The sequence below is a fragment of the Nakamurella sp. UYEF19 genome (assembly GCF_040546275.1).
Classification (GTDB): domain Bacteria; phylum Actinomycetota; class Actinomycetes; order Mycobacteriales; family Nakamurellaceae; genus Nakamurella.
On sequence record NZ_JBEPNO010000001.1, the window covers coordinates 572,562 to 629,061 of the forward strand.

Sequence of the window (56,500 nt, forward strand, 5' to 3'; positions counted from 1 at the left end):
CGCCACAGGGAAGGACCCGTCATGACGACTGCTCCGGAGCGAGTCCGCGACACCACTGTTTTCGAGACGACCGCTGTCGATCCGACAGCGCTGACCCAGGAGCAGGCCATCGACTCCCTGGGTCACTACGCATTCGGCTGGTCGGACTCCGACGTCGCCGGTGCCGCTGCCAAGCGCGGCATCAACGAGGCCGTCGTGCGCGACATCTCCGACAAGAAGAGCGAACCGCAGTGGATGACCGACTTCCGGGTCAAGGCCCTGAAGCTGTTCGAACGTCAGCCGATGCCCACCTGGGGCGCCGACCTGTCCGGCATTCACTTCGACACCATCAAGTACTTCGTGCGCTCCGGCGAGAAGCAGGCGACGAGCTGGGAGGACCTTCCCGAGGACATCAAGAACACCTACGAGAAGCTGGGCATCCCGGAGGCCGAGAAGCAGCGCCTCGTCTCCGGTGTCGCCGCCCAGTACGAGTCGGAGGTCGTCTACCACTCCATCCAGAAGGAGCTCGAGGACCAGGGCGTCATCTTCCTGGACACCGATTCCGCGCTGAAGCAGTACCCGGAGCTGTTCCAGGAGTACTTCGGCAGCGTCATCCCGTCCGGCGACAACAAGTTCTCCGCACTGAACAGCGCCGTCTGGTCGGGTGGCTCGTTCGTCTACGTCCCGAAGGGCGTGCACGTCGAGATCCCGCTGCAGGCCTACTTCCGGATCAACACCGAGAACATGGGCCAGTTCGAGCGCACGCTGATCATCGTCGACGAGGACGCCTACGTGCACTACGTCGAGGGCTGCACCGCGCCGATCTACAAGTCGGACTCGCTGCACTCCGCCGTCGTCGAGATCATCGTCAAGAAGGGTGGCCGCTGCCGTTACACGACCATCCAGAACTGGTCGAACAACGTCTACAACCTGGTCACCAAGCGCGCGAAGGCCGAAGCCGGCGCCACCATGGAGTGGGTGGACGGCAACATCGGCTCCAAGGTCACCATGAAGTATCCGGCCGTCTGGATGACGGGGGAGTACGCCAAGGGCGAGGTCCTGTCGATCGCCTTCGCCGGCGAGGGACAGCACCAGGACACCGGTGCCAAGATGCTGCACCTGGCCCCGCACACCTCGTCCAACATCATCTCCAAGTCGGTGTCACGTGGTGGCGGTCGTACGTCCTACCGCGGTCTGGTCCGGGTCAATCCCGGCTCGCACCACAGCAAGTCGACGGTCAAGTGCGACGCGCTGCTGGTCGACACGATCTCCCGCAGCGACACGTACCCCTACGTCGACGTCCGCGAGGACGACGTGTCGATGGGACACGAGGCGACGGTGTCCAAGGTCAGCGAGGAGCAGCTCTTCTATCTGATGAGCCGCGGCCTGACCGAGGACGAGGCGATGGCGATGATCGTTCGCGGCTTCATCGAGCCGATCGCCCGCGAACTCCCGATGGAGTACGCGTTGGAACTGAACCGCCTGATCGAACTGCAGATGGAAGGGTCGGTGGGCTGAGCGTGGCCACCCCAGTTGTCCAGGATCGTCCGGTCGTCGTCGGGGATCACGTCGCCGAGACCGTCGTCGGTGGCCGCAATGTCGGCGTCGGCTCGCATGCGAGCCGCGACGGGTCCCTCGACCTCGCCGACCACCGGCCGATCACCGGCCGCGAGGAGGCCTGGCGGTTCACGCCGCTGCGCCGCCTCCGCGGTCTGCACAGCGACGCCGCCTTCAGGGCGAGCGGCGCGACGGGGAACGTCACTGCCGGTTCGGTCTTCAGCATTACTGTGCAGGGTCAGGACGGTGTGACGGCGGCGTCCCTCTCCGGGGCGGAAGCCGTTGCTGTCAAAGGTCTTTCGAAGTACCTGCCGATCGACTACGCCTCGGCGCGGACGTACCACGAGGCCGATTCGGTGTTCCTGATCGACATCGCGCCGGAGGTCAGCACTGCGGCTCCCGTGGTCGTCACGTTTCACGGCAACTCGATCGACGAGGCGGTCGCCGCCCACCTGGTGGTCCGGGTCGGTCACCACGCGCGGGCCCAGGTCGTCGTGGCCTACGAGGGCTCCGCAACCGTCTCGGAGAACGTCGAGATCGTCGTCGGTGACGGTGCGAATCTCACCTACGTCTCCGAGCAGAACTGGGCGGACGACGCCGTTCATCTGTCGCACCACCACGTGCTGGTGGGTCGCGACGCGACCGTCAAGCACGCTGCGCTGACGTTCGGCGGTGACCTGGTCCGGGTGGTCGGGTCGGTCACCTACGACGGACCGGGCGGCGACGCCGAGATGCTCGGCGTCTACTTCGCCGACGCCGGCCAGCACCTCGAGCACCGCCTGTTCATGGATCACAACGCCCCGCACTGCAAGTCCCGGGTGCTGTACAAGGGTGCGCTGCAGGGCAGGTCGGCCCACACGGTCTGGGTCGGCGACGTGCTCATCAGGGCGACTGCCGAGGGTACCGACACGTACGAGATGAACCGGAACCTGTTGCTGACCGAGGGTGCGCGTGCCGACTCGGTGCCGAACCTGGAGATCGAGACCGGCGAGATCGTCGGCGCCGGCCACGCCAGTGCTACCGGTCGCTTCGACGACGAGCAGCTGTTCTACCTGCTCTCGCGTGGCATCCCGGAGCCGATCGCCCGCCGCCTGGTGGTGCGTGGCTTCTTCGGCGAGGTCCTGCACCAACTCGGCGTCGAGTCGGTGGTCGAGCGGGCCACCGCGACGATCGAGGCCGAGCTCGCCATCATCGGCATCTAGCAGCCACTTCCCATTTCACGGGTCGGGCTGTGCCCCTCCCCTCGCAGCAAAGATGGAGTTTCCCATGTCAACACTCGAGATCCGCGATCTGCACGTCTCCGTGCACACCGAGGACGGTCCGCAGGAGATCCTTCGCGGCGTCGACCTCACGGTGACGTCCGGAGAGACCCACGCGATCATGGGGCCCAACGGTTCCGGCAAGTCGACGTTGGCGTACTCGCTGGCCGGGCATCCGAAGTACCAGGTCACGTCAGGGACCGTCACGCTCGACGGGGAGGACGTACTCGCCATGACGGTCGACGCCCGCGCCCGCGCCGGACTCTTCCTGGCCATGCAGTACCCGGTCGAGATCCCGGGTGTCTCGACGTCGAACTTCCTGCGGACCGCCGCCACTGCCGTCCGCGGCGAGGCCCCGCCGATCCGCAAGTGGGTCAAGGAGGTCAAGTCCGCGATGACCGACCTCGAGATCGACCCGACCTTCGCCGACCGCAACGTCAACGAAGGCTTCTCGGGCGGCGAGAAGAAGCGTCAGGAGATCCTCCAGATGTCGCTGCTCCGCCCGAAGATCGCGGTGCTCGACGAGACCGACTCGGGCCTGGACGTCGACGCGCTGCGGATCGTCTCCGAGGGTGTGAACCGTTACAAGGCCTCGTCTGCTGAAGGCGGGGAAGGGGTGGGTGTCCTGCTGATCACCCACTACACCCGGATCCTGCGCTACATCAAGCCCGACCACGTGCACGTCTTCGTGGCCGGCCGCATCGTCGAGTCCGGCGGACCCGACCTTGCCGATGAGCTCGAGGCGAACGGTTATGTGCGTTTCGCGGGCGTCGGTGTCGCGGGAGCAGGCGCGGTGTGACCGCGCTCGACGAGGTGACGGATCTGGACGAAGCCGAGCCCTCGACCCCTTCGTTCGACGTCGAGGTGATCCGGGCCGACTTCCCGATCCTCTCGCGGACGGTGCGTGACGGAAAGCCTTTGGTGTACCTGGACTCCGGAGCCACCTCCCAGCGCCCGATCACCGTCATCGACGCCGAGCAGGAGTACATCACCGGGCACCACTCGGCGGTGCACCGCGGAGCTCACGCTCTGGCCGAGGAGGCCACCGACTTCTACGAGGACGCGCGCGAACGCATCTCGGCATTCATCGGCGCCTCCCGCCCGGAAGAACTGATCTTCACCAAGAACGCCACCGAAGCCATCAACCTGGTGGCCTACTCGCTGGGCAACGCTTCGGTCGGTACTGCGGGTGCGGGCGGCGGCGGAGGTTCCGACGGTCCGTTCGGGCGCTTCGCGGTCGGTCCCGGTGACGAGATCCTGATTACCGAGATGGAGCATCACGCCAACCTGATCCCGTGGCAGGAGTTGTGTCGCCGTACCGGTGCCACGCTGCGCTGGTTCGGTGTGACGGACGACTTCCGACTTGATCTGACCGACATCAGATCGTTGATCAACAAGCGAACCAAGGTGGTCGCTTTCAGCCATCAGTCCAACGTGCTCGGCACCGTCAACCCGGTGGCGACCCTGGTCGAGGCGGCCCGGGAGGTCGGCGCGCTCACCGTGCTCGACGCCTGCCAGTCCGTGCCGCACACCAGCGTGGACGTAGGGCAACTCGGAGTGGATTTCTTGGCGTTCTCCGGTCACAAGATGCTCGGACCGTCGGGCGTCGGTGGTCTGTATGGACGTTCCGACCTACTCGAGGAGATGCCGCCGTTCCTCACCGGCGGCTCGATGATCGAGCAGGTCTTCATGGACCACTCCACCTACGCCGCACCGCCGGCTCGGTTCGAGGCCGGCGTCCCGATGACCTCGCAGGCCGTCGGGCTGGGTGCAGCCGTCGACTACCTGGAAACCCTGGGCATGGCGAACGTCGCCGCCCACGAGGCCGAGCTGACCGGGCTTGCGCTGCAACAGTTGTCGGCAGTACCGGGTGTTCGCATCATCGGTCCTCCGGACACGACGGATCGCGGTGGCGCGGTGTCGTTCGTCGTCGACGGAGTGCACGCGCACGACGTCGGGCAGATTCTCGACGATTCCGGTGTTGCAGTACGGGTGGGCCACCACTGCGCGTGGCCGCTGCACCGTCGGTACGGCGTGGCAGCGACGGTGCGCGCCTCGTTCGCCGTGTACAACACACCCGGCGAGGTCGAGGTGCTGGTGGACGCAGTCCGCGAAGCGCGACGCTTCTTCGGCGCGAATTCGTCGGCGAAGTAGGGAGAGCCGGACATGCAGATGGAGCAGCTGTACCAGGAGATCATCCTGGACCACTACAGGGCACCCCACCACCACGGCCTTCGTGACCCTTTCGACACGCAGGTGCACCACGTCAATCCGACCTGCGGTGACGAGATCACGTTGCGGGTCAAGCTGTCCGGGCCCGGGACGGATGCAATCGTCCAGGACATCTCCTACGACGCGATGGGCTGCTCGATCTCGCAGGCCGCGACCTCGGTGATGACGGACCTGACCATCGGCCGCACCCTGACCGATGCGCTGGCCACCCTGGACGAGTTCAACAAGATGGTGACCAGCCGCGGCAAGATCGCCGGCGACGAGGACACTCTGGGAGACGGCATCGCCTTCGCCGGGGTCTCGAAGTATCCGGCACGCGTGAAGTGCGCACTACTGGGCTGGATGGCATTCAAGGATGCTGCTGTGCAGGCGGTGGCCTGATGCAGTCCTTGAATCGGATTTGTTTGATCGAAGACGCTGTTGTTCAGGCGGTCAACTGATGAAGTCCTTCAATACCCCTCGCACCGAAGAGAAGACAGGAGCGCGGCGATGACCGAACCGTCCACGCAGACCCACGACCACGCCGGTCACGACCACGCCGGTCACGACCACGCCGGTCACGACCACGCCGGTCACGACCACGCCGGTCACGATTACGCGGGCTACGACCACGCCGTTCACGAGCACCCGACGGACGACCGGGCAACGCGGAGTGCAGCGGCGCTCGACAGCACCGTGCTGGAGAAGACCGCGGTCGCAGTCGCCGGCGCGCCGGTGGACGAGGCCCTGATCGAGGACATCGAGGAAGCGCTGCGCGACGTCGTCGATCCCGAGCTCGGGGTCAACATCGTCGACCTCGGCCTGATCTACGACCTCACCGTCGACGAGGCCAAGACCCTCACCATCGATATGACGCTGACCAGCGCGGCCTGCCCGCTCACCGACATGATCGAGGACCAGGTCGCCGCGGCGATCATGGGTCCCGGCCAGGAACTCGTGGCCGACTACAAGATCAACTGGGTATGGCTTCCGCCGTGGGGTCCGGAGAAGATCACCGACGACGGCCGCGAGCAACTGCGCGCCCTTGGCTTCAACATCTGACCGTCCCGGGCAATCCTGTGTGCGCCATCGGGCCGCTCCACTAGGCTGCCGAGATGCATGAGCTCCGAGCCGTCCTGCCTCCTCCGAGTCGCTGACCGGAGTCGCGGGACCAGTTCAGCCTTCGGGCTTTGGTGGTTGACCCCTGCGCTTCGACAGATGTCGTGACCATCGTCAGCCTCTGCCCCGGAGTCCGTTCTCATGTTGAATCCCCTTGTCCTGTTCGCCTCTGCCCGAAATCGCACGACCACCGCCATCGGCCATCGCATGGGCCTCGTCCAGATCAGCCTGGCCGCGGCCCTCTGGGGCACCACCGGTGTAGTCGTCCGTCAACTCCACGAATCGTCCGGGCTCGGCCCCATCGCGATCGGGTTCTACCGGTTGTTGACGGCGGCCCTGCTGTTGCTGATCCTGTCCGGACCCAAGCTCCGCGAGGCTGTCCGCGGCCTGCGTACCCACCCGGGGTCGCTCGTGCTCGCGGGCGTCGGGCTCGGCGTCTACCAGGTGCTCTATTTCATCTCCGTGGCCGACGTCGGGGTGGGCGTGTCCACCGTCGTCAGTCTCGGCATCGCCCCTGTGATCACCACCGCCATCGAAGCCGTGTCGGCCCGCCGATTCCCCAGTGCCAGAACGGCTCTCGTCATTCTCGCGGCGGTAGCGGGTCTGGTGCTGGTGGCGATCTCTTCGTCCGGCGCGGCCACCACTGCCGCGCCCCGGCCCGGTCTCGGTCTGCTGGCCGCGGTCGGTTCCGGTCTGAGCTACGCGCTCACCACCATCGTCAGTCGACGGGCAGCGCAGGGTATCTCGCCGCTGGTGATGACCACGACGAGCAGCGTCATCGGAGCCATCACCCTGCTGCCGATCGCGCTTCTCTCAGGTGCCGGCTTCGTGGTGACCGGCTCGGCGGCCGGACAACTGGTCTACCTGGGCGCGGCCACCACCGTGCTCGCCTACGCGTTGTTCTATGCGGGCCTTCGCTCCACCACGAGCAGCGTGGCGTCGGTGCTGACCCTGATCGAACCTCTCACGGCGACGATCCTCGCCGTCGTCCTGCTGTCCGAGCCGCTCCCGGCGCTGACCGTGCTCGGTGGTCTTCTGCTGCTGGGAGCGATCGGGGTGCTTTATCTGGCCCCTTCCGGCAAGACCTCGAAACCCCCCTCGGCAGAACCGGTTCTACCCAGGTAGACTGGCTTTCTACCCAGGTAGATCCTGGCAGATCGCTCCGGCTCGAGGAGGCATGTTGCCAACCCTGAACATCAAGAACCCACGTGTGTACGAGTTGGCGAAGCTGCTGTCCGAAAGATCGGGTAGGTCGATGACGAGCGTGATCGAATCGGCTCTTGAGCGGGAGTTGGAGCACACCGCGAACGATCGGAGTGGTATCGCAGAACGGCTCCACGCCCTGGCCTTGGAAGCGGCTCCGCTGGTGCAACACCTCCCACCCGACCCGTTCGCCGACCTCTACGACGAGGAGACCGGTCTTCCCAGATGATTCTCGATGCCTCCGCGATCGTGGCCGTCGTTCGGCTGGAACCGGAAGGGCGTTCGTTCGAGTCCGCCATCGAACGTGCGCGCACCAATGGACTCTCGGCCGCCACCCTGCTGGAGACGGCGTTGGTCCTTGGCCCGGCACTCGACCTGACCCTCGACCGTTTCATCGCGATGGCACGCATCACGGTCGAACCGGTGACCGAGGCCCAGGCCAGGCTCGCTCGGACCGCGTATCGGCGGTACGGACGCGGGTCCGGGCACCCGGCGAGACTTAACTTCGGTGACTGCTTCTCGTACGCGCTCGCCGTCGACAAGCGGGAGCCCTTGTTGTTCAAGGGCAACGATTTCTCCCAGACTGACGTATTGGTGGCCCCGTGACGACCGGCTCGACGACCGCGAGTGCAGCAGCACCAGCGTCCGACCCACGCCTGGCCCGGCGCAGCGGTCCGCACGACAGCGATGCGATGGCCGCGTATCGGGAGGATCTGGACCGCATCCGGTTCTCGCCCTACTTCTCCCGGTTGTCCGCGGTCACCCAGGTGATCTCCCAGGGCGCCGCCGGGCAGTCGGTGCAGAACAGGTTGACCCACTCGATCAAGGTCGCCGCTGTCGCGCGCGCCATCGCGGTGAAGCTGAACTACGGGCCGCACCGGGAACTGCTCGCCGAACTGGGTGGATGCGACCCGGTGGTGATCCAGGCCGCGGCGACCGCGCACGATCTCGGTCATCCGCCCTTCGGGCATCTCGGGGAACGGGTGCTGGACCGGATCGCGAGATCCCGTTTTGGGCTGGCCGACGGTTTCGAGGGCAACGCCCAGACGTTCCGCATCGTCACCGAGCTCGACGTCCACGGGACGAGCGGCGAGGGCCTCAACCTCACCGCCGCCGTCCGCGCGGCCGTCCTCAAGTACCCCTGGGCGCGATATGGCGTCCCGAACCCGCATCCGAGCGCGGCCGCGCACGCGCCCAAGGGCGGGGGTCAGGGAGAGGAGGGATTCGGCTCCGGCAAGTTCTCGGCCTACGTCCTGGACGCCGGCGAGATGACGGAGGTGCTCGCCGCCTACCCGCTGATCAAACCCTGGCGGCAGACGGCCGAGTGCTCGGTGATGGACATCGCCGACGACATCGCCTACTCCCTCCACGATCTCGATGACTTCCACCGAGCGGGGGTGCTGCAGCACGCGTCCGTCTCCGCCGAGTTCCGTACCTGGAACCGGCACCGGTCCGACTTGGAGAAGGTGGACCGGAACGAGCTGAAGGCGAACGAACGCCTGCCCGGCAACTCGCTCGAGTTGTTGCGCCGCCGGCTGCACGCGAAGGACGCGTGGATGGTCGACGACGAGGCGTTCGCCGTCGCCGTCGGCCGGGTCGGGACCGACCTGGTGGACGGGTTGCTGGCAGTTCCCTTCGATTCGTCGCTGGCCGCCGAGCGGTTGGTGGGGGAGTTCACCCGCAGCTGGATCTCGCACCTCCAGGACTCGGTGGTGGTCTCGTCCGACCCGCCGCCCCGGGCCGGGCACGTCTCGCTGGACCGTCAGGCCTGGCACGAGGTGGCCGTCCTGAAGTTCGTCCACCAACGCTTCGTGTTGGATCGACCGGATCTGGCCATGTTCCAGCGCGGGCAGGGTCAGGTGATGGCCGAATTGGTCGGCGATCTCGACTCGTGGCTGGCCGACCCGGTGGATGCCGGCCGGGCGCCCCGTCGGCTCATCGACCTGGTCGAACTGGCCACCCATGCCTACGACCAGTTGGCCGTCACGAACCCTGAGCTGCTGATCACCAGTACCGGCAAGCCAGGTGGTTCGCCCGACGACCTGGTGCGCTGGGGTCGAGGTCGGGGAATCATCGACTACGTCGCCTCCCTGACCGACGACCGTGCCGCGAACTCGGCCGCCACGCTCGCCGGCCACACCGCCCGCCTCTGGGACGCCGGGTCCGCACTGTGAGCGCCGTCGGGCGCCCGCGACCGGCGGCCGGCGGGGGGATCGAGGTCGAGATCTCCGCCCACCGGGTCGTCGGCTGGGTCAACCGGTTCGCCGGTCGCAACAACGGAGTCGACGATCTCGTCGCGCATCCGGACCGGCTGGAGCTGCTGGCCGGCGACGGCACCGTGGCCACCCTGGAGGTGCCGTTCGGGCCGATGTCGATCGGTTCTCGCGAACCGGTGGAGGCGCTCGTCTCGCATCTCGCGAGCGTCGGTCTGCTCGGGGTGATCCTGGTTCGTGGCGGAGCTCACTCCGTCGGGACCGCGAAGGACGGTGTGGTCCTGAGTTCCTCCACTGACCGGGCCTATCTGCAGGGTCGGACGGCCGCTGGCGGCTGGTCACAGCAGCGGTACGCGAGACGTCGCGGCAATCAGCTGACGGCGTCGCTTGATGACGCCGCCTCGACGGCCGCCCGCGTCCTGCTGCCCTTCGTCGGACGATTCGGTGGTCTTGTGCTGGCCGGAGATGCCTCGGCGATCCGCAAGGTGATGGCCGAGCCGGCGCTGCAACCGCTGGCGCAGTTGCCTTCTCGAATGTTCGGCGACATTCCCGAACCGCGTCGAGCGGTGCTCGACGCGGTCGCCGAGCGCAGCCTCGTGGTGCGAATAGTCGTCCGCACCCGGGAGGAGGCGGCCCGGCTGACCGGACCGGTCTAGGCGAGAGGATGCGTGGCCGGACCCACCACCCGTCGGGGCGGTCGGGGTCGCCGCCGGCGCTTGTTCTCGTCCCGCTGGCGATCGAGTCGGTCTTCGTAGGGCAGGGTCTCCCACTCCCAATCCATCGGATCACCCTGTCGGAGCAGCACTTTCGAGACCTTGTTGTCCTCGACGTCGACCACGTACAGTTCGCGACTGTCGCGGCGATTGGCTGCCACCACGCCGTCCAGGACATGATCAAAAGTGAACATCTCGAAGTACGGCAAGCCGGTGGCGGACGCCTGAGCACCGGGTCTGAGGAAATGTTCGATGAGATACTCCAACCATTCGATCGAGCGGTAGAACTTTTCCAGCCCGTCGTAGGTCAGGCACGTGCCGACCAGCCAACGGCCCAACCACACCACAGGCCAGGTTGACCCGCCACCACCGCGTTGTATTGATCGGTCTCGGCTGCGGTCCAGGGGGATTTCGAGTCCCACTCGATGTCGTCGGCGGCCGGATTGCCCGGCACGTCATAGGGGCCGCTACGAGTTTGGCAGCGGCGCGAACCGGCGAATGCGGCAAGGTAGGCCTGCTCGTGCTGATTCAATGGCGGTTCGATTTCGATGTGGCCGATGAAGTCCGTGGTGTATCCCATGGGTCGCTCCCTTTGTCCGAGTTGGTCAGCATCGTGGCAGCTCGGGGCGAGCACGGGCGGTCCTTGCCCACAATTCGGTGGTCGACCGCGATGAGTGTGGACAACCTCGAATTCTTGATCTTCGATTCGCAACAATCATCGGCATGGAACTCCACGCCGATGAAATTTCCGCGGACGAAATCCGTGACCCCGGAGCCCTCTTGGCCGAGGTGGCGGTGGACCATCCGCTGCGGGAAGGGCTGATTCTGCTGGTGCTGGTCGAGAATGGTGCGACGGAGATGGCGGTCCGTCATGTCGAGGCGCTGAGCGTGGACTGCCGGGAGCCGCCCAGGGATGGCTCGAGCAAGCTATTGCGCGCGGCCACGAGGCGAATGCCCATTCCGGACGACGCGTTTCCCATCAGGTTTCAGGTGGTGACGGTCATCGTGCGACCCGGATTGACCGTGATGGGCAGCAGTGAACTCAACCGGATACTGGCCTGGCGCCACAGCAATCATCTCCGACGGGCCACCACCGCGGCTGGTTGATCCTGGTGACAGAATTCGGGTGGTTCGACGAGGCCGGCCGCTGGGGCGGGTACGACCTCCGAATGCTCACGGAATGACTATGGCGACTCCGGCCGTGCCGCTGCCGGCCGCGTACCCACCACAGCCGCCGGGACCCCGCCGTCGCGACCGAGCACCCGCGGTCGTCGGCGGGCCTCAGCACATCGGTGTGGGCTCAGCCGTTGGCCGGGGCGGTCGGGACAGCCCCGGCCACGACCGGACGACGACCGGCCCGAATGCGCCGGTCGGCCAGGAAACCGCGGACGCCCAGGGTGCCGACGATGGTGCCCACCACCACCGCCGTGATCACCAGCACCGCGTGCACCAGCAGGAACGCAGTCGGTGAGGAGTGTCCGATGGAACCCGTCCACGCGCGCTGGTCCTGCCAGATGGCGACAGAGAAGCGTGGCCAGATGGCCCAGTTGAACACTCCGACCGCCACCAGGAACAAGGACCAACCACGGGTAAGAATCACTCCTGCAGTATCCGCCCGAAGCTGAGCCCGGGGCTGTGAGGCAACGGACAGCCGGCCCGCCGGAATAGGAGCTTGACCCGGCAACAGGGGGCGGCGGGCATCTGAGGTCACCGTCCCAGGGCAGAATGCTTCCCCGTGACGACACCAGCCCCCGTTTCGCCGGACGCAACCATCCAGAGCACCCCGATCCCGTCGGTCAGCGCCCGCATCGCGGCCGAACTGGGCGTGCAGGAGTGGCAGGTCGTCGCGGCGATCGGGATGCTGGACGGTGGAGCCACCGTGCCCTTCATCGCCCGGTATCGCAAGGAGGTCACCGGAACCCTGGACGACGTCCAGCTGCGCGACCTCGAGGAACGCTTGACCTACCTGCGGGAACTCGACGACCGGCGGGCCGCGATCATCGAGTCGATCAGCGGACAGGGCAAGCTCACGCAGGCGTTGGAGCGAAGCCTGGCGGCCGCCGATACCAAGGCCCGGCTGGAGGACATCTACCTCCCGTTCAAGACCAAGCGGCGGACGAAGGCGCAGATCGCCCGGGAGGCCGGCCTCGAGCCACTGGCTTTGACCCTGCTCGAGGATCCCGGCCAGAGCCCGGAGTCGCTGGCCGCCGGCTACGTCGACGGGGACAAGGGCGTCGCCGACGTCGCCGAAGCACTGCTGGGTGCGCGCGCGATCCTGGTCGAGAGGTTCGGCGAGGACGCCGACCTGGTGGGAGGGCTCCGCGAGCTGCTCTGGACCCGCGGCCGACTCGTCTCCTCGATGCTCAAGGGGAAGGAGGAGGACGGCGCCAAGTTCTCCGACTACTTCGACTTCTCCGAGAAGCTGACCACCCTGCCCTCGCACCGGGTGCTGGCCATGTTCCGCGGCGAGAAAGACGACATCCTCGCCGTCTCGGTGAGCCCCGACGTGCAGACACAAGATCCGCTGGACACCTCACCCACCGATTACGAGCGCCGGATCGCAGCCCGCTTCGGCATCGCCGACCACGGCCGGCCGGCGGACAAGTGGTTGCGCGAGACAGTCCGGTGGGCCTGGCGGACGCGACTTTCGGTGTCGTTGGGCATCGACGTCAGGATGCGACTGCGCCAGGCCGCCGAACAGGCTGCCGCCGGCGTTTTCGCCTCCAATCTGAGGGATCTGCTCCTGGCCGCACCCGCCGGGAGCCGACCGACGCTCGGACTGGATCCCGGCTTCCGGACCGGAGTGAAGGTCGCGGTGGTCGACGGCACCGGCAAGGTCGTCGCGATCGACACCATCTATCCCCACCAGCCGCACAACCGGTGGGACACAGCGTTGGCGGCGCTGCACCAGCTCGTCGTCACCCACGGTGTGGAGCTGGTCTCCATCGGCAATGGCACCGCGTCGCGGGAGACGGACCGCCTGGCGACCGAGCTCATCGCCCGCGTCCCGGGCCTGACGAAGATCGTCGTTTCCGAGGCGGGCGCCTCGGTCTACTCGGCAAGCGCCTACGCGTCGGCCGAACTCCCAGACCTGGACGTGTCGATCCGGGGAGCGGTGTCCATCGCGAGACGGCTGCAGGACCCGCTGGCCGAACTGGTGAAGATCGACCCGAAGTCGATCGGAGTCGGGCAGTACCAGCACGATCTGGCCGAATCCATGCTGGCCAAATCCTTGGACGCGGTCGTGGAGGACTGCGTCAACGCGGTCGGCGTCGACGTGAACACCGCGTCGGTGCCGCTGTTGGCGCGGGTCTCCGGTGTCACCACCACCCTCGCCGAGAACATCGTTCATCACCGGGACAGCAACGGTCCCTTCACTTCTCGAGGTTCGCTCAAGAACGTGCCGCGACTCGGGCCGAAGGCCTACGAGCAGTGCGCAGGCTTCCTGCGCATTACCGGGGGAGCTGACCCGCTGGACCGGTCCAGCGTGCACCCCGAGGCATACCCGGTGGTCCGCAGGATCCTCGCGGCCACCGGTACCGGCCTCGACGACCTGATCGGCAACACCACGCTCCTGCGCGGGCTCGCCCCGGAGAAGTTCGTCGACGACACCTTCGGCGTGCCGACCGTCACCGACATCCTGTCCGAACTTGAGAAGCCGGGCCGTGACCCTCGGCCGGCGTTCACCACCGCCACCTTCGCCGACGGGGTCGAGAAGATCGCCGATCTGCGGGTCGGCATGGTGCTCGAGGGTGTGGTGACGAACGTGGCCGCCTTCGGGGCCTTCGTCGACGTCGGCGTGCACCAGGACGGACTGGTGCACGTGTCCGCGATGAGCAACAAGTTCATCAGCGACCCGCGAGAGGTGGTCAGGTCCGGGCAGGTCGTCAAGGTCAAGGTGATGGAGGTCGATCCTGCGCGCAAGCGGATCTCGCTGAGCCTTCGACTGGATGACGAGCCGGGCGCGAAGGCACCGCGCAACCAGTCCGGGCCGCGTCCGGAGCGGGGCCGGGACTCCCGGCAGGGCCGTACCGGTCAACCGTCCGCCCGGCAGCCGGAACCCGCCCCCGCCGCCGGCTCTCTCGCCGACGCCCTCCGCAAGGCCGGCTTCGGCAGGTAGTCCCCCCGCCTGCCCGCTGGTGCTGCGCGGCGCTGCTGGACTGCCCGGCGCTGCTGCCCGGCGCATACAGATCTGCTCGAAACGTCGCGTCAAGGGCAATTTTCGGGCCGAACCGTATGCGCCGGGCACATTCGTATGCGCGGGGCACAGCAGTACCCGCGGAGCACAGCAGCACCCGCGGAGCACAGCAGCATGCGCGGGGCACAGCAGCACCCGCGGAGCACAGCAGCAGGCGCGAAGCGCGGGACGTGGGCAGGCTCACCCGGTCGGTCGCCGTGTTGGCGGGGCATCAGGCGTATCCCCGGTAGAATCGGAACACGTGATCACTGCAACCGGCCTCGAACTCCGGGCCGGGACGCGGATCCTGCTGGCCGACACCACCGTCCGCCTCCAGCACGGCGACCGCGTCGGCCTGGTCGGGCGCAATGGCGCCGGCAAGACCACGAGTCTCCGGGTGCTGGCCGGTGAGCGCGCTCCCTACGGTGGGAACGTCGCCATCAGCGGCCCACTCGGCTACCTGCCCCAGGATCCCCGCGAGGGCGATCTCGACATGACGGCCCGCGACCGTGTCCTCTCCGCCCGTGGCCTCGACGTGCTGGTCGCTCAACTGGAGAAGGTCCACATCCAGATGGCCGAGCTCACGGGCAAGGAAGCGGAGGACGCCGTCGAGCGCTACGGCAGGATCGAGGAGCGCTTCTCCACCCTTGGGGGCTACGCAGCCGAGTCCGAGGCCGCCCGCATCACGTCCAACCTCGGACTGCCGGATCGCATTCTCGAGCAGCCGATGCGCACCCTGTCCGGCGGTCAGCGCCGTCGGGTCGAGCTGGCCCGGATCCTGTTCGCGGCGGCCGATGCCGGCGACGGCACCATGCTGCTGCTCGACGAACCCACCAACCACCTCGACGCCGACTCGATCACCTGGCTCCGTGACTTCCTCAAGGGCTTCACCGGCGGGCTGGTGATCATCTCGCACGACGTCGAGCTGCTGGCGGCGGTGGTCAACAAGGTCTGGTTCCTCGACGCCGTCCGCGGCGAGCTCGACGTCTACAACATGACGTGGGGCCGTTACCTGGAAGCCCGCGCCACCGACGAGCAGCGCCGCCGCCGCGAGCGCGCCAACGCCGAGAAGAAGGCGTCCGTCCTGATGACGCAGGCGGCCAAGCTCGGAGCCAAAGCCACGAAGGCCGCTGCCGCCCACCAGATGGTGCGCCGGGCAGAGGCCCTGATCTCCAACCTCGACGAGGTCCGCGTCTCGGACAAGGTCGCCAAGATCCGATTTCCGGAGCCGGCTTCCTGCGGCAAGACCCCGCTCACCGCCAAGAACCTGTCCAAGCACTACGGCTCGTTGGAGATCTTCACCGGCGTCGACCTGGCCATCGACCGCGGCAGCCGGGTGGTGGTGCTCGGTTTCAACGGTGCCGGCAAGACCACCCTGCTCAAGCTGCTCGGCGGACGGGAGAAGCCCGACACCGGGGCCGTCGAGCCGGGTTACGGACTCAAGCTCGGCTACTACGCCCAGGAGCACGAGACGCTGGATCCGGATCGCTCCGTCTGGGAGAACATCCGCAGCGCCGCTCCCGACGCCGGGGCGCAGGAGCTGCGCAATCTGCTCGGTTCGTTCCTGTTCACCGGCGAGCAGCTGGAACAACGTGCCGGCACGCTCTCCGGTGGCGAGAAGACCCGGCTGGCGCTGGCCGGGCTTGTCTCGTCGGCCGCCAACGTGCTGCTGCTCGACGAGCCGACCAACAACCTCGATCCGGCCAGCCGGGAGCAGGTGCTGGACGCGCTGCGCCGTTACGCCGGCGCCGTCGTGTTGGTCACCCACGATCCCGGAGCCGTTGCGGCCCTGCACCCGGAGCGGGTCATCCTGCTGCCCGACGGCAGCGAGGACCATTGGTCCGCCGATTACCTCGATCTCGTCGAGCTCGCCTGAGTCTGCCTCGTGCCGGGCGAGCGTCGTCTGACCTGCGACTCCGCCCGAACCGGGAGGCCTGGCACGCGGTGATCGTCACCGGCCACCAAATCCGCGCCAGCAGTGGCGGGCCGGTCGGTTCTGCTCGATCATGGGTGGATCACCCATGCCGACGCCGCCGGGTGGGACTGTCCTGCAGTCCGCCGACGGGCCGACTCGATGTCAGAAGAAGGTGCGGACGTGGTAGCAGAGTCGCCATCAACGCCAGCAACACAGACCAAGTCGGATCCGGGCAAGGCCGGCACGATCCGCAAGGGAGCCAGGATCACCGGCTCCGCGCGGGACAAACTGACTACCGATCTCCGGCGGAAGTACGAGAAGGGCCTGAGCATCAGGGCTCTCGCCGACGGGACCGGCCGGTCCTATGGGTTCGTCCATCGATTGCTGGTGGACGCCGACGTACCGCTGCGGGGTCGCGGCGGCGCCACCCGCACGAAGAAGAAGTAGCGGCATCCGACCGGACGTGCCGAGCCCGGCCCGTAGAGGGCCGTCGGCGAACACCGGTCTGGTACCAATGGACCGGTGACGACACCCTCTGCACCTTTCCCGGCGAACGCGGCACCTTCCCCCCACCTGGCCGGGGCGCGATCGTTCGATGACGAACTGCTCGCCCGCGGTCGGCTGGCCGTCGAGGTGACGGGCACGGTCCTGACGATCACCCTCGACCGCCCGGACATCCGGAACGCCCAGCTGCCGGCGACCTGGGAGGCGTTGGCGTACATCGGATCGCGGGTGCCGGCTCACATCCGTGTAGTGGTGGTGCGCGGGTCCGGCGAGTCGTTCTCGTCCGGGTTGGACCGGTCGATGTTCACCCCTGGTCCGGAGTCGGTGCTGATGCAGATCGCCTCGGCGCCGGACACGGTGGCGCATCACATGATCGCCGACTTCCAGCGCGGGTTCACCTGGTTGTCGGACCCGTCGTTCGTCTCGATCGCCGCGGTCCGCGGGCACGCGGTCGGAGCGGGCTTCCAGCTGGCCCTGGCCTGCGATCTGGTGGTGGCCGCGGACGACGCCCAGTTCTGCATGGCCGAGGTGGGGCTCGGTCTGGTCCCGGACCTCGGCGGCACCGGCTCCCTGGTCCGGGCGGTCGGTTACCAACGCGCGTTGGAGATCTGCGTGACCGGCCGACGGGTCGGTGCGCCGGAAGCGGTCCGGATCGGCCTGGCCCTGGTGTCGGCGCCGGCTGCCGACCTCGATGTCGCGGTCGGCGACCTGGTCGACGCGATTCTGGCCGTGCCCGTGGAGGCGGGCCGCTCGGTGACCAGGCTCATCGGCTCCGCTACCGTGCTCAACGCTGAGGATCAGCTGGTGGCCGAGCAGAGTGAGCAGGTCAAACGACTGCGGGAGCTGGCGGCAGGCGGCGGGCGCTGATGTCGAAGCAGTCGGATCTCTTCGAGGACTTCTATCTACGGGCCGGATCCAACCTGCACGAGGTACCCTGGGCCAATCTCGTGCCGAACGCGGCCATGGTGCAGTTGCTCGATACTCTGCCCGCGTCGGCCGGCGGCCGTGCGCTGGTGGTCGGCTGCGGGCTGGGCGACGACGCCGAGGAGTTGGCCCGCAGGGGATATGCGGTCACCGCCTTCGACGTGGCACCGACGGCGATCGACCGGTGCCATCAGCGCTACCCGGATTCCGACGTCGAATACGTCCTGGCCGACGTCTTGGAGCTTCCGTCCCGCTGGGCGGGGCGTTTCGACCTGGTCATCGAAATCCGTACGCTGCAGTGCCTTCCGGCCGACGAGCGCCCAATTGGTGCGACCGAGATCGCCCGCACGGTCGCTCCCGGCGGGCGGCTCTACGTGCGGTGCTATCGATTGACGGACGAGATCGTCGACCGCTTCGATGGTCCGCCGTGGCCCCTCGACCGGGCGGATCTCCAGGTGTTCACCACCGTGGGTCTGATCACCGAGCGGTTGGAGGAGAACGATGTCGGACTCCCCGGTGCCGACCGCGGCCCGACCTTCACCGCGGTGTACCGGCGACCCTGACCACGCCGAAGCTGAGCAGCATCACCACCAGCACCGGCAGCTCGAGGTAGGCGTGATAGCTGGCCAGGGCGGAGTACACGGTGCGGCCCTGGCCGTAGTCCACGACGAACAACAGCAGCAGTGCGGCGCCGGCGCCCAGTCCGAGTGCCCAGGTACGCCAGCCGCGGAGCCACGGCACCCGTCGTTCGAACGCGGCCGTGGTGGCGGGCGCGTACCGCGGCAGGAAGAACACCCAGACGACGAAGTGCATCAGTTGAAGGAATGCGAACACCGTCAGGAAACGGATGCCAACAGTGGTTCCCCAGGTCCCCGGGAGGGTGGTGCCCGCGGCCACCACCTGCGGGATCGCCGCGAAGGTCCGCACCGTCCCAGCTGTTCCGGCCATCCAGCGGTCGAGCAGACCGGACAGCATGACGGCCGGCACCAGCACCACCCAGCTCAGCTGGACCGCCAGGAACAACGTCCGCGCCCGACGGGTGAACGCCCGGGAGAACTCCCAGAGGAAGGCCAGCGGCACCAGGTTGTGCAGGTGCGTGATCACCACGACGTGGTACGACGGCCAGGTCAGCGACGCCGCCAGTGCACCCGACAGCACCACCGCGCCCGCCAGCGCCGCCCACCGGTAGCGACGCAGGCCCCACCAGGTTGCCGTTCCGAGAATGCCGTACGTCAGCACGATCTCGGCCCGGACCGTCCAGGCCAGCCCGAACGCGGCCCCGACCAGCCGGACGAGCACAATGCCGGTGATGAGGGCCACCAGCAACTGCAGCAGCGGCCTGCCGAGCAGTGCGCTGAACCGACCCCCGATGTACCGGAGCTCGAGCACGTTGTGGAGCACTCCGAACACCATCAGCGCGACAGCGGTCGTCGTCAGTGGCGCACGCAGGGCGAGTCCGAGCGACAGCACGGCGAAAGCCAGCAGACCGAGCGTCCCCGCCCTGACCGCTGACCTGGGCATCGGATGATCGACTGGCTGCGCGCTTTCGCTGTGACGCTGCTGGTCGAGCTCCCGATCTACGCGCTGCTGCTGCGCCGGTGGTGCTCCACCTCCCGCGCCGCGGCCCTGGGACTGCTGGCCAACGTGATCACGCACCCGCTGCTCTGGTTCGGTCTGGTCGACCTCCACGCCGGAACGGCGGCCCGCACGGTGGTGCTCGTTGCCGCCGAGGTGGCCGTGTGGCTCGTCGAGTGGTCCGTGCTGGTGCTCGGTCTGCGGCGAACCGAGCGGGGCGGAGCGGATCGCCGGGAACTTGCGGCGATCACCGGCCTGGTCAATCTCGCGTCCTTCGGGGTCGGCCTCCTGCTGCTGGGCTGAGTCCCGACCGGCCCCGATGGTGGGCCGCCCGACGCTCACGGTCGATTCCGTCGACGCCGCAGCCACCAGATCAACAACGCGATCGCCGCCAGCACCACGACGACCAGCACGATCGTGACGACGGTCCCGGAGCGTCCGTCGATCGGCGAGCTGGGTGCGATGTCGGCAAGCCAGGGGATGGAGGTCGTCATGGCCAGAGCATGGCAGAACCGACGCTGACGTCCTGCTGAACGCGCGCTATAGCGAGCACTTCGCAGGACGCTGGGGGTGGAACCAGCCGGGGTGCCGTCTCGTCGCAGCAAGGTGGCCGTCGAACCTCGGTCACCCACTTCCAGCACGCAGGGGATGCCGAACGGTGACGGTACGCACGATCGGTCGGACGGTTGCCGGAGCGGCGGTCGTCGCGGGAGGCGCAGTCGTCTGGTTTCTCGGCGCCGGCCCCGCCCATCCGGACACGACCGTTCTGCTCGTCGCCGCTCTGGTGCTGGCGGCCCTTCTGGTGCTCGGCTCTGTCCTGACGAGCACGCCGACCGGCCGGCTCGGCGCCGTGATCGTGATGACCGGCCTCACCGCCTGTCCCGCCTGGTTGTCCCTGAACGAGTTCGCCGGCGGTACCCCGGGACTGCGGTACCCGGCCCTGACCCTGTGCGGCCTGGTGGCGACCGCGGGTCTGGCCGCGGCCTGCCGCCGGCCCGCCGCGCCCCCGACCGGCGAGGATCACCCGCGGAGTTCCTGGCGCATCGGGCTTCTCGCCGCCGCAGTGGCATCGGGGACGGCGGCGATCTGCATCGGTTGCGGCATCGGACTCGGGGCGGTGGCAGTGGCGGGACCCGTTGACTCCGACACCGCCGCAGCACAGGCGCCGAGCGCCTATCCCGGTCTGGTCGGGACGACCGCCCGGACGGTCGATGTGCAGGACCGCGCGTTCCCCACGACCGACCGCGACACCGTCGCGGCCGGCACCGGGTTCGTCACCTTGAATCGCTATCCCGGAGCCGGGGAGAATACGGTGAAGGGCGTCGATGGGCCGACCGGCGTGCTTCGCTGGACCTACCGTCTCTCCGGAGCCAGCACGGTGGCGCTGGCCACCTCGACCGCCGGCCGCTACGTGATCGCGACCTTTGCTCCCGGGGGAGTGGATCGGCCGCGATGGCACCGCCTGGTGGTGCTGGACGCCGTCACCGGGGCCCAGATGTGGATGACCGACGTGGCCGCGACGGGCGCCGATGGGTTGGCACCGACAGACCAGATCCTGCCGCTTGCCGAGGCTGATCTCCTCGACTCCAGGAACGCCGGCGGAAACCGCCTGGTCGCCCTCGATCTGGCCTCCGGTCGGAAACTGTGGACGTGGCAGGCTGCGCCGGGTTGTCAGGACGAGACTCGAAGACCGACATCGGTTGCCGCCCTAACCTTCCGGGTGGTCCAGTGCGGGCTTTCGGCCCAGCTCGTCGCGCTGGACGCCGCCGGCGCCGACCGGTGGCGTCATTCGACGACGGTGACCCTGGCGAAGGACGCCGATCCGGCACGGTGGGGATTCGTCCCGTTCCTGGAGGCGTCGTCGGGCGGCGTCGCGCTGCGCCTGTACGCCAGCAGCGGCGGATTCGACGTCAACGGCAATGTCGTTCTCGGGGTAGCGGACGGATCCGTGCTCCAGAAGTGCGCCACTGTCGACTGTTCCCTGGTCGGAGAGGCCAATGGATCCCTGGTGCTCCTGCGGGCGTCGGACGGGGTCCGGCTGATCGGATCCGACCGTCGGATGGTCGACGCGAAGAAGGCATACTGCGGCAGCGGTCCCGGCCGCGAATGGTCCTCCGTCGGGAACGTCTACTACGCGTTGTGCCCGGCCGAGTCCGGTCCGACCACCATGATCAGCTTCGACCTGACGACCGGGGCGTCCAGATCGGTCGTGCTCCCGGCGGGTACTGCTCGAGCAGCGATTCCGATACCCGGTGGCGTGCTCGTCGTCATGAGCGCGACGGACGGCTTTCGCTACGTCACGGTGCGCTGATCCACGACGTCCTCAGCGGCGGACCGACCGCTCCACCACGTCGAGCACGGGCGACATCAGATCCCCCGGAAGCCCTTCGGCCAGGTGCGTGACGAGGCCTTCCAGGACCAGCTCCAGGTAGGACGCCAGCACCTCGACGTCCACGTCCGTGCGTAGGACGCCGGCTTCGCGCTGACGATTGAGGCGGGCGCGGGTCGCCACCCTGACCTGTGCCGACTGGGCGGCCCAGGCGTCACGGAACCGCGGGTCCGTCCGCGCACGACGGGAAATCTCGAGCTGGGTGCCGAGCCAGCCGGTATCCGGCGCGTCGAGCATGGCGCGCATGACGGCCACCAGCCCCTCGCGGGCGACGGTCGCCGCCATCGCCGCCGCATCCTGCCCGGCCAGGGCCATGAAAACGGCGTCCTTGTCGGCGAAGTGGTGGAAGATGGCGCCCCGGCTCAGGCCGATCTCCTCCTCGAGCACCCGCACCGTCGCACCCTCGTACCCGTGCCGCGCGAACGCGGCACGGGCACCGTCGAGGATCTGCTGGCGCCGGGCCTGCAGGTGATCCGGGCTGACCCGGGGCATGGCTTGCCGCTTACTTCGAGGACGCGAGCAGGTTCCGCAGCACGTACTGCATGATCCCGCCGTTGCGGTAGTAGTCGGCCTCACCGGGGGTGTCGATGCGCACCTTGGCCTCGAACACGATGGGCGCAGCGGCCTTGTCGACCGGTGTCGCGGTCACCTTCACGCTCTTCGGCGTGGCACCGTCGTTCAGCGCGGTGATGCCCGAGATGGCGAATGTCTCGGTGCCCGAGAGCCCGAGCGAGTCAGCTGTCTCACCGGCCGGGAACTGCAGCGGGATGACGCCCATGCCGATCAGGTTCGAGCGGTGGATCCGCTCGTAGGACACGGCGATGACGGCCTTGACGCCCAGCAGCGCCGTACCTTTGGCCGCCCAGTCACGGGAGGAGCCGGAGCCGTACTCGGCGCCGGCCAGGATCACCAGCGGGACGCCGGCCGCCTGGTAGGCGGCGGAGGCGTCGTAGATGAACGACTGCTCGCCGTCGGCCAGGAAGTTCCGGGTGTAGCCACCCTCCACGTCGGTCAGCAGCTGGTTGCGCAGCCGGATGTTGGCGAAGGTCCCGCGGATCATCACCTCGTGGTTCCCGCGACGGGAGCCGTAGGAGTTGAAGTCCTTGCGCCCGACGCCGTGTTCGGTCAGGTACTGCGCGGCCGGCGTACCGGCCTTGATGTTGCCGGCCGGCGAGATGTGGTCGGTGGTCACCGAATCGCCCAGCTTGGCCAGCACCCGGGCGCCGGAGATGTCGACCACCGGAGACGGCTCGGGCGACATGCCCTCGAAGTAGGTGGGCTTGCGGACGTAGGTGGAGTCCGGGTCCCACTCGAAGGTCTTGCCGGTCGGGGTCTGGAGGCCCTTCCACCGCTCGTCACCGGCGAACACGTCGGCGTAGTCGCGGGTGAACATCTCCTGGTTGATCGCCATCGCGATGGTCTCCTCGACCTCCTGCGGCGAAGGCCAGATGTCCTTCAGGTAGACCGGATTTCCCTCGTGATCGGTACCGAGGGAGTCCCGGGTGATGTCGATGTCCATCGAGCCGGCGATCGCATAGGCGACCACCAACGGCGGGGAGGCGAGGTAGTTCATCTTGATGTCCGGGTTGATCCGGCCCTCGAAGTTGCGGTTGCCCGACAGCACAGACACGACCGCGAGGTCGGCTTCGTTGATGGCGGCGGAGATCTCGTCCTGCAGCGGGCCGGAGTTGCCGATGCACGTCATGCAGCCGAACCCGGTCAGGTTGAAGCCGAGCTTCTCCATGTACGGCAGCAGCCCGGCGCGGTCGTAGTAGTCCATGACGACCTTGGAGCCCGGGGAGAGCGTGGTCTTGACCCAGGGCTTGCGCTCCAGGCCCTTCTCCACCGCCTTCTTCGCCAGCAGGGCGGCACCGATCATCACCTGCGGGTTCGAGGTGTTGGTGCAGGAGGTGATGGCGGCGACCGCGACATGGCCGTGGTCGAGCTCGAACTCCTGACCGTCCATGGTCACCCTGGTGGGCTTGGACGCCCGCTTCGGCGCGGTGTGCGACGGCGAGTCCGAGGCCGGGAACGAGTCCTTGCCGTCGGCGACGCCGTTGTCGGTGTCGTCATGGGAGACATAAGCCTGCAACGCTTTCCGAAACATCGGGACCGACTCGGAGAGGATGACCCGGTCCTGGGGACGCTTCGGGCCGGCGATCGACGGAACGATCGAGCCGAGATCGAGCGAGAGGTACTCGGAGAACACCGGCTCGTCCGAGGCGTCGTGCCAGAGGCCCTGCGCCTTCGCGTAGGCCTCGACCAGCGCGAGCTGCTCCTCGGGGCGGCCGGTCAGCCGCATGTACCGGATCGTCTCGTCGTCGATCGGGAACATCGCGGCGGTCGAGCCGAACTCCGGGCTCATGTTGCCGATGGTGGCGCGGTTGGCCAGCGGGACCGCCGCGACACCCTCGCCGTAGAACTCGACGAACTTTCCGACAACGCCGTGCTTGCGGAGCATCTCGGTGATCGTCAGCACCAGGTCGGTGGCCGTGGTCCCGTCCGGGAGGGTGCCGGTCAGCTTGAAGCCGACGACGCGGGGGATGAGCATCGAGACGGGCTGGCCGAGCATGGCCGCCTCGGCCTCGATGCCACCGACGCCCCAGCCCAGGACGCCGAGGCCGTTGACCATGGTGGTGTGGGAGTCGGTGCCGACCAGCGTGTCGGGATACGCGATCCCATTGCGCACCATGACGACCCGCGCCAGGTGCTCGATGTTGACCTGGTGCACGATGCCGGTCCCCGGCGGGACGACCTTGAACTCGTCGAACGCGGTCTGGCCCCAGCGCAGGAACTGGTAGCGCTCCTGGTTGCGCTCGTACTCGAGCTCGACGTTGCGCTCGAAGGCGTCGGCGCGGCCGAAGACGTCGGCGATGACGGAGTGGTCGATGACCATCTCGGCCGGTGCGAGCGGGTTGATCTTGTCGGGATCGCCGCCGAGATCGGCCATCGCCTCGCGCATGGTGGCGAGGTCGACGATGCAGGGCACACCGGTGAAGTCCTGCATGATCACGCGCGCCGGGGTGAACTGGATCTCGGTGTCGGGCTCGGCTGCGGGATCCCAGTTGGCGAGCGCCGAGATGTGCTCACGGGTGATGTTCGCGCCGTCCTCGGTACGGACCAGGTTCTCCAGGAGCACCTTGAGCGAGTACGGGAGCTTGGCGGCCTTCTCGAGACCGGTCACGTCCTTGATCTTGAAGATGTCGTAGCTCTGTTCACCCGAGCTGGACGTGACGGTGAGAGTTTGCTTGGCAGCGAAGCTGTCCGGACTGGAAGACACGCGTTTCTCCTTCGAACATGGCGGTCGATCGTCCTGCGGCAGACGGACCCGGCGCAGGAGCTGCCCGGGCGGCGAGCCGGGCGGTGAAAGGTTGGTCGGCGGAGCGGCTCAACCCTACAAAGCCACGTCGTGACTCCGTGGGCCGGGCATCTCCGGCCGCGTGAATCAAACAGTACGCTTGTCCTGCTAGAGGGGCAATCGACCTGGACGACAAGGGGCCCGGCCGGAGCTGGAAGCTCCGGCCGGGCCCTGTCGTACTACCTGGACTGCGTGCTGCGGACTACTTCTTGGCGAGCGCGATGAAGTAGTCGATGTCCCAGGGCTGCAGGCCCTTCAGGACACTGACGAAGATTTCCGCGTAGGACCGCACCGGGCTGGCGTACCACTTGCCGCCGTCCTGCGTCATCACGACACCGATGCCGATCAGCTGCTGGAACTCCTGGCCGATGATCTTGACGAGCTGCGGATCCATCCCGGACGACTCCGACCCACCGAAGGCCTTAGTGATGTAGCCGCTGATGGTGTCCTTGTTGAGGACGACGGCGGGCTGGCCGGGCACGGTGATCGTCAGGGACCCGGCGGCCGCGTCGCGGGCGACCTGGACGGACTTGCCGCCGACCGTGACGGTCGCGGTCTTCAGCGAAACAAGCTTGCCGCCGGCCACATCGGAAACGTTCCAGCTCATGTCGGAGTACTTGAAATCACCCAGCGCCGAACTGCTGCTCCTGGGGATGCGACTGGTGATCAGCTTGCCGTAGTCGTGCATGACGCCCATCTCGCCCGGTGGCAGCAGGCCGATCAGCTTGTCGTAGTCACCGCTGGTGGCAGCGGCGAGCAGCTGGTCCATCGTGTCCTCGGGGCTGGAGCCCCCGGTCGCGGCGATGAAGTCGGCTGCGGTGGGGTTACCGGCCTTGGCACCCTGCGCCCAGTAGTCGGCCGCGGTGTAGAAGAGGCTCGGGTACCACTTGCCGCCGCGGTCGACGGTGGAGATCCGGATCGGATGCCCCACCTTCTTGACCTCGTCGGCGATGTTGTAGGTCCGCGTCTGGGTCTTCAGCTTGTCCAGTTCACTGCCCGCTGCCGCCTTCACCTTGTCGGTGAGGGGGAGCTGCGACAGGTCGGTGGTGACCGTGACGGTGCCGCCGGTCAGCTTGACGACGGTGACGTGATCATTGATCTGGTCGGGATCGGGGCCGAACGTCAGGCCGGTGACGGTGATCTTCGAGCCGGTCAGCGAGGTGGCGCTGGCCGACGGCGCCAGGATCTCCAGGCGCTTGAGCTCGGTGAGGAACTCACCGTTCAGATCGGAGAACAGCGAAGCCTCGGCCGGATCCAGCTGATCGGCCACGCCGACCGGATCCTTCTGGCTGAGCGAGAGCAGCATCGCACTCGCGGCCTGCTGCGGGCTGGCCTGTCCACCCTCGCTCTTCGTGTCGCGGAATCCGAAGTACCAGACGCCGGTCCCGGCGAGCAGCGCGATGACGACGGCGACAACGGTCACGATCATCGGGGTGCGGCTCTTCTTGCCGGATCCGCCGCCGGAGGCAGGCGTGCCGATCGGGGCGTGCGGTGCACCGGTCGGCTGGCCATAGCCCTGGCCGAATGCCTGCTGCTGTCCGTAGCCGGTAGGGCCCTGCTGGCCGTAACCCTGGGCCGGCTGGCCGTAGACCGGCTGTCCGTCACCTTGCTGGCCGTAGCTCTGCTGGCCATGACCCTGCTGGTCGTGACCCGGGTAGGCCGAGCCCTGTGCCGGAGGGGACTGGGGCTGCCAGCCGGCTGGACCGGCGGGCTCCGTGCCGCCCTGGCCCGGGTGGGGCTGCCAGCCAGGCTGACCGCCCGGTACCGGGTTGCCCTGGGGCTGGCCGTACGGATTCTGTGGTCCGTAGTGCTCACTCATGGTGGCTGTTCCCTCTCATTTGATTCCTGGTGATCGCTGCCGCTGGGTGATTCCTGGTGATCGCTGCCGCTGGGTGATTCCTGGTGATCGCTGCCGCTGGGTGATTCCTGGTGATGGCTATTGCGGGGACTGCTCGAGCGCGGTGGTCGCGACGTCCGGCCGGTGGGACCACCCGGGGACGCCGGGCGTGCTGTCCTGGTTCCGACGCGGCGTCGGGCCGGGCGGTTCCGCTGTGGATGAGATGGTTCGGCTCGCCGTGATACGTGCGCGGTGCCTGCGCCGGCGGCGCAGTGCGAGCAGCACCGTGATCGCACCGGTGGCCGCCGCCAGCGCACCGACGACCGTCACCACCGGTCCGGTGTACGCGAGGGTCACCCCGGCACCGGCATGCCCGCCGGCGACGGCCAGGACACCACCACCGATGACACCGGTCAGCATCCCGAACAACAGCGTCATCACCGCGGCGGTGCGGAAGAGGCGGACGATTCCGGCGATCAGCCCGATCATGGCCACCGGTCCGAGGAACGGCCACCAGGACAGCGCGGTCGCCCCGAACCCGTCGCCCAGCAGACCGAGCCGCCCGACGATGCCGACGATCGAGTAGCTGTTGCGGAGCACGCCCCCGGAGGACAGCCACGGCAGGAACGTTCCGACCAGCACGGCAACCACGCCGGCGACCCCGAGGACGGCGCCGATCAGGAGGGCGGTCCGGGGCGCCGGGCGCGGTGCTGCCTGCGCCCCGAAAACCGGCGGGGAGGACTGCGGCGGGACGGACACGGCTCCAGTGTGACCGATCGATCGGGTCGACCTTCGACCTTTCCGGGGATTGACCCTTCCGAAATCGAATTGGTCGGTCCGTTCGAGCCTCCAAAGGGCGACGGCTGCGGTCACGGGGAGTGACAACGGAGGCAGCCACTTTCCGAACGGTTGACATCATTCCCAATGTCCGTTTTGGGACACGTGGGTTTACAGTGACAACTGGCATATTGGGGGACCAGAGTGGCAAAGTGATACTTGGCGTGCTGGATTGACAGTGATGATCGTCATGAGCAGTGAGGGTCATCACCCTGCTGGACGTAGAAGCAGTAGGCGTTGCCCGGGTTCGCCCGGACCCTGCTGTCCAAGAAAACGGTCCCGTGGCTTTTCGCGGGGGAGGAGTTGTCGTGGCGCCAGCCGGACGCATTCGATCCGTCCTGACCACCGCTGTCTGCGCCGTGCTGAGCATCGCTCTCTTCGTGGGAGTGAGTGCTCCGGCAGGTGCTGTACCGCCGCCGCCGCCCAATCCCTCCGATCAACAGATCCAGGATTCCAAGGACAGCGCGACGGCCAGTGCCGCGGAGGTCGGGCGGCTGTCCGGGCTGGTGTCGGCCACCGAGGGCGACATCACCCGGCTCAACGACGACATGGAACTCAAAGGCGAGCTCGTCAAGAAGGCCATGATCGATCAGCAGCTGGCCGAGTCGGACGCGGCCAACGCCGAGGCGGCCGCCCAGACCGCGCTCGAGGTCGCGGGGAACGCCGGCGGCGCGATCACCGTGGCCAAGGACAAGGCGGCGGCCTTTGCTGCTGCGTCATTCCGGCAGGGATCCGTCCTTGGATCGATGACGGCGCTGATGGACGCCTCCAGCGCCAGTGATCTGCTGGCCCGTCAGGAGATGCTGAACGAGGTCTCAAAGTCGCAGCTGGATGTGATCGCCACACTGCAGACCACACTGAGCGACAAGGCGAACCTGGACTCCGACGCCAAGGTGGCCCGTGCCGCCGCCGCCGCCGCCCAGGTGGCGGCCGAGCGGGCCGCGCAGACCGCGCAACAGGCCAAGCGGACCGCCGACGATGCCTTCGTGGCCGGAAAGGCGCAGTTGGCGACGCTCAACACGCAGCTGGACCAGCAGGAGAACGACTACCAGCTGGCGCTCAGCAAGGTCGCCGATCTGAAGGATCAGCGGGCTCAGTACGACCAGTGGCTTGCCGCCAAGAAGGCAGAGGAGGAGCGGCTGCGCCTCGAGGCCATTGCCAGGGCCAAGGCGCTGGCTGCCGCGAAGGCGGCCGCCGCCAAGGCTGCCGCCGAGAAGGCCGCGGCCCTGGCCGCCGCGGAAGCTCGGGCCAAGGCTGCCGAACGAGCCCGGCTCCAGGCCATCGCGGTGGCCGAGGCGAAAGCGGCGGCGGCCAAGGCCGCTGCCGACAAGGTTGCCGCCGAGCAGGCAGCACGACTCGCGAAGAAGCGGTTCGACGACGAGCAGGCGCAGTTGAAGGCGGCCGCAGCAGCCCGGAAGGCGGCAGCCGCCCAGGCGGCGGCCGCCGCGGCCAACGCCGCGAAGAACAACGTGCCGAAGAACCCCACCGTCTACTACGCCAACTGCGCTGCGGCCGTGCAGGCCGGTGTTGCTCCCATTGCCATCGGTCAGCCGGGATACCGGAAGGCGCTGGACACCAACGGGAACGGCATCGCCTGCGAGTTCCTGCACGGCGGCGGTTCCAGCACCACGACGGCCACCTCCCACAGCACCACGTCGTCCAGCACCGGATCCGGCGGCTGGACAGCGGCCAAGGGTGAGGCGGCGGTGGCCGCCGCCGAGCAGTGGGTGGGCACGCCCTACTCCTGGGGCGGTGGCAACAGCAGTGGCCCGACGCTCGGGATCTGTGGTCCGAACGGGGCCGAGAACGACTGCAACGTCGTCGGTTTCGACTGCTCCGGGCTCACGTCCTACGGCTGGGCGCAGGAGGGCATCTCCATCCCCAACTACTCGGTGTACCAGTACACGTTGGGGCAGCACATCTCCCAGTCCGACCTGCTGCCGGGCGACCTGCTCTTCTACGCCAACAACACGTCGGACCCGAGCACGATCCACCACGTGACGATGTATGCGGGCAACGGGATGATGGTCGAGGCGCCGTACTCGGGCGCCTACGTCCACGTCACCTCGGCAGAATTCGGCAACGGCTACATCGGTGCCACCCGCATCGGCACCTGACCGGCCCGGGCTGGCGGTCATCGTGGCCGGTGGCGCCGGCCGACGGCTCGGTCTGGTGGACAAACCCGCACTGACGATCGACGGGAGGACGCTGCTGTCGGTCGCACTGGCCGCCGTGGCACCGGCCAGGACGGTGGTCGTCGGGCCGTCCCGGGAACTCTCCGCGGACGTGCTCCAGATCCGTGAGAACCCCCCCGGTGGCGGCCCCGCAGCCGCGCTGGCGGCCGGCCTGGCCGCCCTGGCCGATTCGGAGATCGGCAGCGACCGCGACGAGTTGGTGGTCGTCCTGGCCTCCGATCTGCCGGGGATCGACGCGGCAGCCGTCGACGACCTGGCCCGGGCGCTCTCGAGCACGGGAGTCGACGGCGCTGTCCTGGTCGACGTCGACGGCCGGAGCCAGTACCTCGCCGGGGTCTGGCGATGGGGCCCGCTGACGGCGGCCGTCCGATCGCGGACGTCCTGGCACGACGCGCGCCTCGCCGACCTCCTCGAACCGCTCATCGGCGCCAGGGTGCCCGCCGCCCGAGCCATCACCTCAGACATCAACACCCCGGCTGATCTGGCGAAATGGCGGCCGTCCGGGCCTGCGGCCGGCGACAGCTGAGCGCCGGATCCCGGCAAGCGCCCGCGGCAGGCCATGATGGGGTGGTGAGATGGACCAACAGCAGGCAACAGGTGAGGAGCAGCCGGTGACGGCCGAGCCAACGAACGGACCCGAGTTCAACCGATCGAGGTCGGGCGCAATCCAGCCCACCCCGGTCCCATCGGGGCCGTTCGCCACTCCCACCACCGCGCCGGGCGGTGCCGGCGCGCCGGGCACCATCGGCGGGTATACCGGACCGCCGCGTCCCTATGCGCAGGTGTCGGCCCCGGCCGCCTATCAGGGCGTCCCGCCTGCCGTCACCGAGCGGCCGGGACCGGCTCGGGACGCCGCGCTGCTGGAGCGCACCGTGTTCGAGGTCAAGAAGGTGATCGTCGGCCAGGACCGATTGGTCGAGCGGATGCTGGTCGGTCTCCTGGCCAAGGGCCACCTGCTCATCGAGGGCGTCCCCGGTGTGGCGAAGACCCTGGCCGTCGAGACCTTCGCGAGGGTCGTCGGCGGCACCTTCTCGCGCATCCAGTTCACCCCCGACCTGGTCCCGTCGGATCTGCTCGGCACCAGGATCTACCGTGCCGGACGCGAGGAGTTCGACACCGAACTCGGCCCCGTCGTGGCCAACTTCGTCCTGACCGACGAGATCAACCGCGCACCCGCCAAAGTGCAGTCGGCGCTGCTCGAGGTGATGGCCGAGCGGCACGTCTCGATCGGCGGCAAGACGTACCCGATGCCCGACCCGTTCCTGGTGATGGCCACCCAGAACCCGATCGAGAACGAGGGGGTCTACCCGCTTCCCGAGGCGCAGCGCGACCGCTTCCTGTTCAAGCTCATGGTCGGCTACCCGGAGCCCGACGAGGAGCGCGAGATCGTCTACCGGATGGGCGTGACGCCGCCGGTCGCACAGCAGGTGCTGCCGATCGAGGAGCTGTCACGGCTGCAGCAGGTGGCCGCCAACGTCTTCGTCCACCACGCACTGGTCGACTACGTGGTGCGACTCGTCTACGCCACCCGGACGCCGGCCGAGCACGGGCTGCCCGACGTCGCCTCCTGGTTGTCCTACGGTGCGTCGCCTCGTGCATCACTCGGGATCATCGCGGCCGCACGCGCACTCGCCCTCGTGCGGGGCCGCGATTTCGTCGTGCCGCAGGACGTCGTTGACGTGGCCCCTGACGTGCTGCGTCATCGCCTGGTGCTGTCCTACGACGCGCTGGCCGACGGGGTACCCGTCGACACCATCCTGACCAGGCTGCTGCGGGTGATCCCGCTCCCACAGGTCAGTCCGTACACCAACTCGGGTGTCGCCTGATGCCCCAGCCCGCCGAGCGGCCGTTCGGGGCGCCGCCATCGACGGCCGATCCCACCCGGCTGGATGCTGCGCTCACCTCGCTGGAGCTGACCGTGCGGCGGCGCCTGGACGGGCTGTTGCAGGGCAACCATCTCGGACTCGTCCCGGGTCCCGGAACCGAGCCGGGGGACGCCCGGCCCTACTACCCCGGCGATGATGTGCGCCGGATGGACTGGTCCGTCACGGCCAGGACGACCGAGGCGCACATCCGTCAGACGGTCGCCGACCGTGAACTCGAGACCTGGCTGGTGGCAGACCTTTCCGCCTCTCTGGATTTCGGTACCTCCGGCTGCGAGAAGCGCGATCTGGTGGTGGCGGCCGCCGCCGCGGTCGGCCACCTCACGGGCGGTGGGGGCAATCGTCTCGGCGCCGTGGTGTCGGCCGGCGGCGGCGTCACGCGATACCCGGCCCGCGGCGGGAAGGCCAGCCTCCAGCACCTGCTGCGCGCCCTCGCCACCACACCGCGCTCGCCGATCGGGGAGCGCGGAGATCTCGCCGCCGCCATCGAACAGCTCCGTCGACCACCCCGACGGCGTGGTCTGGCGGTCGTCATCTCCGATTTCCTGGGTGACATCAACTGGGAGCGGTCGCTACGTGCACTTTCCGGGCGGCACGATCTGCTGGCCATCGAGGTGCTCGACCCTCGCGATCTCGAACTGCCCGCCGTGGGTCTCGTCACCTTGCTCGACCCCGAATCCGGTCGGACGAAGGAGGTCTCGACAACCCCTGGCCTGCGCCGGGACTTCGCCGAGGCCGCCGCGGGTCACCGTGCCGCGGTGGCAACGGCCCTTCGTCGTTGCGGCGCGGCGCAGCTGACCCTGAGCACCGACCGGGACTGGATCGCCGACGTGCTCCGCTTCGTGCTCAGCCGCAAGCGTGGGTGGTCCGGGGGACCCTCGAACCCCGGCTCGACCTCGCTGGCGGCACCCGGCTTCTCGACGCCGGCGTCGGCAGCGACCGCCGCAGCCCCCGCATCCCGGGGGGCCAGATGACCTTCGCCCATCCGCTGTGGTTCGCCGCCGGCGTTGCGGTCCTCGCGCTGGTCGTCGGGTACGTCATCGCCCAGCGCCGGACGCGGCGTCACACCCTGCGCTTCGCCAACCTCGAGCTCCTGGAACGGGTCGCTCCGCGGCGTCCCGGGCGACTGCGTCACCTGCCCACCGGGATCGTGCTGGTCGGGCTGATCCTGCTGACGGTGGCGCTGGCCGGCCCCACGGCGGACACCAAGGTGCCGCGCAACCGGGCCACGGTGATGCTGGCCATCGACGTCTCGCTGTCGATGGAGGCAACCGATGTGGCACCGAACCGGCTGGATGCCGCCAAGGTGGCGGCGACCGAGTTCGTGAAGGAACTGACGCCCGGGGTGAATCTCGGGCTCGTCACGTTCGCCGGCATCTCCACCGTGCTGGTGTCGCCGACGGCGGAGCGCGCCCCGGTGGTCGCAGCGATCGCCGCTCTCAAGCTCGACGAGCGCACCGCGACGGGTGACGCGATCATCTCCTGTCTGCAGACGATCGACGTGTTCTCCAAGTCGATCAGCGGCGCGGACGGGCCGGCCCCGGCCAGGATCGTGATGATGACCGATGGCAAGCAGACCGTCGGTCGCAGCGTCGATGACGCCGCCAAAGTTGCTGCCACGGCCAAGATCCCGATCTCGATGATCGCGTTCGGCACCGACCACGGGACGATCAACTACCAGGGCTCGGCGATCCCGGTCCCACTGGACACCAGCTCGATGCAGCAGATCGCCCGGATCTCCGGCGGCGACTACCACACAGCGGCCACGGCCGACGAGCTCAAGTCCGTGTACTCGCAGCTGGGCGAGCAGATCGGTTACGAGATCAAGCAGCAGGACGTCTCCCGGCCCTGGCTGATCGCCGGCACCATCCTGGTGATGCTCGGCGCGGCCGGTGCACTCGTCATCGGCGGCCGCATTCCTTGATGCCCACGGCCTGATCCCCTCGCGGTGGAGCGGGACGGCCCTCCGCGGCGCGGCGCGCTCGCATGTCAGCGCCCGCGGCTTCTGCCCGATAGGGTCATCTGGCGCGGCGGCCCACGGGTGCTGCGGTGTCCGACGATCTGTCCCTGGAGGTAGTTGCGTGTCATCGGCTGACTCGGTGGGCGAATCCCACCCGTTCGTACCGCGCTCGGCGCTCGTCACCGGCGGGAACCGGGGGATCGGCCTGGCCATCGCGCGTGATCTGGCCCGGGCCGGTCACCGCGTGACGGTCACCCATCGCACCGGCGAACCACCGGCGGGCCTTGCCGGTGTGGTGTGCGACGTGACCGACCTCGGATCGGTGGACGCAGCCTTCAAGCAGGTCGAATCCGAGCAGGGTCCGGTCGAAGTGCTGGTCTCGAACGCCGGTATCACCGAGGACACCCTGCTGCTGCGGATGAGCGAGGAGTCGTTCACCCGGGTGGTCGATGCCAACCTCACCGGTGCCTACCGGGTGGCCAAGAGAGCTTCGTCCGGGATGTTGCGGAAACGCTGGGGCCGGATGATCTTCATCTCCTCGGTCGCTGCACTCTCCGGCGGCGCCGGTCAGGTCAACTATTCGTCGTCCAAGGCCGGTCTGGTGGGCATGGCCAGGTCGATCACCCGTGAGCTCGGCTCCCGCAACATCACCGCGAACGTGATTGCGCCCGGGTTCGTCGACACGGACATGACCCGGGAGCTACCCGAGGCCCGAGTGGACGAATACCTGGCGGGCATCCCGCTCGGCCGTTTCGCACACCCCGAGGAAATCGCCGGTGCGGTCACCTTTCTCGCCTCCGAGCAGGCGTCGTACATCACCGGTGCAGTGATCCCGGTCGACGGCGGCCTCGGTATGGGCCACTGACCCGATCCACCACTTCTCCATCCCCGACGCACCACCAAACCCCCCAGTAGAGACAGACGAGGAACCACCACATGACCGGAATCCTGACCGGCAAGAACCTGCTGATCACCGGAGTGATCACCGAGGCGTCCATGGCCTTTAACACCGCGCGGATGGCGCAGGAGCAGGGTGCCAACGTGGTGCTCACCGGTTACGGGCGGCTGTCGCTGGTGGAACGCATCGCGAAGCGGCTGCCGGCCGAGGCCCCGGTGGTCGAGTTGGACGTCACCGATCAGGCCCACCTGGATTCGCTGGCCACGCGTGTCGGCGAGTACATCCCGAGCATCGACGGGGTACTGCATTCGATCGGATTCGCGCCGGCCGGGGCGCTGGGTGGGGATTTCCTTGCCACCGCCTGGCAGGACGTCGCGACGACCGTCCACACCTCCGCGTTCTCGCTCAAGGCCCTGGCGGTCGCCTGCCTGCCGATGATGTCCAGCGGAGGATCCGTCGTCGGGCTCGACTTCGATGCCCGTCAGGCGTGGCCGGCCTACAACTGGATGGGCGTGGCCAAGGCCGCCCTGGAGTCCGTTTCGCGCTACCTGGCCCGGGATCTGGGGCCCAAGGGCATCAGGGTGAACCTGGTGTCGGCCGGTCCGGTGCGCACGATGGCCGCCAAGTCGATCCCCGGGTTCTCCAGCCTCGAGGACGCCTGGACGGGCCGCGCCCCACTCGGCTGGGACACGTCCGACCCGACCCCCGTTGCCAAGGCCGTCTGTGCCCTGCTGTCCGACTGGTTCCCCGCGACGACGGGTTCCATGGTGATGGTCGACGGTGGATTCCACGCACTGGGATTCTCCGACCGGGAGTGACGCGGTCGGCTCGGCCCCGCGCTCCCAGGTGAGGCCCGGCCCGCGCTCCCAGGGCAGGAAGGGCTGGAGAAATGTTGTGAATCAGCTGATCTCGGTGTAGATCCGGCTGATCCGGGCACTCATCCTGGCGAGCGGTCGGCACACCACGGACCGACCCCGACGAGAGAAAGGCCCCATCATGTCCATCGGAGACAAGATCCAGCACGCCGCCGAAGAAGGCGCCGGCAAAGCGAAGGAAGTTGCCGGCAAGGTGACCGGGAACGAGGATCTGCAGGCCGAGGGCCAGGGCGATCAGGCCAAGGCCAACGTCAAGCAGGCCGGCGACAAGGTCGGCGACGCAGCGAAGGACATCGTCGGGAAGTAGTCATCCCGGTGCGGGTCTCGGCCCGCTACCTGCTCAGCGCCGGGTCCTGCTGACCGTCTCGGTCGCCAGGACCCGGGCCGCTGCGGCCACCGCCGCCCGTCGGCCGGCCCGGACCGCTGTGGTCAGTGGCCGTAGGGCGTCGTCGACCACGGCGAGTTCGCGACTGGTCACGGCCGCGGTTTCGTGGCCGGCCGCCACGGCGAGCAGAGCCTCCAGCGAGATGACCTTCGCCAGCAACGCCGACGCGGCAGTCGGGGCCCCCGGTGGCATGTCCACCGCTTCGTCCAGCATTCGGCGCCGCACGTGTTCGCGAACCTGTTCCGAGCCCCTCGCGATGTCCACCGCGATCAACGACCGTGTGGCATCGGCCATGGCGCCGTCGATCTCTCCGTTGGCTTCGCTGATCGTCAACGTCGGGTGGCCGCCCGGACAACGGTGCACGCGCCACTGACCGTCGGCCGGCACCACCCCGATCTCGAGATCCGGGAAGACCACCACCGCTCCGGCGTCCAGGGCCGGGACGGTGATGTCGCCCCCCGGGGGCAGACCACGAAGATCGCCGGCGGTCGGCAGCAGTAGATCGGGGATGCCGCCACCGACCATCAGTGGCAGCAGTGACATCGAACCTGCGGTGGGCGAACCCGGCCCGGGCAGCCCGGTCGCCTGCGCCACCGCGGTCGAAGCCGCCCGGACTCCGACGCGATGTCCGGCGGCGTCCACGGCGGCCAGCACGTCGTCGGTGCTGCGACCGCCGACACGCGCGGCGGCCCACAGGGCCAGCGTGGTCGCGGCGTGCACAGAGGACATGCGTGCCACCGTACGTGACGCCGCGTAGCGTCAGCGGGCGTGGCCAAGGGATTCGACGACAGCGTCCGCATCAGATACCAGGGGGCGTCCGCCCTCCCGACCCGACCGGGCGACTACGGGAACGACGTGCTGTCGACCCCGAGGGCGCGACGGGTGATCCCCGAGGTGCCGGCCGAGACCGACCTGGTCGCCGAGGATTCCGACTCCGGTTTCTGCGGGGCGGTGGTCGCCTGCACGTCGACCGCGGTGACGCTCGAGGACCGCAGGGGCCGACGACGGATGTTCCCGCTCGAACCGGCCAGATTTCTGATCGACGGCAAACCGGTGACGCTGGTCCGCCCGGCTGCGGTGGCGGCCGGGCCGGCGTTGTCCGCCTCCGGATCGCGGGCGGTGGCGGGCCTCCGGGCCCGGACGGCCCGAGCGGCCCGCATCTGGGTCGAAGGTATCCATGACGCCGCCCTCGTCGAACGGGTGTGGGGGCACGATCTGCGGGTCGAGGGCATCGTCGTGGAGCCGATCGACGGTCTGGACAATTTGCCGGCGGCGGTGGCCGAGTTCGGTCCGGGGCCGGAGCGGCGCCTCGGTGTGCTGGCCGACCACCTCGTCCCGGGATCGAAGGAGACCAGGATCGCGGCCGGCATCACCTCCCCGCACGTGCTGGTGACCGGGCACCCCTTCATCGACATCTGGGCGGCCGTGCGGCCGGAATCGGTGGGCATCAGGGCCTGGCCGACGGTGCCGCGGGGAACGGACTGGAAAACGGGAGTGTGTGCAGCCCTTGGTATTTCGGATACCGGCACGATGTGGGGACGGGTCAACGGCGCCGTCCGCGACTATCGCGATCTGGCGACCCCGGTCGTCACGGCGGTGGAGCGGCTGATCGACTTCGTGACTGCTCCGCCGCGATAGCGCGGTTCCCGGTGTGCCGCGGCGACACGACGTTCCGGTAGCGAACTGTGACCGTGCACCCGCCCGACCACCGTCCGACCACTGGCAGACTGGACCCATGCCGGCATGGGTGTGGTTCAGCGGAGCACTTCTGCTGTCGCTGGCCGAGCTGCTGGGCGGCGAGTTCGTGCTGCTGATGCTGGGCGGTGGAGCCCTGGTCACGGCGGGCGTCGCCTGGTTGGCGCCGGATCTGCTGTGGCTGCAGCTCCTCGTCTTCGCGCTGACCTCCGTCGGGCTGGTCATCGGCGCCCGCCCTCCGCTGCTGCGCCGTTTTCAGGGTCCGTCCCGCATCCGGACCGGGATCGACGCCGTGATCGGGTCGAAGGCGATGGTGATCTCCACCGTCGATTCCTCGGGCGGGCAGGTCAAGATCGGCGGCGAGGTGTGGTCGGCGCAGGGCGTCGACGGGCATCGTCCGCTCACGCCGGGCACTCCGGTGACGGTCGTCGAGGTCCGCGGCGCGACGGCAGTGGTCATCTGGGGACCATGACCTACCGGTTCACCGCGCGCCGACGGTGCACACTCCAGGGGTAGGGCAGACAGGCGGCCGCAACTCGACGAGGAGCACTCATGGATCCAGTTCTGATCGGCGCGTTGATCGTCGCCGTTCTCGCGATCATCATCGTGATCCGCTCGGTGAAGGTGATCCCACAGGCCCAGGCGGCCGTGGTGGAGCGCCTCGGCCGATTCCACAAGACGAACAACGCCGGGCTGGTGTGGCTGGCACCATTCCTCGACCGGATCCGGGCCCGCATCGATCTGCGCGAGCAGGTCGTGTCGTTCCCGCCGCAGCCGGTGATCACCGAGGACAACCTGACCGTGTCGATCGACACGGTCGTGTACTTCCAGGTCACCGACCCGCGCGCCGCGGTCTACGAGATCGCCAACTACATCGTCGCCGTGGAGCAGCTCACCACCACCACCCTCCGGAACGTCGTCGGCGGGATGAACCTGGAGCAGACGCTGACCAGTCGTGACGCCATCAACGGGCAGCTGCGCGGGGTGCTCGACGAGGCGACCGGGAAGTGGGGGATCCGGGTGGCCAGGGTCGAGCTCAAGGCCATCGACCCGCCGCTGTCGATCCAGGACTCGATGGAGAAGCAGATGCGCGCCGACCGGGACAAGCGCGCCATGATCCTGACCGCCGAGGGCCAGCGGGAGGCGTCGATCAAGACCGCCGAGGGTCTGAAGCAGGCTGCGGTGCTGACCGCCGAGGGCGCCAAGCAGTCGTCCATCCTGGCGGCGGAGGGCGAGCGGCAGTCCCGGATCCTGCGGGCCCAGGGTGAGCGGGCCGCCCGCTACCTGCAGGCCCAGGGGCAGGCGAAGGCGATCGAGAAGGTGTTCGCCGCCGTGAAGGCCGGCAAGCCGACCCCCGAACTCCTGGCCTACCAGTACCTGCAGACCCTGCCGCAGTTGGCGCAGGGTGACGCGAACAAGGTCTGGATGATCCCGAGCGACTTCGGCAAGTCCCTCGAGGGCTTCGCGAAGATGTTGGGCGCCAAGGGTGATGACGGGGTGTTCCGTTACGAGCCACCGAAAGACGAGCCCTCGGACAAGCCGGCCGCGAGGCCGGGGGACATCGACGACGACGTCAAGGACTGGTTCGAGGGAACGTCGTCCGCCGAGGTCGCAGAGGCCGTCAGGCAGGCCGAGCGAGAGGCGCAGTTGACCGTCGCGGACCAGGACGCGATCCGGGCGGCCGGGGAGCGGGCGGACGCAGACGCGGCGCGCGCAGCGGCCGCACGTGCACTGGCCGCACCGCCGTACCGGGCTCCGATGCCTGCGGTCGAGGCGCCCCGTCATCCGGCCGCACCGCCCTCCGGACCGCAGTACCTGCCGCCGGCCCCCGGTTACCAGGGCTATCCGGCTCCGGGTCAGCACCCGGGGCAGGGTCAGCCGCCCGCGCCGGGCCAACCCGCTCCCGGCGGACCGCCCGCCTGGTACCAGCCGCCGCCCGAGACCGGCCCGCAGCACTGAGAATCCCGATTCGTGTGGGATGAGCCACCTCGATGCGGCGAGTGGGTGCCTGCTGCGTGGTGCGATGATTCTCCGACGCCGTAACGACCAGTCTGGTGAGAGGCATTCGATGAGCGTCACGAATCGCACCGCGAAGCGTTTCCGTCTGCTCACTGCAGCGTTCGTCGGCGGCCTCCTGGTGCTGTCGGCCTGTTCGGCCGGGCAGTCGGTCACCCCGACCTCGTCGAGTTCGACTCCGGCCGCGACCTCCTCCTCGTCCGGTTCGGTAGGCACAAGTTCTGCCGCAACAGGTTCCGGTGCCAGTTCCGGCCCGGCAACGTCCGGACCTGGCAGCACGGTTGCCCCGACCACGGCGGCCCCGGTGTCCGACGCCTCGCTGTCCATCGGGTTCATCCTCGAGCCGTCCAGTCTCGACTTCACCCAGGCTGACGGCGCAGCCATTCCGCAGGTGCTCTTGACCAACGTGTACGAGACGCTGGTCAAGCTCGACCAGAGCGGGACGATCATGCCGAGCCTGGCGCAGAAGTGGACGGTCTCGCCGGACGGCAAGACGTACACGTTCACGCTGCACTCGGGGGTCAAGTTCTCCGACGGGGCCGCCTTCACCGCGGACGACGCGAAGTTCTCCATCGACCGGGTCACCACGGCGTGGAAGCCGGTGGCCTACCGCGCGCAGATGGCCGAGGCCGCGTCCGCCGACATCAAGAACGTCGTCATCGCCTCCACCACCGTGGTGTCGCCGACGGTGTTCAAGGTCGTGCTGGCCAAGCCGAGCAACTCCTGGCTGTTCAACCTGACCGGTCGGGCCGGCGCGATGTTCTCCCGGACCGGGGTGGCCGATCTGGCGAACAAACCGATCGGCACCGGGCCCTACACCTTCCAGACCTGGAATCGTGGTGACTCGATCGTGTTGGCGCGCAACGACTCCTACTGGGGGACGAAGCCCTCGGTGAAGACGGTCACCTTCAAGTACTTCAGTGATCCGGTCGCGATGAACAACGCCCTGCTGACCGGCGGCATCCAGGTGGTCTCCACGGTCCAGACCCCGCAGGCCCTCGGCCAGTTCAAGACGGGTGACAAGTACCAGATCATCGAGGGCGCCACCGATGGCGAGGTGCAGATGACCCTCAACGACGGCAAGGCACCGCTGAACGACGTCCGGGTACGGCAGGCCATCAACTACGCCATCGACAAGAAGGCGATCCTGCAGAACGCCTGGGCCGGTTACGGAACCGTCATCGGCTCCCACGAATCGCCGAACGATCCGTGGTTCGTCGACGAGGCCGACAAGTATCCGCACGACGTCGCGAAGGCCAAGGCGCTGCTGGCCGCGGCCGGTCGGTCGAACCTGACGTTGAACCTGGCGCTGCCGCCGGTGCCGTACGCCACCGCGGCCGCGCCGATCATCATCTCCGAGCTCGCCGAGGCCGGCATCACGGTCAAGGCCACCAACGTGACGTTCCCGGTCTGGCTCGACCAGGTCTTCAGCAAGGCCGACTACGACATGACGATCATCAACCACGTCGAGCCGCGGGACATCGGGGCGCTGTGGGCCAACCCGACCTACTACACCCGCTACCACAACCCCGCGGTGGCCAAGCTGCTGGCCGACGGCGACGCCGGGACCCCGACGGAGTTCATCGCCGACTACAAGAAGGCCGTCGTGCTGCTCGCCGACGACGCGGCCGCCGCCTGGCTCTGGTCGTTCCCGAACCTGATCGTGGCGGACTCGAACGTCAAGGGGCTACCGAAGAACGCCGTCGGCGAGGCGTTCGTGCTCGCCGGTCTCTCGGTGGGCTGATCGTAGGGTGCTCTGGCGAATCGTCCGACGTCTGCTGGTCTTCCTGGCCAGCGTGGTGGTGGCCTCGATCGCGGTGTTCTGGCTGCTGTCCGGGCTCGGTGATCCGGCCCGGATTGCCCTCGGCACGTCGGCCACCGACCAGAGTGTCGCGGAACTCCGCGGCCAGATGGGGCTCGACCGGCCGCTGGTCGCGCAGTACCTGTCCTGGGCGCAGGGCGCCGTGCACGGCCAGTTCGGCAACTCGTTCGTGAGCAAGGCGGCCATCGGTCCGCAGTTGTTCGACCGGTTGTCCGTGACGCTGTGGCTGGTCGCCGGGGCGATGGTGATCTCGCTGATCATCGCGTTGCCGCTTGGTCTCTTCAGCGCGCTGTGGCACCGACGGGCCGCCGGCTGGATCATCTCCGGGATTACTCAACTCGGCGTGGCGGTACCCGCCTTCCTGGTCGGCATCCTGGCCGTCGCGGTGTTCGCGGTGAAGCTCGGGTGGCTTCCGTCCGGTGGATACGCGGTGCCGGCCGCCGACCCCGTCGGCTTCCTGCAGCACATGGTGCTGCCGTGGTGCTCGCTCGGCCTGGTGCAGGGCGCGGTGCTCACCCGCTACGTCCGCTCCGCGGTGCTCGACGAGATGGGCCAGGACTATCTGCGTACCGCCCGGTCCAAGGGGCTGACGCCGTTCCAGGCGCTGCTGCGCCACGGCGTCCGCAACGCCTCGATCCCCGTCCTGACGGTGCTCGGCGTGCAACTGGTGACGATCCTGGTCGGCGCCGTGGTCGTCGAGCAGGTGTTCGTCATCCCCGGGATCGGATCGTGGCTGGTCAAGTCGGTCGGTGACCAGGACACCCTGCAGGTCCAGGCGATCGTGATGACGCTGGTGGCCATCGCGCTGGCCGTGTCGTTCGTGATCGACGTCCTCTACAGCCTGATAGATCCGAGGTTGCGACAGCGATGACCGACCGGAAAATCGAACGCGGGCAGCGGCTCTCGCCGACCCTGCTGATCGGCGGCACCATCGTCGCGGCGATCGTGCTGGTCGCCGTGGTCAGCTTCTTCTGGACACCGTGGTCGACGATCCACACCGACGTGAACTACCCGGCTGCCGGCCCCGGTACCGCCGGGCACTTCCTGGGCACCGACACCCGCGGCCGGGACATCGCCTCGCTGCTGATGGCCGGTTCCCGGACCACCCTGTACGTCGGGATCCTCGCCGTCGGCATCGCCGCGGTGATCGGTACACCGCTGGGCATCCTGGCCGGCATGGTCCGCCGGGGTCCGGCCGAGTTGCTGATGCGCGTCACCGACCTGATGCTGGCCTTCCCGGCGCTGCTGCTGGCGCTGGTCTTCGCCACCATCTGGGGAAGCTCGCTGACCACTGCGATGACGGCGATCGGCGTCGCGAGCATCCCGTCGTTCATCCGGGTCGTCCGGTCCGGGACCGTGGTGGTGATGACCACCGACTACGTGCAGGCTGCGAGGGTCGCCGGCCGCCGGCGATTCGCGATTGCCGCCCGGCACGTGCTGCCGAACGTGATGGGGTTGGTGATCGTCCAGGTCTCGGTCTCCTATGCCATCGCGATCCTCGCCGAGGCCGCGCTGTCCTACCTCGGGCTCGGGGCCGGGCCGACCACCGCGTCCTGGGGACGGATGCTCTACGAGAACAGCGCAGCGCTGACCTACGCCCCGGTCATCCTGATCTGGCCGGGCCTGGCCATCGCGCTCGCGGTCCTCGGGTTCAACCTGCTCGGCGACGGACTGCGCGACCGCCTCGATCCCCGGCTGGCGGGCCGATGACGACAGGCGCGCTGCTCACCGTCGACCACCTGAGCATCGCGGTCGGGTCGACGGAACTGGTCAACGACGTCTCGTTCGTCATCGAGCGGGACGAGCGGTTGGGCATCATCGGCGCATCCGGTTCGGGCAAGACCCTGACGTGCCTGGCGGTGGCGGGTCTGTTGCCCGACGGTCTGAAGGCGACCGGCTCGGTGCACCTGGACGGCGTGCACACCGACCTCGCCCACGGCGCGGAACGGCAACTCGCCCGGGTCAGGGGACTGCGGATCGGCACCGTCTTCCAGGAGCCGATGACGGCGCTCAACCCGACCATGACGATCGGCCGGCAGGTCGCCGAGGTGATGGTCCGGCATCGGATGAAGACTCGGAAAGCAGCCAGGGCAACCACTCTCGAGTTGTTGACCAGTACCGGCCTGCCCGACCCGGAACGGATGGCCCGGTCGTACCCGCACCAGCTGTCCGGCGTGCAGCGGCAGCGGGTGGTGCTGGCGATCGCCATCGCGAACGGCCCCGACCTGTTGATCTGCGACGAGCCGACCACCGCCCTCGACGTCACGGTGCAGGCCAGGGTGCTGGAGCTGATCGCGCAGCAGAGCCGCGCGGTCCGGGCGGCCCTGCTGTTCATCTCGCACGACCTGGCCGTGGTGGCGTCGATCTGCGACCGGGTGCTGGTGATGTGGCAGGGCCGGATCGTCGAGCAGGGCAGTGTGATCGACGTGCTCAGCGACCCGCAGCATCCGCACACCCGCCAACTGCTGGCCGACTCCGACCTGTCCGTCCCGGATACCTTGCCGGCGACTGTCGAGGATCTTGGATGAACAGCCCTGCCTCGCCCGTCGAGACCGATGACTCGTTGCACCCGGCCGTCGAGATCACCGATGTGTGGCGGCGTTTTACCCGCCCGAAGTCGTCCCCGTTCGCGAGGACCAGCACGGTCGACGCGCTGGCGGACGTCAGCCTGTCCATCCCGCGCGGGTCGCGTTTCGGGATCGTCGGGGAGTCCGGATCGGGGAAGACCACGCTGATGCGGCTGATCGCCGGGCTCGACCAGGCGACCAGCGGAACGGTGAAGGTCGGCGGCACCGATCTGACCGGGTTGCGGGAGGGCCAACTGGGGTTTCTCCGCAAGAGCCTGCAGATCGTCTTCCAGGATCCGATGGGTTCGCTCGATCCGCGGATGCGGGTCCGCAACATCGTCGCCGAACCGTTGCAGGTACAGGGGATCAGGGACGTCGACGCGGCGGTCGCCACCGCCCTCGAGCAGGTGGGTCTACCGCCCGACGCCGGTCGCCGTTACCCCCACCAGTTCTCCGGGGGACAGCGTCAGCGCATCTCGATCGCCAGGGCGATCGCGCCGGAACCGGAGATCCTGCTGGCCGACGAGGCGGTGTCGGCGCTGGACGTCACGGTGCGGGCGCAGATTCTGGCCCTGCTGGAATCCATTGCGATGGAACGGCAACTGACGTTGATCTTCGTCTCCCACGATCTGGCCGTGGTGCGGCGGGTGTGTGACCAGGTGGCCGTCCTGCAGAACGGTCGGCTGATCGAGACCGGGCCGACCGAGTCGTTGTACCGCTCTCCGCAGCAGCGGTACACCCGCGAGTTGCTGGCCGCCGTGCCCACCCTGGCCAAGAGTCTGGCCGCGGCCGGGGCCAGGCAGAGCGCCCGGGGCGCGGGAGTCACCTCAGCCGATTCAACCGATGAGGCAGGATCGACCGCATGACAGACCCGATCGCCGACGACGGTGCGCCGTATCCCGACAGCCCGTCGTCCTCCGACAGCCCGCTCGTGCGCGACGCTGCCACGGCAGTCGTGGAGCTGACCCAGGCCCTCGTCCGGCTGCCAACGTTCGTCCGCGCCGACGGTGACGACGTGGAACGGCCGGCCTCCGAGCTCGTCGCCCAGGTGATGCGTGGCTTCGGCTGGGACGTCATGGTCGAGGAGATCGCCACCGGGCGGACCAACGTGGTGGCGGTGATCAACGGCAGCGGTCCCGGGCGCACCCTGATGTTCGAGGGTCACCTGGACGTCGTCACCCCGGGCGATGTGGACAGCTGGTCGTTCCCGCCGTTCTCCGGTGACATCGTCGACGGCCGGTTGCTCGGCCGTGGTTCGGCCGACATGAAGGCCGGGGTGGCGGCGATGATCCACGCGGCCCGGGCCACCGAGATGACCGGCTTCAGCGGCCGCATCATCGTCGCGGCGCTGGCCGACGAGGAGGGAATGATGCTGGGCGTCAAGCACTTCGCCGCCTCCGAGCTGGCCGGGTCCGGCATCGACGGCGTCATCGTCTGCGAGCCCGAGGGCGGCGAGGTCTGCGCCGTCGCCAAGGGGGCGATCCGGCTCCGCATCGACCTGCAGGGCGTGATGGCGCACGGCGCGATGCCGCACCAGGGCCGGAACCCGCTGCCCGCGATGGGTTCCCTGCTGATGGGGCTGTCGGAGCTGGAGCGTCAGGTGGCCGAATCGGTCGGCACCCATCCGCACCTCGGCGACTTCTACCTGACCCCGACGGTGCTGGCCGCCGGCGAGCCGACCCAGATCAACGTCATCCCGGCCTCCGCGTCGGTGTATCTGGACATCCGCACCATCCCGGCCGTCGGCCACCAGGGTCTGCTGCACCTGATCACCCGGCTCGCGGAGCAGATCGCCGACGACGCCGGCCTCACCGTCGCCATCACCGTCATCGACGACCGGCCACCGGTCGACACCCCCGAGGACTCGCCGATCGTCCGGGCCCTGGTCCAGGCCCACGAATCGATGACCGAGACGCCGGCGGTGATGGGCGGGGTACCCGGGACGACCGACGGCACCATCCTGACCAGGGATGCCGGCCTGCAGACCGTGGTCTACGGCCCAGGTGGGAAGTGGATCGCCCACACGAAGGACGAGTACGTCGACGTGTCCGACATCATCAGCTGCTTCGGGGTCTACGCGCTGGCTGCCCGCATCTTCCTGGCCGAGCCCGGTCGGCCTGCCGATTCGGCGGATCCGAACCGGTGATCGGCTACCCGGCCGGTCCGGGCAACGCGCTGACCGACGTCTCAGGGCTCCGAATCGGCCACCACGAACGGACCGACGGCGGCTATCTGAGCGGTACGACGGTGATCCTGGCGCCCGACGATGGCATGGTCGCCGGGGTCGATGTACGCGGCGGGGCGCCGGGGACGCGGGAGACGGACCTGTTGCACCCCACCGCATCCCCGAGGCTGATAAACGCCATCGTGCTGACCGGGGGGAGTGCCTTCGGGCTGTCGGCTGCGTCCGGCGTCACCGATGCACTCGCCGCCCGCGGCGTCGGCTTCGCCGTCGGACCGCCCGGTGCGGTGGTGCCGATCGTTCCGGGCGCGGTGCTGTTCGATCTGGGCCGCGGGGGTGATTTCACCAAGCGCCCCGGCCCGGAGTTCGGGCTCGGCGCGGTGACCGCAGCTCTGCGGAACGGCCCCGACACCCGGATGGGTCCGGTGGGCGCAGGGTCCGGCGCTGTCACCGCCGGGATCAAGGGCGGCGTCGGGACCGCGTCCGCGGTGACGCCCGACGGGATCGTGGTGGCGGCGCTGGTGGTGGCCAATGCGGTCGGCTGCCCCGTCGATCCACGCAACGGCGAGTTGCTCGGGGCCCGCAACCTGCGCCCGGAGGACTTCCCGGGACTGCGGATCCCGACGACTGCGGACCGGGATGCGCTGTTGCACGCCGTGATGAACACCGGGCCACACCTGCGGACCCCCGGCGGGCCTGCGCCCTCACCGGTCCAGAACACCTCGATCGGGATCATCGCGACCAACGCGACGCTGACCAGGGCGCAGTGCACCAAGATGGCCGGCACCGCGCACGACGGACTGGCCCGCGCGCTCAACCCGGTGCACACCCAGTTCGACGGCGACACGCTCTTCGCGGTCTCGACCGGGGCGGCTCCGGTCCCGGACGAGATCGGGTTGCACCACATTCTCTGCGCAGCAGCGGATGTGGTGACCAGAGCCCTCGTGAGGGGCTTGCTGGCAGCACAATCGGTGACCACCGGAGGCGGGTCGTGGTCCAGCTACCTGGATCTCGCCCCGTCCGCCCGCGGCGGCTGACCCGGTGGTCGACCGAACGGCCGAGGCAGTGGACGGGCCGGCGGCCGCGTCCGGGTCCACGGATCGCCTCGGACCCCGGATGGCAGAGTGGTGGGCGTGATCGACGACCGGATCCGCCCCCCTGACGGCTGCCTGCCCATCGGGGAAGGGTGGAGACCGGCCCCGAGGCAGGCGCCGGTCCTGTTTCCCTGGGACGGGAGCGTCGTCGCCAGTGCGCCGGTCGGAGACGTGGAACTGGCCCGGGCGGCGATCGATGCGGCCTACGAGGCTCGACGAAGCGTGGCTGCGCTGTCCACCGGCACGAGAATGGCGGTGCTGCAACAGGTTGCAGAGATGCTGCACGAGAACGCCGGGCCGCTGGTCGAGCTGTTGATCTCCGAGACCGGCAAGCCCCGCACCGACTGCGAGGTCGAGGTGGCCCGCACCACCCTGACCTGGGAACTGGCCGCCCACGAACCGGCCCGGTTGCAGGGCGAGACCGTTCCGGTGGACTTCCTGCCCGGCGCGGAGTCGTTGATCGCCTCCTACACCCGTCGTCCGGCCGGGGTGGTGGTCGGCATCGCCGGTTTCAACTACCCGTTGCTGCTGGCATCGCACAAGATCGCCCCGGCCATCGCAGCGGGCTGCCCGGTGATCATCAAACCGGCGCCGGCGACGCCGCTTTCGACCCTGTGTCTGGTGGCTGCCGTCCGTGTCGCCCTGGCCGCCGCCGGCGCCCCGTCGGTCGCTGTGCAGGCGGTGACCGGCGGCGCCGAGGTCGGCACCGAGCTCACCATCGACCCCCGGGTGGCGATCGTGTCGTTCACCGGATCGGCTGCTGTCGGCCATGCCATCGCCCGGGCCTGCGCACCCCGGCGGGCGCTGCTGGAACTGGGGTCGAATTCGGCGCTGATCGTCTGCGGCGACGCGGATCTCGCCGTGGCTGCGCGGGCCGTGGCCAGTGGCGGCTTCTACGCGTCGGGACAGGCCTGCATCTCGGTCCAACGGGTCATCGTCGTCGCCGGCGTCTACCGGGAGTTCACCGAGCTGCTCCTTCAGGAAGTCGCCCGGGTCCAGGTCGGCGACCCACGTCTACCCACCGTCCGGGTGGCGCCGTTGATCAACGAGGCTGCTACCGACCGTGTCCTGCAGTGGATCTCGGACGCTGTGGTAGCCGGAGCCAAGAAATTGGCCGGTGGCCGGCGCGTCGGGCGGTGCCTCTCGCCGGCCATCCTGGCCGACGTCCCGGACGGCACCGGCCTCTGGGACGAGGAGGTCTTCGGTCCGGTGGTCGCCCTCCGGGTCGTCGCCGACTTCGACGAGGCGATCGAGGTGGCCAACCGCTCGCGTTACGGGCTGCAGGCCTCGGTCTTCACCACCTCGCTCGCGCTGGCCCACCGCAGCATCGACGAACTGGAGGTCGGGGGAGTGATCGTCAACGAGGTACCCGGATTCCGGTCCGACGCCCTGGCCTACGGCGGGGTGAAGGACTCGGGGATCGGCCGGGAGGGTCCCCGCTGGGCGGTTGCCGAGTACACCGTGACCCGGGCCGCCGTCATCCGGCCGGTGGCCGGCCGATGACTGATACCGGAGTCCCGGAGGGTATTCCCGGCGACCCGAGGCTGGATTCCTACCGCTCGCTGTTCGACCTGACGGGTCGGCATGCGCTGGTGATCGGTGCCGGCGGGATCGGGTCCGAGGTGGCGCTGGCGCTGGCCGCACACGGCGCGCAGGTCACCGCAGCCGACCTCGACCGGGAGGTGGCCCGCTCGACTGCGGACGCCTGCCACGGCGACGCGGTGAGTGTGGACGTCACCGATACTGCCTCCGTCGCCGAGCTGCTGACCCACGGCGTCCCGGACGTCCTGGTCACCACCGTCGGGATGAACGTCCGCAAGCCGATTGCTGACTACTCCGACGACGAGTTCGACCGGGTGATCACGCTGAACCTGCGGGGGGTCTTCACCCTGCTCCGCGCTTTCGGCCCGGCGATGGCGGAGCGCGGCAGCGGCTCGTTCGTCGCATTCTCCTCGATCCGGGCGCAGACGGTAGAGCCCGGTCAGGGTGTCTACGCCGCGAGCAAGGCGGGGCTCGTACAGCTCCTGCGGACGGCCGCGGCCGAGTTCGGTCACTCGGGAGTCCGATTCAACGCCGTGGCCCCCGGGGTCGTCGCCACCGAGCTGACCGGTCAGATCCGCGCCGATGAGGCCTGGTCCGACGCCTACGCCGGAAAGAGCGCGCTCGGCCGGTGGGCCCGGCCGTCGGAGATGGCCGGTGCCGCAGTATTCCTGGCCTCCGATGCCTCGTCCTTCGTGACCGGCTCGGCCCTGTTCGTCGACGGTGGGTGGACCGCGATCGACGGACGCTTCGACCCACCTCTCTGATTGCGCGGGTCCGGAGAGGATGATGCAGGGGTGACGTCCCCGGCCGCTGACCTCGCCGGCTCGCCGACAAGTACGGCGGTGACCCGACCGGCGACCCTGCTCGCGGTCGGCCGGGTCGCAGCGTTGGCCGCACTGGTGCTGTGCGTCCTGCTGCAGGCGATCGACCACGACTTCTTCCCGCCGCAGATCTCGGTGTCCCAGTACGGGATCGGGCCCAACGGCTGGATCTTCACCGCCTGGACCGTGCTGACCGCGATCGCCGTCCTGACGTTGCACGCCGGGGAGCCTGCAAACGGTCATCACTTCGGGTACTGGCTGGTCATCGGCAGCATCGGTCTGGTGACCATGGGGGTGGTCCGCACCGATGCGGGCGGCCTGCAGCAGTCCTGGCACGCCAAGGTGCACATGGTGGGTTCGATCGTCGCCTTGGTGGCACTGCCCATCGGGATGGCGATGGCGATGACGTGGGCCCGCGCCCGGTGGCGTCGGACGGCCTGGATCCTGGTCCTGGTCAGTGCGGGAGCGCTGATCATGGTGCTGCTCTCGGCCACCGGTTCGGCCACCTGGGGGATGGACTCCCCACACTCCTGGGCGTTCTGGCAGTCGGTGGCGGTGACCGTCGACATGGTCCTGCTCTCCACCTTCGCACTGGCGACGTTCTCCCGCCCGCGGGACCCGGACCCCGGCCCGCGCGCGCTCGTCTGAAGCTGCATCGGTCGGTGAGATCGGGACCCGTCAGGATGTGCCAGGATTGGTTGTCCCACATCGGGGCAAGACAGCAGACGAGGGCCCTCGACGACGCCGGCGCCTTGAGAGACTTCCGCGCATCACCGAGTCTCGCCGGCGGGTACCGGTGTGGTCGGATGACGCGGGAACAACCATCAGGAGGATCGGTTAGATGACAGACAGCAGCGCACCTGTTCGGATCGTGACGGCCCGGCGGCGCCCGCACGTCGTCATCGTCGGTGGCGGGATGGCCGGCCTGATGACCCTCAAGGGTCTGCGCAAGGCCGACGTGGACATCACCCTGGTCGACCGTCACACGTACAACGCCTTCCAGCCCCTGCTCTACCAGGTGGCCACTGCGGGCCTGAACCCCGGCGACGTGACGTTCTTCCTGCGCGCGGCCCGGATGTCCCAGCGCAACGTCAGCTTCCGCCAGGGCGAGGTCGTCGGCATCGACAACGAGGGTCAGAAGGTCACCTTCGCCGACGGCGGCGGCATGGCCTACGACTACCTGGTGCTGTGCACCGGCGCAACGACGAACTACTTCGGGACCAAGGGTGCCGAGGAGAACACGATGGCGATCTACACCCGCGCCCAGGCCCTGAAGCTGCGCGACAGCATCTTCACCAGCCTCGAGCACGCCGCCGCCTCTGCCACCAGCGAGGACCTGTCGATGGTCGTCGTCGGAGCCGGGCCGACCGGTGTCGAGATGGCCGGCGCGCTCGCCGAACTCCGCAACGACGCGATGGCGTCGGTGTACCCGGAGCTCGACCCCCGCCGCACCCACATCGTCCTGGTGGAGATGACCAACAAGGTGCTGGCCCCGTTCGACGTCAAGCTCCAGGAGTTCGCCGCGCGTGCCCTCCGCGAGCGCGGCGTCGAGCTCAAGCTGGGTACATCGGTGTCCGAGGTCCGCCCGGACGGCGTGCTGTTCGGCAACGGCGAGTTCCTCAAGGCCGGCGTCATCGTCTGGGCGACCGGCGTCACCATCCCCAAGGCGGTGGCCGGTTGGGGTCTACCCCAAGGTCGCGGTGGCCGGATCACCGTCGACAACGAGCTCCGCGTCATCGGCGTGAAGAACATCTTTGCCGCCGGTGACCTTGCCGTGACCCCGGATCCGCTGCCGCAGCTGGGCACGCCCGCCCAGCAGCAGGGCCTGCACATCGGCAAGGGGATCGGCTCGCTGATCACCGGTCGTTCGCTCAGTTCGTTCAAGTACCGCGACAAGGGCACCATGGCGACGATCGGCCGCCGGGCGGCGGTGGTCGACATCAAGATCGCCGGGAAGTCGATCAAGTACACCGGGACGCTGGCCTGGCTGACCTGGATGCTGCTGCACATCTGGCTGCTGCTCGGGAACCGCAACCGGTTGGCCACGTTCGTCAACCTCTTCACCAAGTATCTGGCGCCCTCACGGCGGACCAACCCGATCGTCGGCGACGTGCCGGTGTTCGAGCATCGGGCCGAGGACAGCAACTGATCTGACAGCTGGTGAGCCCGGAGTCCGCCCTCGGGGATCACGGAATCCGGGCTCTCCGCTCATCTCGCCGAGCTGCCTAGGGTTGGACGTCGGGCGAGCAGCATCACACCTCCGGGTGGTGGCAGAACTAAGGTGATGCGTCAACTAGCCGGGTAGTCTGGGTTTCGTGAGCGAACCCAACTGGCTGAACGCCGACGAATCCCGGGCCTGGCGTTCGCTGCAGTTTCTGAACACGCCGTTGTCGGCTGCGCTCAACCGCCAGCTCTCCCGCGACTCGAACCTGTCCAACGCCGACTATGCAGTGCTGGTGCAGCTGTCAGAGGCGCCGGATCTGAAACTGCGCGCGCGCGACATGGTGGTGGCCATCGGTTGGGAGAAGAGCCGGCTCTCGCACCACATCCGCCGGATGGAGGCGCGGAAACTGGTCGGTCGCGAGGAATGTCTGACGGACGGACGGGGCGCCTTCATCACGCTGACGCCGACCGGCCGGGCCGCGATCGAGCAGGCCGCCCCCGGACACGTCAACGCCGTCCGCTCCTATGTCGTCGACCTGCTCACCCCGGCCCAGCTCGAGTCCCTGGCCGAGATCGGCGAGATCGTCGGCGCCCGACTGAAGGCCGATGGCTGCGCCGAGGCCGAAGCCGCAGGATGCGCCGACACCGATGCCGCGTCCGAGAGCCTGGCCGACAACTGCTCGGCCTGACCGGGCGCTAGAGTCGGGGCCTCATCGGCGGCGAAGGAGCTCCAGCATGCTCGAACGGTCCGCGGCATTCAGCGGCTTCACGGTGGACGACATCCCGGCTGCGCGGCACTTCTACGGCGAGCTCCTTGGTCTGACGGTTGCCGAGACCAACGGCATGCTGCGTTTGACGACGTCGGGTGGCCGCGAGACGCTGATCTACCCCAACAGCAATCACCAGCCGGCGCAGTTCACCATTCTCAACTTCCCCGTGGACGACATCGACGAGGCCGTCGATGCTCTCGTTTCCGCCGGAGTTGCGATCATCCGCTACGACGGCATGCCGCAGGACGAGAAGGGCGTGATGCGGGGCCGGGCCGTCGGCCGCGGTCCCGACATCGCCTGGTTCCACGATCCCGCCGGCAATGTGCTGTCGGTGCTCCGGAACCCCTGACCACGTCCACCGGTCGAGCGGGGAGCATCAAGCGGACGAAGCGGACACAACCCGGATTTTATGTCCCCGCTCGACGCTGAAACGGAGCCAGGGGTGGGCCCGCGATACGGTGGAATCGAATGATGAGATCGGATGAGCCCCGTGCTTGTCCGCGCGTGAACAATTGACGGAGGAACCACAGCCATGGCTGACGACGACCCAACCGGACGTGAGAACGATGCTGCCGACGATGTTTCGGTTCAGCTCGACAGCTCCGACACCCTGCTCGACCGGGGTGTGGTGGACGGTTTGGACGAGGGCTACTCACCGCCCGACCGTGAACCGTCGGTCGACGTGCCGACCGAGTCCGAGGAGGAGCGCGGGCTGAGCCTCGACGAATTGCTCTCGGCCGAGGAGCCGGACGTCGGCGCAGGCGAGGAGGACAACCTCTTCTCCGAGTCGGGCGGCGAGGTCGGTGATCTGCGCGCCGGCCGCCTGGTCGACGCCGACGAGGGTGCCTACCCCGACGCCGACAAGGATCTCTGGGCCGGCGACGTCGGCATCGACGGCGCCGGCGCCAGTGCCGAGGAAGCTGCGGTGCACGTGTTCGATCCGGACGCCGGTCCGTCGGGCGCGGATCGTTAATTTCTGTTGCGGCCGCCGTCGAACGAGGTTACTTTCGAGAGCGAACCGGAAGGAGGTGGTCCCACGTTGATGACGTACAGGACTTGTGAGGTGGCTGGCCGCTAGGCCGCCGTTCCATCACGTCGGACCGTGGTCCGTTCCCATCGGGAGCAGCGGTCAGGCAGTTAGTGGACAGTCACCCGACCCCCGGGCCGCCGACCCAGTCCAGTCGGCCCGCCACCTGAGAACGTAAGCGCGTTCCAGGTGGCGGAGCAGCCCGGGGGTTGTCCATGTCTATCTCACGTGGTCACGTTGTGCTCCGCCGCTCGGTTCGTCGGGCCGCTCAGCCAGGCCTCCGTCCCGGCATCGCTGGGCCCGTCCCTGCACCGCCGCCTACTGGTCCAGGTACCGGATGACGGCCAGCACGCGGCGGTTGTCGTCCTCGCTCACCGGTAGGTCGAGCTTGCCGAAGATCGCCGCGGTGTACTTCCCGACGGCCTTCTCGGTGATGAACAGGCTCCCGGCAATGGCGGCGTTCGACCGACCCTCCGCCATCAGACCCAGCACCTCCTGCTCGCGGGGTGTGAGGCTGGCCAGGGGTGCAGCCGCCTTCGGCCGGGCCAGCAGCTGGGCGATCACCTCTGGATCCATCGCCGTCCCTCCGGCCGCCACCCGCCGCACCGCATCGACGAATTGATCGAGGTCGGAGATCCGGTCCTTGAGGAGATAGCCGATCCCACCGTTGCCTCCTGCCAGCAGCTCCCGCGCATAGAGCTGGTCGACGTACTGGCTGAGCACCAGGATCGGCAGGCCCGGCACCTGCCGACGAGCCTCGATCGCGGCCCGGAGGCCTTCGTCGGTGAAGGTCGGGGGCAGGCGGACATCGACGATGGCCACATCGGGCTGATGGTTCAGCAGTGCCCGGAGGAGGCCAGGGCCGTTGTCGACGGCCTCCACCACATCGAAGTCGTGCGCACGCAGCAGGCGGATCAGCCCGTCACGCAGCAGGGCTAGATCTTCTCCGATGACAACTCGCACGGTAGCTCCATGGCAATGATGGTCGGGCCGCCGATCGGACTGGCGACGGTGACGGTTCCGTCGAATGCTGCCAGTCGTCGTTCGATGCCGTGCAGGCCGCCACCCGGAGAGGCGACCGCGCCACCGACCCCGCTGTCGCCCACGGTCACACTGAGCCGACCCGCGTTGTGTCGCAACCAGATCCACGCGGTGCGCGCGGTCGAGTGCTTCGCAGCATTGGTCAGGGCCTCGGCCACCGCGAAGTAGACCGCGGATTCCACCGGTGCCGGTGGACGGCCGACCATCACCACGTCGACGTCGACCTCGAGGGCCGCGGCCAGGGCGAGCGCCTGCAGACCACCGACCAGCCCCCGGTCGGCGAGAACGGGCGGATGGATGCCCCGGACCAACCCACGCAGATCGGTCAGGGCGACCGACGCCGACTGCCGGCTCTCCGCGAGCAGCTCCCGGGACATCTGGGGATCCTTCTCCATCATCTGCTCGGCCAGACCGAGGTTCATGCTCAGTGCCACCAGGCGGGCCTGGGCCCCGTCGTGGAGGTCGCGCTCGATCCGCCTGATCTCGGCGGACTGCGTATCGACCGTCTCGGCCCGGGACGTCGCCAGCTCGCCGATCCGCTGCTCCATCACCTCGGTATCCGACCGACGCAGGACGGACGAGGTGACGGTGAGGTACGTCCGGATGATCACCGGAGAGGCCAGCACCCCGAGGGGAAGGACGATGTAGAAGATCATGGCCACGAGGCCGACCGCGAAGCCGAGGCAGATCGTCAGGAGCAACCACGCGATGTCGCGATAGGTGGCCGGGTCGGTCAGCCTGATCTGCAGCCGGTCGAGCAGGCCTTCTCCGCCGATCTTCCGGTAGGGCATGGGGACCTTCACACCGAGGATTCGTCTGGCGAGACGGCGCTGCGACATCGCCAGACCGCGGAGCAGCGACAAGGTCAGGGCCAACATCGGTAGCCCGACCCAGATGACGACCAGAGCGAACGAGACGATCAGCAACGGCAGCAGCACGATGCCGGCCAGGCCCTGGATGGCGATCAGGAACGCAGCTCGCAGCGAAGTCGTGGCGCTGGGGCTTCTTCCCGGGCTCCGAGACTCTCGTGCGGTGGTCATGAAGTGATTCTTTCCTACCGGCGAGCATTCCGATGGGGGTCCAGGCCCCCGAACTGCAGGGGCTGGATCCCCGTCGGCCGCCACCAGGGAAACGGGGCCCGCAGGAGGAGATGACCCACGGTTCGGGCAGAATGAGCGGATGACCAGAGGATTCAGCGGCCGCCCCCGGCACCCCCGGAACGACCGACTGCCGCCGGGGCAGTACGACACCGGTCGTGACTTCCCGGTGCTCACCGCCGAAGTGACCCCGCGGCTCGACCCGGAGAAGACCTCCGTGACCATCGATGGGCTGGTCGAGCTCGTCTCGACCTGGTCGTGGAAGGAACTCCACGACCTGCCGGGGTCGACCTTCAACGGCGACATCCACTGCGTCACGACCTGGTCGAAGTTTGACACCAGCTTCGGCGGGATCAGCGCAGACATCCTGCTGGCAGCCGCTTCTCCACTGCCAAGTGCTACCCACGTGATGATTCGGTCGACCACCGGATACACGACGAACCTGCCACTGGCGGACATCACCGACGGGAAGGCCTGGGTGGTCTGGGACCACGAAGGCCATCCGCTGCCGGTCGAACATGGCGGCCCGATGCGGTTCCTGGTACCGAATCTGTACTTCTGGAAGAGCGCGAAGTGGGTCAGCCGGATCACGGTGATGGACCACGACGAACAGGGCTTCTGGGAACGCAACGGCTACCACGACCACGGTGACCCGTGGAAGGAAGAGCGTTACCAGGGTGACTGACGCGCCGGTCGG

At 68.5% G+C, this 56,500-nt stretch carries 59 protein-coding genes (2 of these 59 only partly in view); 47 read left to right on the forward strand and 12 right to left on the reverse strand.

The window, feature by feature from the left end; all coding sequences use genetic code 11:
- From ABIB25_RS02695 to ABIB25_RS02750, 12 genes are all read left to right on the forward strand, one after another.
- Positions 1-25: the end of a helix-turn-helix transcriptional regulator gene (locus ABIB25_RS02695; protein ID WP_354526851.1), read on the forward strand. The gene continues 830 nt to the left of window position 1, outside the view; only the last 25 of its 855 coding nucleotides appear in the window; its start codon lies beyond the left edge, outside the window; its stop codon occupies positions 23-25.
- Positions 22-1,497, forward strand: a complete 1,476-nt coding sequence (gene sufB / locus ABIB25_RS02700; RefSeq protein WP_354526852.1) for a Fe-S cluster assembly protein SufB — start codon at positions 22-24, stop codon at positions 1,495-1,497. Before ABIB25_RS02695 ends, sufB begins: the two co-directional genes overlap by 4 nt.
- Before the next feature lie 2 nt (positions 1,498-1,499).
- Positions 1,500-2,738, forward strand: coding sequence for a Fe-S cluster assembly protein SufD (gene sufD, locus ABIB25_RS02705; protein WP_354526853.1), 1,239 nt, complete (start codon positions 1,500-1,502; stop codon positions 2,736-2,738).
- 64 nt (positions 2,739-2,802) lie between these two features.
- On the forward strand, positions 2,803-3,594 hold the full coding sequence (sufC, locus tag ABIB25_RS02710) for a Fe-S cluster assembly ATPase SufC (RefSeq protein WP_354526854.1): 792 nt from the start codon (positions 2,803-2,805) through the stop codon (positions 3,592-3,594).
- The gene (locus tag ABIB25_RS02715) at positions 3,591-4,949 is read left to right on the forward strand and encodes a cysteine desulfurase (RefSeq protein WP_354526855.1); all 1,359 of its coding nucleotides are present in this window, start codon (positions 3,591-3,593) and stop codon (positions 4,947-4,949) included. The genes sufC and ABIB25_RS02715 overlap by 4 nt, the downstream gene beginning before the upstream one ends.
- Positions 4,950-4,961: 12 nt before the next feature.
- On the forward strand, positions 4,962-5,408 hold the full coding sequence (gene sufU, locus ABIB25_RS02720; RefSeq protein ID WP_354526856.1) for a Fe-S cluster assembly sulfur transfer protein SufU: 447 nt from the start codon (positions 4,962-4,964) through the stop codon (positions 5,406-5,408).
- 294 nt (positions 5,409-5,702) lie between these two features.
- On the forward strand, positions 5,703-6,068 hold the full coding sequence (locus tag ABIB25_RS02725) for a metal-sulfur cluster assembly factor (RefSeq protein WP_354526986.1): 366 nt from the start codon (positions 5,703-5,705) through the stop codon (positions 6,066-6,068).
- Positions 6,069-6,266: 198 nt separating this feature from the next.
- Positions 6,267-7,250 (forward strand): DMT family transporter, encoded by a 984-nt coding sequence (locus ABIB25_RS02730; RefSeq protein ID WP_354526857.1) that lies wholly within the window; start codon positions 6,267-6,269, stop codon positions 7,248-7,250.
- 52 nt (positions 7,251-7,302) lie between these two features.
- Complete coding sequence (locus ABIB25_RS02735) at positions 7,303-7,557, forward strand: type II toxin-antitoxin system VapB family antitoxin (protein ID WP_354526858.1); 255 nt, start codon at positions 7,303-7,305, stop codon at positions 7,555-7,557.
- On the forward strand, positions 7,554-7,934 hold the full coding sequence (locus tag ABIB25_RS02740) for a type II toxin-antitoxin system VapC family toxin (RefSeq protein WP_354526859.1): 381 nt from the start codon (positions 7,554-7,556) through the stop codon (positions 7,932-7,934). The genes ABIB25_RS02735 and ABIB25_RS02740 overlap by 4 nt, the downstream gene beginning before the upstream one ends.
- A gap of 86 nt (positions 7,935-8,020) precedes the next feature.
- Positions 8,021-9,502 (forward strand): deoxyguanosinetriphosphate triphosphohydrolase family protein, encoded by a 1,482-nt coding sequence (locus ABIB25_RS02745; protein ID WP_502919736.1) that lies wholly within the window; start codon positions 8,021-8,023, stop codon positions 9,500-9,502.
- Positions 9,499-10,197 (forward strand): acVLRF1 family peptidyl-tRNA hydrolase, encoded by a 699-nt coding sequence (locus tag ABIB25_RS02750; protein WP_354526861.1) that lies wholly within the window; start codon positions 9,499-9,501, stop codon positions 10,195-10,197. The genes ABIB25_RS02745 and ABIB25_RS02750 overlap by 4 nt, the downstream gene beginning before the upstream one ends.
- Here ABIB25_RS02750 and ABIB25_RS02755 read toward each other — a convergent pair.
- Positions 10,194-10,598 carry a hypothetical protein gene (locus ABIB25_RS02755; protein WP_354526862.1) on the reverse strand — a complete coding sequence of 135 codons (405 nt, stop codon included), beginning with the start codon at positions 10,596-10,598 and terminating at the stop codon, positions 10,194-10,196. The two genes, ABIB25_RS02750 and ABIB25_RS02755, sit on opposite strands and share 4 nt — an antisense overlap.
- On the reverse strand, positions 10,562-10,834 hold the full coding sequence (locus ABIB25_RS02760; RefSeq protein ID WP_354526863.1) for a hypothetical protein: 273 nt from the start codon (positions 10,832-10,834) through the stop codon (positions 10,562-10,564). Before ABIB25_RS02760 ends, ABIB25_RS02755 begins: the two co-directional genes overlap by 37 nt.
- A gap of 143 nt (positions 10,835-10,977) precedes the next feature.
- Here ABIB25_RS02760 and ABIB25_RS02765 point away from each other — a divergent pair, with 143 nt between their 5' ends.
- Positions 10,978-11,361, forward strand: a complete 384-nt coding sequence (locus ABIB25_RS02765) for a hypothetical protein (protein ID WP_354526864.1) — start codon at positions 10,978-10,980, stop codon at positions 11,359-11,361.
- 193 nt (positions 11,362-11,554) lie between these two features.
- Here the strand turns inward: ABIB25_RS02765 and ABIB25_RS02770 are convergent, their stop codons facing one another.
- A complete protein-coding gene (locus ABIB25_RS02770) occupies positions 11,555-11,854 on the reverse strand; it encodes an SCO4848 family membrane protein (protein ID WP_354526865.1) in 300 nt (99 codons plus the stop codon).
- Positions 11,855-12,025: 171 nt separating this feature from the next.
- Here ABIB25_RS02770 and ABIB25_RS02775 point away from each other — a divergent pair, with 171 nt between their 5' ends.
- The 5 genes from ABIB25_RS02775 to ABIB25_RS02795 all read left to right on the forward strand — a co-directional run bounded on the left by ABIB25_RS02775 (position 12,026) and on the right by ABIB25_RS02795 (position 18,337).
- Positions 12,026-14,374, forward strand: a complete 2,349-nt coding sequence (locus ABIB25_RS02775) for a Tex family protein (RefSeq protein WP_502919737.1) — start codon at positions 12,026-12,028, stop codon at positions 14,372-14,374.
- A 319-nt stretch (positions 14,375-14,693) separates the two neighbouring features.
- Positions 14,694-16,307 carry an ABC-F family ATP-binding cassette domain-containing protein gene (locus tag ABIB25_RS02780; protein WP_354526867.1) on the forward strand — a complete coding sequence of 538 codons (1,614 nt, stop codon included), beginning with the start codon at positions 14,694-14,696 and terminating at the stop codon, positions 16,305-16,307.
- Between the two features lie 285 nt (positions 16,308-16,592).
- Positions 16,593-16,793, forward strand: coding sequence for a helix-turn-helix domain-containing protein (locus ABIB25_RS02785; RefSeq protein WP_354526987.1), 201 nt, complete (start codon positions 16,593-16,595; stop codon positions 16,791-16,793).
- A 75-nt stretch (positions 16,794-16,868) separates the two neighbouring features.
- Positions 16,869-17,717 (forward strand): enoyl-CoA hydratase/isomerase family protein, encoded by an 849-nt coding sequence (locus ABIB25_RS02790; RefSeq protein ID WP_354526869.1) that lies wholly within the window; start codon positions 16,869-16,871, stop codon positions 17,715-17,717.
- Positions 17,717-18,337: a class I SAM-dependent methyltransferase gene (locus ABIB25_RS02795; RefSeq protein ID WP_354526870.1), complete on the forward strand. Its 621-nt coding sequence runs from the start codon at positions 17,717-17,719 to the stop codon at positions 18,335-18,337. The genes ABIB25_RS02790 and ABIB25_RS02795 overlap by 1 nt, the downstream gene beginning before the upstream one ends.
- Here the strand turns inward: ABIB25_RS02795 and ABIB25_RS02800 are convergent.
- Complete coding sequence (locus ABIB25_RS02800; RefSeq protein WP_354526871.1) at positions 18,312-19,295, reverse strand: hypothetical protein; 984 nt, start codon at positions 19,293-19,295, stop codon at positions 18,312-18,314. The genes ABIB25_RS02795 and ABIB25_RS02800 overlap by 26 nt on opposite strands.
- 3 nt (positions 19,296-19,298) lie before the next feature.
- Between ABIB25_RS02800 and ABIB25_RS02805 the strand changes: the two genes are divergently transcribed.
- Positions 19,299-19,652, forward strand: coding sequence for a hypothetical protein (locus ABIB25_RS02805; protein WP_354526872.1), 354 nt, complete (start codon positions 19,299-19,301; stop codon positions 19,650-19,652).
- Between the two features lie 35 nt (positions 19,653-19,687).
- Here the strand turns inward: ABIB25_RS02805 and ABIB25_RS02810 are convergent, their stop codons facing one another.
- Positions 19,688-19,843 (reverse strand): hypothetical protein, encoded by a 156-nt coding sequence (locus ABIB25_RS02810; RefSeq protein WP_354526873.1) that lies wholly within the window; start codon positions 19,841-19,843, stop codon positions 19,688-19,690.
- 164 nt (positions 19,844-20,007) lie between these two features.
- Between ABIB25_RS02810 and ABIB25_RS02815 the strand changes: the two genes are divergently transcribed.
- Complete coding sequence (locus tag ABIB25_RS02815) at positions 20,008-21,660, forward strand: outer membrane protein assembly factor BamB family protein (RefSeq protein ID WP_354526874.1); 1,653 nt, start codon at positions 20,008-20,010, stop codon at positions 21,658-21,660.
- Between the two features lie 12 nt (positions 21,661-21,672).
- Here the strand turns inward: ABIB25_RS02815 and ABIB25_RS02820 are convergent, their stop codons facing one another.
- From ABIB25_RS02820 to ABIB25_RS02835, 4 genes are all read right to left on the reverse strand, one after another.
- On the reverse strand, positions 21,673-22,230 hold the full coding sequence (locus ABIB25_RS02820) for a TetR/AcrR family transcriptional regulator (protein WP_354526875.1): 558 nt from the start codon (positions 22,228-22,230) through the stop codon (positions 21,673-21,675).
- Between the two features lie 10 nt (positions 22,231-22,240).
- The gene (gene acnA / locus ABIB25_RS02825; protein WP_354526876.1) at positions 22,241-25,018 is read right to left on the reverse strand and encodes an aconitate hydratase AcnA; all 2,778 of its coding nucleotides are present in this window, start codon (positions 25,016-25,018) and stop codon (positions 22,241-22,243) included.
- 280 nt (positions 25,019-25,298) lie between these two features.
- On the reverse strand, positions 25,299-26,915 hold the full coding sequence (locus tag ABIB25_RS02830; protein ID WP_354526877.1) for a hypothetical protein: 1,617 nt from the start codon (positions 26,913-26,915) through the stop codon (positions 25,299-25,301).
- Positions 26,916-27,032: 117 nt separating this feature from the next.
- Positions 27,033-27,692 carry a hypothetical protein gene (locus ABIB25_RS02835; RefSeq protein WP_354526878.1) on the reverse strand — a complete coding sequence of 220 codons (660 nt, stop codon included), beginning with the start codon at positions 27,690-27,692 and terminating at the stop codon, positions 27,033-27,035.
- A 386-nt stretch (positions 27,693-28,078) separates the two neighbouring features.
- Between ABIB25_RS02835 and ABIB25_RS02840 the strand changes: the two genes are divergently transcribed.
- From ABIB25_RS02840 to ABIB25_RS02875, 8 genes are all read left to right on the forward strand, one after another.
- Positions 28,079-29,887, forward strand: coding sequence for an NlpC/P60 family protein (locus ABIB25_RS02840; RefSeq protein WP_354526879.1), 1,809 nt, complete (start codon positions 28,079-28,081; stop codon positions 29,885-29,887).
- Positions 29,865-30,491 carry a molybdenum cofactor guanylyltransferase gene (mobA, locus tag ABIB25_RS02845; protein ID WP_354526880.1) on the forward strand — a complete coding sequence of 209 codons (627 nt, stop codon included), beginning with the start codon at positions 29,865-29,867 and terminating at the stop codon, positions 30,489-30,491. The genes ABIB25_RS02840 and mobA overlap by 23 nt, the downstream gene beginning before the upstream one ends.
- A gap of 49 nt (positions 30,492-30,540) precedes the next feature.
- The gene (locus ABIB25_RS02850) at positions 30,541-31,791 is read left to right on the forward strand and encodes an AAA family ATPase (protein WP_502919724.1); all 1,251 of its coding nucleotides are present in this window, start codon (positions 30,541-30,543) and stop codon (positions 31,789-31,791) included.
- Positions 31,791-32,822: a DUF58 domain-containing protein gene (locus ABIB25_RS02855; RefSeq protein WP_354526881.1), complete on the forward strand. Its 1,032-nt coding sequence runs from the start codon at positions 31,791-31,793 to the stop codon at positions 32,820-32,822. Before ABIB25_RS02850 ends, ABIB25_RS02855 begins: the two co-directional genes overlap by 1 nt.
- Positions 32,819-33,772 (forward strand): VWA domain-containing protein, encoded by a 954-nt coding sequence (locus tag ABIB25_RS02860; RefSeq protein WP_354526882.1) that lies wholly within the window; start codon positions 32,819-32,821, stop codon positions 33,770-33,772. Before ABIB25_RS02855 ends, ABIB25_RS02860 begins: the two co-directional genes overlap by 4 nt.
- Positions 33,773-33,929: 157 nt before the next feature.
- Complete coding sequence (gene fabG, locus ABIB25_RS02865) at positions 33,930-34,673, forward strand: 3-oxoacyl-ACP reductase FabG (RefSeq protein ID WP_354526883.1); 744 nt, start codon at positions 33,930-33,932, stop codon at positions 34,671-34,673.
- Between the two features lie 71 nt (positions 34,674-34,744).
- On the forward strand, positions 34,745-35,524 hold the full coding sequence (fabI, locus tag ABIB25_RS02870) for an enoyl-ACP reductase FabI (protein ID WP_354526884.1): 780 nt from the start codon (positions 34,745-34,747) through the stop codon (positions 35,522-35,524).
- Positions 35,525-35,702: 178 nt separating this feature from the next.
- A complete protein-coding gene (locus ABIB25_RS02875) occupies positions 35,703-35,888 on the forward strand; it encodes a CsbD family protein (protein ID WP_354526885.1) in 186 nt (61 codons plus the stop codon).
- A 33-nt stretch (positions 35,889-35,921) separates the two neighbouring features.
- Here the strand turns inward: ABIB25_RS02875 and ABIB25_RS02880 are convergent, their stop codons facing one another.
- Positions 35,922-36,695: an Rv1486c family protein gene (locus ABIB25_RS02880; RefSeq protein WP_354526886.1), complete on the reverse strand. Its 774-nt coding sequence runs from the start codon at positions 36,693-36,695 to the stop codon at positions 35,922-35,924.
- A gap of 69 nt (positions 36,696-36,764) precedes the next feature.
- Here ABIB25_RS02880 and ABIB25_RS02885 point away from each other — a divergent pair, with 69 nt between their 5' ends.
- From ABIB25_RS02885 to ABIB25_RS02965, 17 genes are all read left to right on the forward strand, one after another.
- Positions 36,765-37,604, forward strand: coding sequence for a DUF3097 domain-containing protein (locus tag ABIB25_RS02885; RefSeq protein WP_502919738.1), 840 nt, complete (start codon positions 36,765-36,767; stop codon positions 37,602-37,604).
- 97 nt (positions 37,605-37,701) lie between these two features.
- Complete coding sequence (locus ABIB25_RS02890; protein WP_354526887.1) at positions 37,702-38,133, forward strand: NfeD family protein; 432 nt, start codon at positions 37,702-37,704, stop codon at positions 38,131-38,133.
- A gap of 80 nt (positions 38,134-38,213) precedes the next feature.
- The gene (locus ABIB25_RS02895) at positions 38,214-39,620 is read left to right on the forward strand and encodes an SPFH domain-containing protein (protein ID WP_354526888.1); all 1,407 of its coding nucleotides are present in this window, start codon (positions 38,214-38,216) and stop codon (positions 39,618-39,620) included.
- 109 nt (positions 39,621-39,729) lie between these two features.
- Entirely contained in the window at positions 39,730-41,421 is a 1,692-nt protein-coding gene (locus ABIB25_RS02900; protein ID WP_354526889.1) for an ABC transporter substrate-binding protein, read from the forward strand.
- A 7-nt stretch (positions 41,422-41,428) separates the two neighbouring features.
- On the forward strand, positions 41,429-42,370 hold the full coding sequence (locus ABIB25_RS02905; protein WP_354526890.1) for an ABC transporter permease: 942 nt from the start codon (positions 41,429-41,431) through the stop codon (positions 42,368-42,370).
- Complete coding sequence (locus ABIB25_RS02910; protein WP_354526891.1) at positions 42,367-43,209, forward strand: ABC transporter permease; 843 nt, start codon at positions 42,367-42,369, stop codon at positions 43,207-43,209. The genes ABIB25_RS02905 and ABIB25_RS02910 overlap by 4 nt, the downstream gene beginning before the upstream one ends.
- Entirely contained in the window at positions 43,206-44,027 is an 822-nt protein-coding gene (locus ABIB25_RS02915) for an ATP-binding cassette domain-containing protein (protein ID WP_354526892.1), read from the forward strand. Before ABIB25_RS02910 ends, ABIB25_RS02915 begins: the two co-directional genes overlap by 4 nt.
- A complete protein-coding gene (locus ABIB25_RS02920) occupies positions 44,024-44,932 on the forward strand; it encodes an ABC transporter ATP-binding protein (RefSeq protein WP_354526893.1) in 909 nt (302 codons plus the stop codon). The genes ABIB25_RS02915 and ABIB25_RS02920 overlap by 4 nt, the downstream gene beginning before the upstream one ends.
- Positions 44,929-46,212, forward strand: a complete 1,284-nt coding sequence (locus tag ABIB25_RS02925) for a M20 family metallopeptidase (protein ID WP_354526894.1) — start codon at positions 44,929-44,931, stop codon at positions 46,210-46,212. Before ABIB25_RS02920 ends, ABIB25_RS02925 begins: the two co-directional genes overlap by 4 nt.
- Positions 46,209-47,285, forward strand: coding sequence for a P1 family peptidase (locus ABIB25_RS02930; protein WP_354526895.1), 1,077 nt, complete (start codon positions 46,209-46,211; stop codon positions 47,283-47,285). Before ABIB25_RS02925 ends, ABIB25_RS02930 begins: the two co-directional genes overlap by 4 nt.
- A 96-nt stretch (positions 47,286-47,381) precedes the next feature.
- A complete protein-coding gene (locus ABIB25_RS02935) occupies positions 47,382-48,845 on the forward strand; it encodes an aldehyde dehydrogenase family protein (protein ID WP_502919725.1) in 1,464 nt (487 codons plus the stop codon).
- Entirely contained in the window at positions 48,842-49,648 is an 807-nt protein-coding gene (locus ABIB25_RS02940; protein ID WP_354526896.1) for an SDR family NAD(P)-dependent oxidoreductase, read from the forward strand. The genes ABIB25_RS02935 and ABIB25_RS02940 overlap by 4 nt, the downstream gene beginning before the upstream one ends.
- Before the next feature lie 30 nt (positions 49,649-49,678).
- Entirely contained in the window at positions 49,679-50,353 is a 675-nt protein-coding gene (locus ABIB25_RS02945; protein ID WP_354526897.1) for a DUF998 domain-containing protein, read from the forward strand.
- Between the two features lie 193 nt (positions 50,354-50,546).
- Complete coding sequence (locus ABIB25_RS02950) at positions 50,547-51,854, forward strand: NAD(P)/FAD-dependent oxidoreductase (protein ID WP_354526898.1); 1,308 nt, start codon at positions 50,547-50,549, stop codon at positions 51,852-51,854.
- Between the two features lie 166 nt (positions 51,855-52,020).
- Positions 52,021-52,557: a MarR family winged helix-turn-helix transcriptional regulator gene (locus ABIB25_RS02955; RefSeq protein ID WP_354526899.1), complete on the forward strand. Its 537-nt coding sequence runs from the start codon at positions 52,021-52,023 to the stop codon at positions 52,555-52,557.
- Between the two features lie 46 nt (positions 52,558-52,603).
- Positions 52,604-52,987 carry a VOC family protein gene (locus ABIB25_RS02960; RefSeq protein WP_354526900.1) on the forward strand — a complete coding sequence of 128 codons (384 nt, stop codon included), beginning with the start codon at positions 52,604-52,606 and terminating at the stop codon, positions 52,985-52,987.
- A gap of 183 nt (positions 52,988-53,170) precedes the next feature.
- Positions 53,171-53,611 (forward strand): DUF5709 domain-containing protein, encoded by a 441-nt coding sequence (locus ABIB25_RS02965; RefSeq protein WP_354526901.1) that lies wholly within the window; start codon positions 53,171-53,173, stop codon positions 53,609-53,611.
- A gap of 372 nt (positions 53,612-53,983) precedes the next feature.
- On the opposite strand, the gene ABIB25_RS02970 is transcribed toward ABIB25_RS02965, so the two are convergent.
- Together ABIB25_RS02970 and ABIB25_RS02975 are read right to left on the reverse strand one after the other, a co-directional pair.
- Positions 53,984-54,628 carry a LuxR C-terminal-related transcriptional regulator gene (locus tag ABIB25_RS02970; RefSeq protein WP_354526902.1) on the reverse strand — a complete coding sequence of 215 codons (645 nt, stop codon included), beginning with the start codon at positions 54,626-54,628 and terminating at the stop codon, positions 53,984-53,986.
- Positions 54,601-55,746, reverse strand: coding sequence for a sensor histidine kinase (locus tag ABIB25_RS02975; RefSeq protein WP_354526903.1), 1,146 nt, complete (start codon positions 55,744-55,746; stop codon positions 54,601-54,603). Before ABIB25_RS02975 ends, ABIB25_RS02970 begins: the two co-directional genes overlap by 28 nt.
- A gap of 139 nt (positions 55,747-55,885) precedes the next feature.
- Here ABIB25_RS02975 and ABIB25_RS02980 point away from each other — a divergent pair, with 139 nt between their 5' ends.
- Positions 55,886-56,488, forward strand: coding sequence for a sulfite oxidase-like oxidoreductase (locus tag ABIB25_RS02980; RefSeq protein ID WP_354526904.1), 603 nt, complete (start codon positions 55,886-55,888; stop codon positions 56,486-56,488).
- Positions 56,481-56,500: the 5' portion of an FAD-binding oxidoreductase gene (locus ABIB25_RS02985; RefSeq protein WP_354526905.1), read on the forward strand. The gene runs 688 nt beyond the window's last position; only the first 20 of its 708 coding nucleotides appear in the window; it begins with the start codon at positions 56,481-56,483; its stop codon lies off the right edge, out of view. Before ABIB25_RS02980 ends, ABIB25_RS02985 begins: the two co-directional genes overlap by 8 nt.

Bases quoted from the DNA above. Each gene is read 5' to 3' on its own strand.
- ABIB25_RS02980 (WP_354526904.1), top strand. From the start codon at position 55,886: ATGACCAGAGGATTCAGCGGCCGCCCCCGGCACCCCCGGAACGACCGA.
- sufB (WP_354526852.1), top strand. From the start codon at position 22: ATGACGACTGCTCCGGAGCGAGTCCGCGACACCACTGTTTTCGAGACG.
- ABIB25_RS02740 (WP_354526859.1), top strand. From the start codon at position 7,554: ATGATTCTCGATGCCTCCGCGATCGTGGCCGTCGTTCGGCTGGAACCG.
- ABIB25_RS02810 (WP_354526873.1), bottom strand. From the start codon at position 19,843: ATGACGACCTCCATCCCCTGGCTTGCCGACATCGCACCCAGCTCGCCG.
- ABIB25_RS02940 (WP_354526896.1), top strand. From the start codon at position 48,842: ATGACTGATACCGGAGTCCCGGAGGGTATTCCCGGCGACCCGAGGCTG.
- ABIB25_RS02830 (WP_354526877.1), bottom strand. From the start codon at position 26,915: ATGAGTGAGCACTACGGACCACAGAATCCGTACGGCCAGCCCCAGGGC.
- ABIB25_RS02765 (WP_354526864.1), top strand. From the start codon at position 10,978: ATGGAACTCCACGCCGATGAAATTTCCGCGGACGAAATCCGTGACCCC.
- ABIB25_RS02760 (WP_354526863.1), bottom strand. From the start codon at position 10,834: ATGGGATACACCACGGACTTCATCGGCCACATCGAAATCGAACCGCCA.
- ABIB25_RS02875 (WP_354526885.1), top strand. From the start codon at position 35,703: ATGTCCATCGGAGACAAGATCCAGCACGCCGCCGAAGAAGGCGCCGGC.
- ABIB25_RS02795 (WP_354526870.1), top strand. From the start codon at position 17,717: ATGTCGAAGCAGTCGGATCTCTTCGAGGACTTCTATCTACGGGCCGGA.
- ABIB25_RS02895 (WP_354526888.1), top strand. From the start codon at position 38,214: ATGGATCCAGTTCTGATCGGCGCGTTGATCGTCGCCGTTCTCGCGATC.
- ABIB25_RS02975 (WP_354526903.1), bottom strand. From the start codon at position 55,746: ATGACCACCGCACGAGAGTCTCGGAGCCCGGGAAGAAGCCCCAGCGCC.
- ABIB25_RS02925 (WP_354526894.1), top strand. From the start codon at position 44,929: ATGACAGACCCGATCGCCGACGACGGTGCGCCGTATCCCGACAGCCCG.
- ABIB25_RS02920 (WP_354526893.1), top strand. From the start codon at position 44,024: ATGAACAGCCCTGCCTCGCCCGTCGAGACCGATGACTCGTTGCACCCG.
- sufC (WP_354526854.1), top strand. From the start codon at position 2,803: ATGTCAACACTCGAGATCCGCGATCTGCACGTCTCCGTGCACACCGAG.
- ABIB25_RS02730 (WP_354526857.1), top strand. From the start codon at position 6,267: ATGTTGAATCCCCTTGTCCTGTTCGCCTCTGCCCGAAATCGCACGACC.
- ABIB25_RS02855 (WP_354526881.1), top strand. From the start codon at position 31,791: ATGCCCCAGCCCGCCGAGCGGCCGTTCGGGGCGCCGCCATCGACGGCC.
- ABIB25_RS02900 (WP_354526889.1), top strand. From the start codon at position 39,730: ATGAGCGTCACGAATCGCACCGCGAAGCGTTTCCGTCTGCTCACTGCA.
- fabI (WP_354526884.1), top strand. From the start codon at position 34,745: ATGACCGGAATCCTGACCGGCAAGAACCTGCTGATCACCGGAGTGATC.
- sufU (WP_354526856.1), top strand. From the start codon at position 4,962: ATGCAGATGGAGCAGCTGTACCAGGAGATCATCCTGGACCACTACAGG.
- ABIB25_RS02950 (WP_354526898.1), top strand. From the start codon at position 50,547: ATGACAGACAGCAGCGCACCTGTTCGGATCGTGACGGCCCGGCGGCGC.
- ABIB25_RS02745 (WP_502919736.1), top strand. From the start codon at position 8,021: ATGGCCGCGTATCGGGAGGATCTGGACCGCATCCGGTTCTCGCCCTAC.
- ABIB25_RS02965 (WP_354526901.1), top strand. From the start codon at position 53,171: ATGGCTGACGACGACCCAACCGGACGTGAGAACGATGCTGCCGACGAT.
- ABIB25_RS02890 (WP_354526887.1), top strand. From the start codon at position 37,702: ATGCCGGCATGGGTGTGGTTCAGCGGAGCACTTCTGCTGTCGCTGGCC.
- ABIB25_RS02910 (WP_354526891.1), top strand. From the start codon at position 42,367: ATGACCGACCGGAAAATCGAACGCGGGCAGCGGCTCTCGCCGACCCTG.
- ABIB25_RS02960 (WP_354526900.1), top strand. From the start codon at position 52,604: ATGCTCGAACGGTCCGCGGCATTCAGCGGCTTCACGGTGGACGACATC.
- ABIB25_RS02820 (WP_354526875.1), bottom strand. From the start codon at position 22,230: ATGCCCCGGGTCAGCCCGGATCACCTGCAGGCCCGGCGCCAGCAGATC.
- ABIB25_RS02915 (WP_354526892.1), top strand. From the start codon at position 43,206: ATGACGACAGGCGCGCTGCTCACCGTCGACCACCTGAGCATCGCGGTC.
- ABIB25_RS02860 (WP_354526882.1), top strand. From the start codon at position 32,819: ATGACCTTCGCCCATCCGCTGTGGTTCGCCGCCGGCGTTGCGGTCCTC.
- ABIB25_RS02880 (WP_354526886.1), bottom strand. From the start codon at position 36,695: ATGTCCTCTGTGCACGCCGCGACCACGCTGGCCCTGTGGGCCGCCGCG.
- ABIB25_RS02850 (WP_502919724.1), top strand. From the start codon at position 30,541: ATGGACCAACAGCAGGCAACAGGTGAGGAGCAGCCGGTGACGGCCGAG.
- ABIB25_RS02800 (WP_354526871.1), bottom strand. From the start codon at position 19,295: ATGCCCAGGTCAGCGGTCAGGGCGGGGACGCTCGGTCTGCTGGCTTTC.
- ABIB25_RS02735 (WP_354526858.1), top strand. From the start codon at position 7,303: ATGTTGCCAACCCTGAACATCAAGAACCCACGTGTGTACGAGTTGGCG.
- ABIB25_RS02805 (WP_354526872.1), top strand. From the start codon at position 19,299: ATGATCGACTGGCTGCGCGCTTTCGCTGTGACGCTGCTGGTCGAGCTC.